Consider the following 52,896-nt stretch of genomic DNA (forward strand, 5'->3'; position numbering starts at 1 on the left):
AACACGCTAAAATAATGAAATAATCATATTTCAGCAAGGCTTTTCTCCAAAAGCGAGCTGAAATTATACAAGTGCTTTGCTTAAAGTTTGATTAAAATTAAAAAGTTTTTTTAAAAGTTTTTTTAAAAGTTTTTATGGAATTCTAAAATTGACTTAGGAATTATAGGTGGAATTCTAGAATTCCTAAGTAAAATTCTAGAATTGCTAAGTAAAATTCTAGAATTCCTAGAGTAAATTCTAGAAATACTAAGTAAAAATTCTAGAATTCCTAAATAAAAAATACCCCCTAACCCCTAAAAAACTCTAAAATTCTAGTATAATAACCCAAAATAAAAGGCTAAAAATGAAAGACTACATAAAAATCCTACAAGAAAACAACCTACTAAAAGTGATTGATACGCCCTGCTCTACTGAGCTTGAAATAGCGCATCTTAGCTATTTGGAGGTAAAAAAAACAGATTCAAAGGCTCTGCTTTTTACAAATCCTGTTGATAAAAATGGCAAAAAGTATGAAATGCCTGTGCTTACAAATCTTTTTGGTTCACAGCGTGCTTTGGAGCTGATAATGGGCGCAAAGCCAGATGAAATCGCTGCTCGCATAGAAAAGCTGCTAAAACCAAAAAAGCCTGAGAGTTTCAGCCAAAAACTAGAATTGCTTAGCGAGTTAATAAAGCTAAAATCTGTACTGCCAAAGCGACTAAAAAGCCGTGGCGAGTGCCAGCAGGTGGTAAAAAGTAAGATAAATCTCTACGAGCTGCCGATATTGCGCACTTGGGAGGGTGATGCAGCGCCCTTTATTACTATGGGGCAAGTATATACAAAAAGCCTAGATGGTAAGGCACACAATGTGGGCATGTACCGCTTGCAAGTTCACAGCCCTGATGAGCTTGGTATGCACTGGCAGATTCACAAAGACGGTGCGCATTTTTTTCACCAATACGCAAAGGCTGGCAAGCCGATGCCAGTTTCAGTAGCCATAGGCGGCGATCCATTATATATCTGGTGTGCTCAAGCGCCGCTTCCAAAAGATGTCTTTGAGCTGCTTTTATACGGCTTTATCCGTGAAAAAAATGCTAGACTTGTGAAGTCTATCACAAACGATATTTATATCCCAAATGACGCTGATGTCGTAATAGAGGGCTTTGTAGATACTACGCAAGCCCTTATTGAAGGGCCTTTTGGCGATCATACTGGCTTTTACACGCCTGCTGAGCCCTTTGCTGTGATGAAAGTAAGCAAAATCACGCAGAAGAAAAATCCTATTTTTTACGCCACAGTCGTGGGTAAGCCACCACTAGAAGATAAATACTTTGGTGGTGCTACTGAGCGAATTTTTTTGCCACTTTTAAAGACTAGTGTGCCAGATCTAATTGATTATAAAATGCCTGAAAATGGCGTGTTTCACAATCTAATCTTGGCAAAATTTGCCGCTGCTTACCCAGCACACGCCCAGCAAATCGCTCATGCTTTTTGGGGTGTCGGGCAAATGAGCTTTGTAAAGCACGCTATTTTTGTAGGTAGCGACGCACCTGCGCTTGATGATTATAGCGCATTTTGCGAGTATGTTCTCTCGCGCATTTCGCCTGCTTCACTACTAATAACTAGCGGTGTTTGCGACCAGCTAGACCACGCTAGTCCTAATGCCTGTTTTGGCGGTAAGCTTGGCGTGGATGCAAGCGTGGATACAAGCACGCCTGCGCCGACTTTGCTTAGCGATGATGAGCTTCTCATAAAATTCCAAAAAATCAGCTCAGAGATTTTGGCTTTGCGCCAGATTTTTACACACACAAAAAACCCTATAACTATGATAAAAACGCTAAAAACTGCGCCTTTAAAAGAGCTTTTTAAAAGGCTTTTGGCGTTTAAAGAGCATTTTAAAATTCTCATTTTTTTAGATAGCGATGCTAGACTAGAAAATCATTATATGAATGTTTGGCGTATAACAAATAATATTGACGCCCAGCGTGATATTTTTATAAACGGCGAGCAAATCGGCATTGATGCTACAGCTAAAAATGCCCTTGATGGTTATGAGAGGCAGTGGCCGCAAATGACTAATTGCACGCGCTCAGTCATTGATGAGCTTATTAAAAAAGGGCTTTTAGATAGCAATAGTGAGTTTTTTGAAAAATTTGAGATTTTTGGCTAGGGGATTTTTAATCTAGAATTCCTACTTATAGAATTCTTGCTTCTAGAATTCCTACTTAAAATTTGCTAGGAATTCTAGATGATATTTAGGGAATTCTAGAATAATTTAATAATAATTTTTACTAAAAACTTAAAAATTCTATTTATTTTTGCTAGAATTCAGCTTAAAAAAAACAAGGAATTTTATGAATTTTGCTTTTAATGATATTTTATTTGCCTTTTTGCTAGCGATTTTTGCAGGGGCTAGCACTTGCGCTGGGGCTGCGATTGCCTTTTTTAGCAAGCAAGATAGCACAAAAATGCTCTCAGCCGGACTTGGATTTTCGGCTGGTGTGATGGTATATCTTAGCTTTGTAGAGCTTTTGCCAGCATCTATAAAAGAGTTTAGCAAACTAAGCCAAAACGGCGAAATAATTGCGCTTTTTATCTTTTTTGCCTCAATGCTCGCCTGTATTTTTATAGATAAAGTCGTGCCTGATGATGTAAATCCGCACGAAATAGAAGCACCTGAGGCGTATTGCGAGCTTAGATTTTGCTATTTAAAGGATAGAGAACTTCACATCGCAAAGCAAAAAGCAGCTCTTGCCCAAAATAATGCGCCAGCTAGTAATAAAGCACTGCGCCGCACCGGCATTTTCACAGCTTTTGCGATTGCGCTGCACAATTTCCCTGAGGGCTTTGCGACCTTTGCTAGTGGCTTAGAGAGCATAAAGCTTGGTGTGGTCGTAGCCATAGCAGTGGCAATTCACAATATCCCTGAGGGCGTAGCTGTGAGCCTGCCGATTTACCACGCAACCGGACAAAAGCGCAAGGCTTTTATTTTCGCAGCTCTCTCAGGTCTTGCTGAGCCACTTGGCGCACTTGTAGGGGCGCTGCTGATTTTGCCGCTTTTTGGGGCGTCTGCTGTGGCGGTGAGCTTTGCTCTCGTGGCTGGGGTGATGATTTTTATTAGCTTTGATGAGCTTTTTCCAGTAGCAAAGGCTTATGCTAGCGGACATGAGTGCCTTTATGGACTTATTGCTGGTATGGCTGTGATGGCATTTAGCTTGAAGTTTTTATCGCTGATTTAGGTTTTTTGGGGGTTAGGGGGTATTTTTTTACTTAGGAATTCTAGAATTTTACTTGGAATTCTAGAATTCCCCACTATGTCATCCCCCAGCTTGACTGGGGGATCTCTAGGGAATTCTAAAATTCCGTCATTGCGAGCGAAGCGAAGCAATCTCTAGGAATTCTAAATTTATTCTTAGGAATTCCAGAATTCCCTACTATGTCATCCCCCAGTTTGACTGGGGGATCTCTATGGAATTCTAAATTTATTTGTGATGAGATCATCGGGTCAAGTCGGGGGATGACACACTAACACGCAAGGCAGGGGATGACGGAATTTTAGACGAAATTTTGAATGAGATTGCTTCGCTTCGCTCGCAATGACGGCGATTTAATGGGATTGCTCCCTCTACTTTGCTCTCTCGCAATGACGGAATTTTAGAATTCCCTAGAGATCACTCAGTCAAGCTGGGGAATGACACAAGACTTAGGAATTCAAGTTTAGGAAGTCTAGTTTGGGAAGTCTAGTTTGGGAATTCAAGTTTAGGAATTCTAGAATTCCTAAAATAAAAGACACCCCCTGACCCCCAGAAAAGCCAAGCGAACTTATTTAATAAGTTCATTATAGATCCTTTAATTTTTTTATCTCTTCTCTAAGAGCAATTGCCTTTTCAAACTCTAAGTTTTTTGCCGCCTCTAACATCTGCGCACGCAGTTCTTTTATGATTTTTGCTCGCTCGCTAGCTGGCATTTTTTCAAGTTTTTTAGCCTTATTATATAGTGGCTCGTTTGCCTCGTCGTGTAGGCTTTCTTCTATACTTCTAGCCACGCTTTTTGGGATGATTCCATGCGCTTTGTTATACTCATCTTGAATCTTGCGGCGGCGCAGAGTTACATCCATAGCTTCTTTCATGCTTTTTGTGATTTTATTGGCAAAAAGCAGCACCTTTCCATGCTCGTTTCTAGCAGCCCTGCCCATGGTTTGGATTAGCGAAGTAGTTGAGCGCAAAAAGCCCTCTTTATCAGCGTCCATGACAGCTACGAGTGCGACCTCTGGCAGATCAAGCCCTTCGCGCAAAAGATTTATTCCTATTAGTATATCATACTCGCCACGCCGCAGCCCTCTTATTAGCTCGTTTCTCTCAATTGCGTCAATGTCTGAGTGCATATACCGCACTTTAAGACCAAGCTCTAAATAATACTTGCTTAGCTCTTCTGCCATTTTTTTAGTTAGTGTGGTAATTAGCACGCGATTACCTGCTTCTATTACCTTTTTTGCTCTATCATATAGCACTTCAACTTGATTATCACTTGGTATTACTTCAATCTCTGGATCTAAAAGTCCAGTAGGACGCAAAATCTGCTCGTAGATGTGTGGGCTAGAAAGTTCTAGCTCATATTCATTTGGCGTAGCTGAGACAAAGAGAAAATGCGCCTTTTTGTTTATAAACTCATCAAACATCAAAGGGCGGTTATCCAAGGCACTTGGCAAGCGAAAGCCGTATTCAACCAGCACTTCTTTGCGGCTTCTATCGCCAGCAAACATACCCCTAAACTGCGGCAAGCTCACATGGCTTTCATCAACAATTACTAGATAAGGGCGGTCTTTTACTTCATAATAATCAAACATCGAATATGGCGTCTCTCCAGCCTTTTGCCCTGTTAAATAGCGTGCGTAGTTTTCGATTCCTTTTGTCATGCCAGTAGCTTTTAGCATTTCAAGATCAAACTCCACTCTTTGCTTTAAGCGTTGGTATTCTACTAAGCGATTTTCTTTTTGATAGAATTCCAAACGCTCATCAAGTTCTTTTTCTATCTCTTTTATAGCTGATTTTAGGCGATTTTCACCCACGATAAACTGGCTTGTAGCATATAGAGTAAATTTGCTCAAATCCCTAGTTTTTTTGCCAGTAATAGCATCTATGTGATACATACTCTCTATCTCATCGCCAAAAAACTCTAAGCGCAGCACTTCATCATTAAAATACGCTGGATAAATATCCACCACATCGCCATTTACCCTAAAATCTCCCCTATCAAAATACGCATCATTGCGCTTATAGCCCATATCTACTAGCTTTAAGAGTAGTTCTTTTTGGCAGTAGTGCTGCGAAAGCTCTAAAAATAGCACCATTCCTTGATACTCAGCTGGATTGCCTAGGCCGTAGTTTGCTGAGACTGAGGCGATTACTATCACATCATCAAAGCTAAGTAAATTTGCTGTGGCTGAGAGCCGCAGGCGTTCTAATTCGTCGTTTATTGCGCTGTCTTTTTCTATAAAAAGATCCTGCCTTGGGATATAAGCCTCTGGCTGATAATAGTCGTAGTAGCTGATGAAATACTCCACATGATTTTTGCTAAAAAAGCCCTTAAACTCGCTATATAATTGCGCTGCTAGGCTTTTGTTGTGCGTCATTATGAGTGTTGGCATGCCAAGCTCTTTTATCACATTTGCCATGGTAAAGGTCTTGCCAGAGCCAGTTACGCCTAAAAGCGTGGTGTATTTTGCCCCAGCTTTTATTGCGCTTACAATGCCTTTTATCGCAGCAGCTTGGTCGCCTGAGGGCTTAAATTTACTAGTTAATTCAAAAATACTTTCATTACTTTTTTTCACGGGAATTCTACTTTTTATGCTAAAATTTTAGATAATTTTAGCAAAATTTTCGTTTTTTTATGCTAGAATACGCCCTATTTTTTTAAAAAATCCACAAAAAGGCTACATAATGGAAGAAAAAGTGCTAAACACACTGACATCAAAAGTAACTGAACTAATGCAAAAATACCAAGAAATGTGCGATGCAAACGATGCTTTGCGCAACGAACTAGTAAGCGCAAAAGCCCAAAACGAGGCAAAAAGCAATCAAATCGCACGCCTAGAAGAAGAGCTTAACAAACATCATAACGAAAGCGACGACCTACTAAAACAAGTAGAAGCTGTCCTTGGTAAATAGGTAAAAAAATGAGAGAAATCACGCTAACTATCAGCAAAAAAGATTACACAGTCAGGCTTGATGATGACTTTGCAGAGGCTTTGGAGCGTGATATATCAAATCTTTTAGGTGGCAAGACTAACTTTGAGGTAAAAGACCTGCTTTTTGCCTTTATGAAAAAATGTCAAGACCAGTATGAAAACGATAAGCGTATGAATAACATGGTAAATCACCTAAGCAAGACATTAAATGTATAAAAAGGGGCTAAGATGAAAAAAGCATTTACAATGGTTGAGCTGATTTTTGTCATCGTTATACTAGGTATTCTCGCTATGGTGGCTCTACCACGCCTAGCAGGCAGTAAAAAAGATGCTGAAATAACAAGAGCAAAAGCCGAAATCGCTGCTATCAGATCTGCTATACAAACCTATCGTGGCGCAAATCTACTAGCTCAAAAGGGCAGCGGCTATCCTGAAAAACTAGATAAGAAAACAATAGAAGAGATCACAAACGGCACAAAACTAAGTGAGAAATATTGGAGTGTGAGCGAGGGCGGCAATGAACTTTATCTTACAATTGGTGAAACAATTACTTTTACTTACGATAAAACCAAAGGAAGCCTTACTTGCCAAGCCTCTGATACTTTGTGCGAAAAAATAGAGAAGTAAAGGAATTCTAGATTTTTACCGTACCTTGACTCTAAACTTTGCTAGGAATTCTAGAATTCCTAGCAAAAATCTCAAAAAAAATATGGAATTCTAGTTTGTTTTACTACGAAATCATCATAACCGCTCACGCCCTAGCCCCACTTACTTACAGCTGTAAGCGCGAGCTAGAGCCTTTTAGCGAAGTTCTAGTAGAGCTTGGCAATAAGCAAAAAAAAGGCTATGTTTATAAGCAAGTGGGTAAACCAAGCTTTAAATGCAAAGAAATACTAAGCCAAACTGACTTTTATCTCACAGCCATGCAAATACAGCTTTTAGAGTTTATTGCAAGTTATTATTCTAGCGAACTAGGCGTGGCAGCAGGGCTTTTTGAGCCTTTTTGTGAGAGCAAAAATATTTTAGATAGCGAGTTTGCTGGTGATTTTAGCGCTTTGCCAGAACTAAGCGAGCTACAAAACAAAGCCCTTGATTTTAGCCTAAAAAACGATGTTAGCCTTATTTTTGGCGATACTGGCAGCGGCAAAAGTGAAATCTACATAAGCGCAATAGCAAAAACCCTAAAAACAGGCAAGCAAGCCCTACTTCTCATGCCTGAAATCGCCCTAACCCCACAAATGCAAAAACGCCTAGAAAAATACTTTAGCCAAGGCGTGGGGCTGTGGCATAGCAAAATCGCAAAAGGCAAAAAAGAAAGGATTTTAAAGGATTTTATGAGCGGCAAAGTCCGCCTAATAGCAGGTGCTCGCTCGGCTCTTTTTTTGCCATTTACAAACCTTGGGCTAATAATAGTAGATGAAGAACACGACGAGAGCTACAAAAACGCTAGCAAGCCTTGCTATAACGCAAGAGATTTGGCAATCTGGCTGGCTAAAAATAGCAAAAAATCTAGAATTCCTAGCAAAAAAGAACTTAGCGCAGAAAATTCTAGAATTCCTAGTAGCTTAGATTATGATTTTGAAGGCATTCGCACTATTTTAGGTTCAGCTACGCCAAGTGTGGTAAGCTATCACAAAATTCCACATTTTCGCCTAAAAGGCACCTTTTTTACCTCAAGCAAAGAGTTTCTTTTTGACCACTCGCCGCTAGGGCTTTCGAATATGATTATTTCGCATTTAGCAGCTGTTTTGGAGGCAAAAAAACAAGCCGTGATTTTTTTGCCAACTCGTGGCAATTTTAAGGTGCTGCTTTGTAAGGACTGTGGCAAAAGCTTTAGCTGTCCCTTTTGCGCTGTAAACATGAGCCTACACAAAAATGCAAATGCTCTTAAATGCCACTATTGCGGCTTTAGCTCGCCTTTGCCTAGCTCATGCGAGCACTGCGGTGGCTCAGTGCTACAAAGCCAAAAAATCGGTACCAGCGAGCTAAAACTCATGCTAGAATCAGCTCTACCAAAGGCAAAAATAGCAAAGTTTGATAGAGATGAGATAACCACAGCAAAAAAGCTTGAAACTTTGCTAAAAGACTTTAACGATGGCAAAATCGATATCTTGGTTGGCACGCAAATGCTAAGTAAGGGGCATGATTATCACAATGTAGAACTTGCTGTTATTTTGGGGCTTGATGAGCATTTGGCGCATGCTGATTTTAGAGCTAGTGAAAAGACCTTAGCACTTGCTATGCAAATAGCAGGCAGAGCTGGCAGAGCAAGCCACGGCAAGGTCATCATCCAGACCGCCCAGCAAGAGTTTTTTAAGCCGTATTTAAGCGACTTTGAGCTTTTTATAAAAGATGAGTTAGAGCTTAGAGAGCCTTTATATCCGCCCTTTGCTAGGCTCTCTCGCATTCTCATCTCGCACGCAAACGAGCAAAAAGCAGCTAGGATTACAGAGCAGATTTTAGCCCAGCTAAAAAGCATAGAAAACCTTGAAATCATCGGTCACGGCAAGGCCTCTATAGCCTACATCGCTAGTAAGTTTCGCTACTATATTTTGCTGCGCGCTCACTCTCACAGCCCACTTTTAAAAGCTGGAAATATCGCCCTAGCCTATGGCGCTACTGCTGATATTGATCCATTTAATTTTAATTAAAAAGTAAGGAATTTTTTTGAATACCCAGGGAATTTTAGTTTTTATTCTAGAGAATTCTAGTTTAGGGAATTCTCTTTGGGAATTCTAAAATTCCTAGGCTTTTTGGGGGTTAGGGGGTATTTTTTATCTTAGGGAATTCTAAATTTAGCCTTGGGAATTTTAGAATTCCTAAACTTTTAAGTGAAAAAATATTTCTTGATTGCCGTTTTTGCCTTTAATAGCGCAGTTTTCTTGCGCTAGTATTTTAAAGCCAAAATCAGCACAAAGCCTGTTAAAATCAGCTAGTGCTTCATTTATGGCTTTTTGGTCGCAAACCACGCCTTTTTTATCCCTTTTTGCCTTTAAACCTACTTCAAACTGAGGCTTAAAAAGCACGATTATTTCATCATTTGCAAGGGTTTTGATACAAGGCAGAACCAAGCTAAGCGGTATAAAGCTAAGATCAGCTGTGATGAGAGCAAAGCTCCCAGCACAATAAGTGCTAGCAAAGTCTCTAATATCCGTACTCTCACGGCAAATAATGCGAGGATCAGCCCTTAAAGAGCTATCAAGCTGTCCCTCGCCCACATCCACACACACCACACTACTAGCACCACTCATAAGCAAAACCTGCGCAAAGCCACCAGTGCTTGAGCCTATATCAAGGGCGTTTTTGCCCTTTACGCTAATCTTTTGGCCCTCTAAAAAGCTCTTTAGCTTCAAAGCCCCACGACCTACGAAAATCTCGCCATCACAAGCAATTTCATTATCTAAGCTTAGATTTTGCGAGGGCTTTGAGATTAGCTCCCCGCCAGCAAAGATTTTTTGCGCTTTTATAAGCTCACTAGCTTTGTTTCTGCTGATATTTAAAACCTGTGCTACTCTTGCATCTGCTCTCATTTTTGTCTTTTTTTCACTGGTTTTTGGTAAAAAATTCTAGAATTCTCCAAGCCCTCTAGCCACTCTTCGGCTGCGTCCACGGTAGTGGCTGGTGAAATTTCGTACCGATTTTTCAAGGCAAAGCTGCAGAAAAACGGTGCGAAAGTTTCGCCAGAGCAGCTGGGCTGCGCAAGGCTTGCTGCACAAAAAGCATCCACGAACTGAGTCTATAAAAATCAAGAATTCTCCAAACTCTCTAGCCACTCTTCATTCACGATTTTTACACCTAGCTCATTAGCTTTTGCTAGCTTTGAGCCAGCTGCCTCTCCTGCTAGTAAAAAATCAGTCCTAGCAGAGACTGCGCTAGATACTTTTGCCCCAAGGGCTTCAAGTCTAGCTTTAATCGCCTCTCTTGGGCTTTTTAGCGTGCCAGTTATCACTACGCTTTTGCCATTTAACACAGCACCGCTAGTATCAAGCGCCTCAGGCAAAACTGGCTGTATAAAAGTAAGTAGCTCACGCACCTTACTCTCATTTACACGCACAAACTCCAAAAAGCTCTGCGCCATATTTTCCCCAAAGCCATCAAGGGCTATTAGCTCATCATAGCTAGCACTAAGCCACTCAGCCCCAAAGGCTCTAGCGATTTTTCTAGCTGCCACCTCGCCTATTAGCTCGCAGCCAAGCGAGGCTATAAAACGCTCCAAAGTAGGCGTTTTACTCTTTTGAATGCTTGATAAAATATTGTTTATTTTACGCTCTTTAAAGCCCTCTAACCCAGCAAAAGAGCTCTCATCTAGCCTATAAATATCAGCGATATGTCTTAGCCTGCCACTCTCATAAAGTAGAGTAATAATCGCAGCTCCAAGCCCATCAATATCCATGCATTTTTTGCTAGCAAAATATATTAACAAACCTAACTCACGCTCTTTACACTCTAGATTTTGGCATTTTAAAATCGCCCCATCGCTAAAAAGCTCTGATCCACAGCACGGACACACGCTAGGCGGAGTTATATCCTTGCTTATTTCCTTGTTTATTTCGCCCCTGCGCAAAGAACCGGTTATCTTTGGTATAACATCGCCTGAGCGGATTATGCTGATAACATCGCCTATTTTTAGTCCAAGTCTTTTTATCTCGCCAGCATTGTGTAAAGTAGCGTTTGATACCATCGCACCATCTATATTTACAGGCTCAAGCACGCCCACAGGCGTAATAGCCCCAGTCCTGCCTACCTGCCAGATCACATCTTTTAGCGTAGTAGCAAGCTCAAGTGGCGGGAATTTATAAGCTACCATAAAGCGAGGGAATTTAACTGTATAGCCCATATTTTGCGCCAAATTTAGCTTATTTACACGCACGACCATGCCATCCATTAGCATTTCTTTTTGCTCTCTTGCATTTAGAAGCTCTTTGTAGGCTTTTTGTATCTCATCAAAGCCCACGCAAAGCTTACAAAAATCATCTCTTAAAAAGCCAAGCGAGCGCACAAACTCCATAATCTGCCAGTGTGTAGTGTAATTAAACTCATTTTCTAGCGAGTTTTCACCCACGCCCCAAGGATAAAAGCGCAGTCTGCGAGAGCGAGCCACGCTGCTATCAAGCTGCCGAAGTGAGCCAGCGGCTGCGTTTCTAGGATTTGCTAGTGGTTTTAGCCCAGCGTCTAGCAAGCTTTTATTTACTTTTTCAAAATCAGCCTTTGTGATTACTACCTCGCCACGGATTTCTATGCGAGATTTATAGGCGATTTGCTGAGGGATAGAGGCTATGACTTTTGCGTTGTGAGTTACATTTTCGCCTATTTTACCATCGCCTCTGGTGGCAGCTTTGATTAGCTTGCCATCTTCGTAGAGTAGATTTAGGCTCGCACCATCAAACTTTGGTTCTACAAAAAGCTCTAAATCAGCCTTGCTCCCACGCTCTAGCCACTCTTTTAGCTCACTAGAATTAAAAATATCCTCCATTGACCACATAGGCGCAATATGAGCTGATTTCTCAAAGCTTTCTAGCACCTCGCCACCTACTTTTATGCTAGGGCTATCTGGGCTTATTAAAAGCGGATTTTGCTCTTCAAATTCTAGAATTCTGTGATATAGCTCGTCATACTCAGCGTCAGTTGCAAGCGGGGCATCATCTGTATAATACGCCTTTGCCCACTTTTTTAGCGTGCTAATAGCTTCTAAATAATCTTTTTCGCTCATCTCTTTTTCGCTCATCTTTGCCCCTTTTTAAAGTGCTTTGTAGGCACTATGCAGCGCTAAAAGCTGAGCATGTTCTAAGCTGTCATGAACTCTAATTATACTAGCTCCATTTTCTATGGCTTTTTGGTGTAAAAATAAAGTGCCAGCAAGGCGGTTTTCTACGCTGCTTGGATGGTAGGCGTTTATTATGCTTTTGCGGCTTGCCCCAACTAGCAGCTCACAGCCAAAGCGCAAAAAATGCTCTAAGTTTTTTATAAGCACCAGTCCTTGCTCATGACTTTTGCCAAAGCCTATACCGATATCTAAGATGATATTTTCTCGCTTTAAGCCTACATTTTCGCATTCTTTGATTTTTCTTTCAAAAAACTCATCAACAAGCTCTATTATATCGCCATTTACAGGCTCTGAGCTACCTTTTATGCCGCCATGCATAAGGCAGTATTTTGCGCCGTACTCGCTAGCAATTTTAGCAAGGGCAGGATTTGCGCTTATATCATTTAGCAAAGTTATGCCGTTTTCTAGTGCGTATTTAGCGCAGTTTTCATCAAAGGTGTCTATGCTAAGTTTTGCTTTTTTAGCAATATTTGAGCTTTTTAGTATATCAACTGCTGATTTTACACGCTCAAACTCAGCTCTAGCACCGATATACACGCTATCAGGGCGAGTGCTAGCAGCGCCTATATCAAGCCAAGAAGCACCACTTTCTATCATCTGGGAAGCCCTATTTGCTATGCTTTTTTCATCCACACGGCTTTTAGGATTAAAGCTATCATCTGTCATATTTAGCACACCCATTATTTCAGGGCTTGGAGAGATTTTTGTATTTGGGAATTCTAGTTTTAGATAGCGTGAGAGCTCTTTTAGCCCAAAGTCTTGTAAGGCTTCTTTTTTCTCTAAACTTTTTAGCTGTTTTTCATTTGCTATTAGCACCGCTTGGCTTAACTCTTTGCCACCAAGTATCGCGTTTTCTGGGCTTAGTACCTCAGCACCGCAGCTTAGAGCATCTTGTTTTAGGATATTTATAGCAGCTAAGCTTATTTCTTTTATAAGAAAAAAGTGTAGTTCTTTTTTCTCGCTCATTATTTTCTTGCCCATTTTATGGACTTTTAGCTTAGCGCAAAGTGCGTTAAAATCGCTTTTTGCTGAGATTTTTTGGATTTTCATTTTTTTACCTTATTTAGTTTTTTAGGCCTTAGGAATTCTAGAATTCCTAAATCTAGAATTCCTAAATCTAGAATTCCCTAAATCTAGAATTCCCAAATCTAGAATTCCTATGATAATCAGCGTTTGCTTTTTTTCATCAAAAGCAGCAGTAAGGGCGTAAGAACATACTCAGGCGAAGTATTTAAAGCACTGATATAACTAAGCTTTTTAAAATACTCTAGCTCATCCGCGCTAAAAACAAACCCACTATCAAGCGCATCGCAAATGATATCACCAACTAGCTTTGAGAGTTCTAGGGCACTTAGCTTGCCATTTTCTTTAAGCTCTTTTTGGGTTTTTACAAACTCACTCAGGCTTTTTAGATCAATGCGCCACAAATCAAGCCCATGCTCACACCTGCCTTTTGCCCTGCTTCGCACCTCTAGCATGAGCCTTGAGCGCACGGTAGGCAAAAGCGTATTTTTGCTAGGGACAATGAGAGTAAAAACTATATTTTTTGGCGGTTCTTCAAGTATTTTTAGCAAAGAGTTTTGAACCTCAGCACCTAGCTTTTTAGCCATGATTACTATGTTTTTTTGCTCATACTCGGCGATGTAGGCCTCGGCTATCACGTCCTTAGCATCATCAAGTAGCATATTCTCATACTCAAAAATACGCGCATTTTTACCATCAAACTCGTCTTTTATGCTCTCAAAATCACTTGAAATAATAATTTTATTTTGCATTTAAAGAGTGATTTTACCCAAAATTACTTCGCTTAAACTCATATCAAAAAGCCTAAAAAGCGCAAGTATTTTGATATCTAATAAAGGATCGTTTTTCTCTAGACAAAAGGCGTTTTGGGCTTGTTCGCCAAAAAGCCACATATAGCTATTTTGATGGCTTTTTGCAATAAGGCTTAGTTTTGAACTACCCTTGCCTATGTAGAAATACACAAAGTTATTGCCAAAGCTGATATTTAGCATATCATCTAGCAAAGCCATCTCACTCTCATCAAGCACGCTAGTATCAATGCGTGGATATAAAGAGCGCAGTGGCACTACTGGGATTAGCGGACGGGTTTTGCTAGGGGTGTTGATGTTTTTGATAAAATACTCTTCAAACCAGCTATACTCATCATCACAGACTAACACTATACTAGCACCATCTAAAAAATACCCAAGCTTGCTTGAAAGCAGACTAGCCCACGCCACGCGTTGTTCTTCAAGCCAGTTCATGATAATACCCTCAAACTCAGCACCCCTAATAGCACCAAGCGTCCAGCTAATAAGATCCATTTTTAAAGCTTTTAGGCGTCTAGTTTGTAGGCTTTGTGTAAGGCTCGCACTGCTAGCTCGCCGTATTTTGCAGCTACTATGATAGAGATTTTTATCTCGCTAGTTGAGATCATTTCTATATTTATGCCCTCAGCTGCTAGTGTGCTAAATGCCACGCTTGCTACGCCAGAGTGGCTTTTCATACCAACGCCAACTATGCTTACTTTTACCACATCGCTATCAAACTCCACGCTTGAAGCGTATTTTTCTACCACAGCCCTTGCGCTATCTACTTCGTTTTGCGGGACTGTAAAGCCTAGATTTGTAGTGCCGTCTTTTTGCCCTGCGTTTTGGATGATCATATCTACATTTATGTTTTTATCGGCTAGGGCTTTAAAGATTTCAGCTGAAGTGCCAGGCCTGTCTAAAACACTTCTCATAGTTACTCTTGCTTGATTTTTATCAAGCGCAATTCCGCTTATTACTACATCTTCCATATTTGTCATATTTTCTTCTCCTGTGATTAGTGTACCTTCATTGTGATTAAAGCTTGAGCGTGTTACTAGATTTACATTTAGCTTTTTAGCAAGCTCTACGCTACGATTTTGTAATACCTTTGCGCCCATGCTAGCAAGCTCTAGCATTTCATCGTAGCTAATTTTTTCTAGCTTTTTAGCATTTGGTTCTATGCGTGGATCAGTGGTGTAGACGCCATCTACATCAGTATATATCTCGCATAAATCAGCCTTTAAAGCCCCGGCAATTGCCACTGCACTTAGATCTGAGCCACCTCTGCCTAGCGTGGTTACTTGACCGTGTTCATTTACACCTTGAAAGCCAGCTATTACTACGATTTTGCCATCTTTTAGGGCTTCGTCAATGTTTTTTGTATCTATGCTTTTTATGCGTGCTTTTGTAGCACTAGTATCAGTGGTGATCCCTGCGCCTCTGCCGCTTAGGCTGATTGCTGGATAGCCCTTTGCGTTTAGTGCGATTGAGAGCAGAGCTGATGTTACGCGCTCACCAGAGCTTAAAAGCATATCCATATCTCTATCTTGTGGAGCGTTTTTAGCAAAGTACTCAGCGTATTCTATAAGCTGATTTGTAACCCCACTCATAGCTGAGACTACGACTACTAGGTCGTTGCCTGCCTTTTTATTTTCTATTACTCTTTTAGCAACTTCATCAATGCGCTCTAGCGTACCTACGCTTGTGCCACCGTATTTTTGAACTATTAGCATTATAGATATCCTTTCTCTTTAAAGTGTTTTATAACCTTGCTATAAACTTCTTTTTTAAAGTGCGTTACCACTCTCATTAGCTCATTTACATTTATAAATTTATAGTCATCAAACTCTGGTTTTTTGGTATTTATATCTATTTTGGCATCGCCTTTTAGTCTAGCTAGAAAATACTTTTGGCTCTGCCCCCAGTATGGTGCCATTTTTTTTCTAGCGTGTTCTGGAAAATCATAGCTTAGCCACTGGGGATACTCAGCTATGATTTCTACTTTGTTTGTGCCGATTTCTTCTTCAAGCTCACGAAATAGCGCATCTCGTGGCGTCTCGCCATCATCTATGCCACCTTGGGGAAACTGCCAAGCACCCTTTATATCGCTGCGTTGTGCTACTAGCACTTTACAATCAAAAGGATAAGTCGGCGCAAGCACGATAATAGCTACATTTGGACGATATTTCTTTTCTTGCATCTGCCTTGCCTGTGGATAAAAAATTTTGCGATTTTAGCCAAAAAGCCTTTAAATTTTTATAAATTTTGAGCTATAATTTTAGCATGAGAGTTTATATACATATACCATTTTGCGCCTCAAAGTGTCCTTATTGCGCTTTTGGCTCATTTACTGATTTTAGTCTTGTAAGGCAGTATTTTGATGCTTTAAATAAAGATTTAAAGCATCAGCTAAAAGAGTTTTTAAAAGCTAAAAAGCAGATAAAAAGCATATTTTTTGGTGGTGGCACGCCTAGCGTGGTGGGAGTAAAGTTTTATGAAAAAATCATGGATTTGCTGCTTAGCTATTGCGCTAAAAATGCTGAAATCACCTTTGAGGCAAATCCAAACTCAGCCAAGCTAGAGTGGCTAAAAAGCATAAAAAATCTAGGCGCAAACCGCATTAGCTTTGGGACGCAAAGCTTTGATGAGAAAAAACTAAAATTCCTAGGTCGCACTCACAGCAGCGCTGATACTTTTAAGGCTGCAAACAATGCGCTTAGAGCTGGCTTTGAGCGAATAAATGTAGATTTTATCTACGGCACAAAACTTGATAGTAAAAAGCTTTTAAGCTCTGAGCTAGAGGGCATAAAAAAGCTTAAAAATCTAGGCGTAAAGCACATTAGCGCCTACGCTTTGAGCTTAGAGCAAAACACGCCATTTTATGCTCACAAAAACTACGCAAAAGAAGCACCGATTTTGGCAAATTTTGTGATAAAAGGGCTAAAAAATTTAGGCTTTTTGCAGTATGAAATCAGCAATTTTTCGCAAATTGGCTATGAATGCGAGCATAATCTTGGCTACTGGATGGGCGATGAATACATTGGCGTAGGGGCTTTTAGCGTGGGTTGCGTGGGCAAAACTAGGCTTTATGCTCACAGCCTCATTGAAAACTACATAAATGAACCACTTTTTCGCAAAAGCGAGTATTTGAGTGATGATGAGTGGAGCGATGAGAGATTGCTTTTAGGGCTTCGCTCAAAGCTTGGAGTGGATGAGAAATACATAAAAAACAAAGCAATTCTAGAATTCCTAGAAAAAGATAAAAAAATCTTGCGAGAAAATGGGCGAGTTTTTAATAAAAACTTCTTGCTTGCTGATGAATTAGCTTGCGTGCTTTGCTAATTTAAGCAAAAAAGAAAGCAAAATGCGCTAAAATCACGGAATTTTTACGCAAAAAAGGGCGCAAATGTTTGGTATGAGTTTGCCAGAAATCATTGTTATTTTGGTTATTGCGGTGCTTGTTTTAGGGCCTGATAAATTGCCTGAGGCACTTGTGAAGTTTGCTAAGTTTTTTAAATACTTCAAAGCCCAAGTAAGCTCAGCAAAAAGCAACTTTGAACAAGAAGTGCGCATAGCTGAGCTTAAAGCTGATGCTGCTAAGCTAAAAAGCTCAGTTACTGATATAAGCTCAAATGTGCGAAAAAAACTTACTTTTGAAGAACTTGATGAGCTAAAAAAATCAGCTAGCGATTTTAGCACAGAGCTAAAAAGCAGCCTTGATTTTAGCCAGACAAATACAAGCAGCGAAGGTTCTAGCGAGAATTCTAGAATTCCTAGTGAGAATTCTCAAAACCAAGTTTTAGATAAACTAAATGTTTTAGATAAACTAAACTCTGATCCTTTAAATACTAAAATAGACGAGCAAAGAGAAGGCAAAAATGTTTGAAGATTTAAAACCGCATTTAATAGAACTTAGAAAGCGTCTTTTTATCAGTGTTTTAGCACTCATTGTTTGTGTGATTGGCTGTTTTGGCTTTTGGGAGTTTATTTTAGCCTTTATCTCAGCTCCCCTAAAAGGCGCATTGCCAGAGGGCAGCGATATTATTTTTAAAGAAGTAACCGAGCCCTTTTTTACTGCTATGAAAGTAGCCTTTATAGCTGGGCTTTTGGTCGCTTGTCCTGTGATGTTTTGGCAGTTTTGGCTCTTTGTAGCACCTGGGCTTTATGATAATGAGAAAAAATTTGTTATCCCTTTTGTATTTTGCGCTACTTTAATGTTTTTTTTAGGGGCTGCGTTTTGTTATTATTTCGTGCTTCCAACAGGACTTCATTTTCTTATAAACTTTGGTGGGCAGCTGTTTTTAGCCCTGCCTAGTATAGGTGAGTATGTGGGCTTTTTTACCAAGCTTGTTATTGCCTTTGGACTTAGTTTTGAACTACCTGTTATTAGCTTTTTTCTAGCAAAAATCGGTCTTATTACTGATGAGAGCTTAAAGGCGTATTTTCGCTATGCGGTGGTGGGGATTTTCATCTTTGCAGCTGTGATGACACCGCCTGATATTTTTAGCCAGATTATGCTAGCAGCACCGCTTATCGTGCTATATGCGCTTTCAATCTACATCGCAAAACTTGTAAATCCAGCTCAAAATGATGATGAAGATGATGAAGATGATGAGGGCACAGAGCTAGAAAAGAGCCAAAATGCGTGAGCTTAAGCTTAGCTCTTATGATTATTTCTTGCCTGAGGGGCTAATAGCTACTAAGCCAGTAGAGCCAAAAGGACAGGCAAAACTGCTAGTTTATGATAGAAAAAAAGATAGCATAGAGCATTTGCATTTTAGCGACCTTGCACAGATTTTGCCAGAGTGCGCTATTATCTTTAATGATACAAAGGTGATAAAAGCTCGCATTTATGGGCAAAAGGACAGCGGCGGCAAAATAGAAATGCTACTAAATCAGCCGCTTGGTGGCTCGAATTTTAGCTGTTTTATAAAAGGCTCTGTTAAGGCTGGGCAAAATCTAGAATTCCCTAGCAATTTAAAAGCGCAGGTTTTAGAGCTAAAAGATGATGGCTCGCGCGTAGTAAAAATCACGCAAAATGAGCGTGAGCTAGTAGCGCATGAGCTTTTTGCTATATTGGGTAGCATAGGTCATGTCCCCTTGCCACCCTATATAAAAAGAGCTGATAATAAAGACGATGAGAGCTGGTATCAAAGTATTTTTGCTAAAAATATGGGTGCAGTAGCAGCTCCAACTGCTAGCTTGCATTTTGATGAGAACATGCTTCAAGAGCTAAAGCAAAAGCACGAGCACGCCTTTATCACGCTGCATGTGGGGGCTGGGACTTTTAAAGGTGTGGAGAGCGAAAATATCTTAGAGCATAAAATGCATAGCGAGTACTATGAAATCTCTAAATCAGCCAAAGCCATCATAAATAGCACACAAAAACTGCTAGCTGTTGGCACTACTAGCACTCGCACGGTTGAGTATTTTGTGCGAAGTGGAGCTAGTAGTGGGGAGTGCGATCTTTTTTTGCATCCTTTAAATCCGCCAAAAAGAGTAGATTTTTTGCTAACAAACTTCCACTTGCCCAAAAGCACGCTAATTATGCTTGTAGCTAGCTTTTTAGGGCTTGAGAAAACATTAAAACTTTATAAAAAAGCTGTGGAGATGAAATATAGATTTTATAGCTACGGCGATGGCATGCTTATTATTTAAAAAGGATAAAATATGAATAAATTATTATTGCTTCTACCAAGTTTAGCTAGTGCTGATTTGATTCAAGATTCGTATAAAGAACAATTTTACCAACTATCTAAAGCAAATTTTGAGATAATAACTGCTTTTTTGGTCATTTTTATCATCGCCTCTTTGACTTATCTTTTTAGCCTAACAAAAACAAGCAAACACAAAACCATCATCCAAACAGGCGATATCATAAGTGCAGTCCATAGCAAAATCATCAAAAAAGATGTAGACTTGCTAAGAATACTAGATAGCTACCTAAACATCTTGCACCAAAAAGCCGCAAAAAGGGACAACAAAGTATATTTTAATTTTAGTCACTACTACCCAAGGTATGTAAAAGCAATACATGATAAGGTATGTATACTTTTTTATACCTTGAGTGAGTTTGTGATAGAACACACAGAAAACTCCCACATAATCATCGGTCTAAGAACAAAAAAATCTAGCAATGAAAAGAGTGTAAGATACGAGTTTTACATTAAAAGCGACTGCCCTATTCCGCAGCTAGAAAAAGGTGATATAAAAAATACTTTAGAAAAAAACAGCAAAACGATAGAAATAATACATAAAGGCAAAAAAGAGCTAAAAAACTGCGTGTTTTTTGAGTTTTACAAGCTAAAAACCGCAAAACTAGTAGCAGATATTTTAGGCACAAAAATAAACTTTTCTAGCTGGCAAAAGCACAATTTTCTTAGCTTTGAGTTAGAGTTTGAGCTTAGCAACAAACCCTACGAAGTAAAAAATAGATACTCGCATTTTTTTGGGCTAAATACTATTATCTTAGAAGATGATATTTGCGGCTTTTATCAAATAGCCTCAAAGCTAAAACAATTTAAGCTAAATATACAGCCAAAGATGGACTTAAAACTAGCAAAAGAGCATCTTTTTAACCCTATTTTCTCGCCAAAATTTATCTTTATAAACACTAGAGTTTTGCGCAATTTCACAGCCAAAGAAATAAATCAAATAAAACAAAAGCAAGCAAAATACGGCTTTTTGATTATTTTAATCAGCGATTCTGCGGCGTTTGATCACTATAACGGCTCTTTTGAACACTATGTGCTACTTAAACATCCAATAAATATAGACACTCTTTTAGCAGCTATGAATACTACCCCCCCCCCTCGACTTCTCAAATAAAGTGATTCAATAGCCTTTTAGCAGGTATTTCATCCTAGGAATTCTAGAATTCCTAAATCTAGAATTCTTGGGATAATTAACAATCTAGAATTCTAGAGTTTTGGGAATTCTAGAATTCTCTTTAAGGAATTCTCTTTAAGGAATTCTCTTTAAGGAATTCTAGAATTTTCGTCATTGCGAGCGAAGCGAAGCAATCTCTAGGAATTCTAAAATTTTACTCGCTTTTAGGCTAGATAAATCTAGATTTCCTAGAATAATCCAGAATTCCTAAGGCAAAAAGCACTAGGAATTCTAGATTTTGGGAATTTAGAATTCTAGAGTTTGGGAATTCTAGAATTCTAGATTTTATAATTTTGGCGCAACATTTGTCATAAACCAAAGCAAGCCAAACAGAGCTCCAGCTCCCTTTGGCTTACTCTCATCGTATAAAAACTCATAAATATCCTTGCGCGCTACAAAGACAAGTTCTATACACTCATCATCCACACCGCCACCTTGCCCTTTTTTCATACTCTCATCAATGATAGCATAAAACACACTTTGGCGATTTGCGCTAAATCCAAGCCCAGTAAAACTAGAAGTGATGTAATTTACGCTAGGCACAGCGTATCCTGTCTCTTCTAGCACTTCTTCTATTGCTACCTCTTCTGGCTCCAAGCCCTCTTTATCACACAGCCCAGCGCAAAACTCATAGCTAAAGCCTGTATTTTCATCTATTTTGCTAGTATCGCCGCCTGTTTCGTGATACCACAGACTTGGGCGAAACTGCTTAACAAACAAAAACGCATCCTTATCTTTATGATATAGCAAGATTGATACGCTATCATGAGCTTTTATACAATCCCATTTTCGCCTTATGCCATTTTGACTAAAAACAATGCTAAAAGGGCGAATATACTTACTCTCTCCAAGCTCAGTTATCTCAATATCTCTTATAGTAGTATCCATGTAGCAAGTCCTAAAAAGCTTAAAAAGCCCACTACATCAGTCATCGTAGTAAGCAGTACTGGGCTAGCCACAGCCGGATCTACACCAAAACGCTTTAAGCTCATAGGGATTATCGCCCCAAAAAAGCCAGCCCCAGCTAGATTTATAAGCATCGCAGCAGCTATTACAAAGCCAAGCCCTGCCATGCCAAACCACACATGCGCCACAAGCCCTACAAGCACCGCAAAAATCACTCCATTTACAAAGGCTATGGCAAACTCACGGCCGATTACACTCTTAGCATTTGAAAAAGTAATCTCACGAGTAGCAAGACGGCGCACGGTTACAGTTAGTGCTTGCGTGCCAGTATTTCCACCCATGCTAGCGACAATAGGCATTAAAATCGCCAAAGCTACGATTTTATTTATACTCTCATCAAAAAGGCTAATTACAACAGAGCTGATTATCGCAGTAATTAGATTTAGCACCAGCCACACAGCGCGCGCCCTGCCCGCTTTTACCACGCTTTCTTCTTCTTCTGCTTCGTCATTTACTCCAGCTAGGTTATAGATTTGCTCAGTAGCACTCTCTTCTAAAAAATCGTGTATATCATAGTTTGTGATGCGTCCTAGCAAGACGCCTGCTTTATCTACTACAGCTATAGAGCTTAGATCATAGTCTTTTACGATCTGCGCAACCTCTGTTATATCATCATCATCACGGGCAAAATGCGCCTCATACTCGCTACCATGCTCGCTCATAATCTTTGCTAAACTATCGCTTGGCTCAAATAAAATCATATCATCAATAGGCACCGCATAGCGCAAAACTCCAGCACTATCAGTGATAAATAGCGCAAATACGCTAACTAGCTCACCACTTTTTTTAAGCTGCCTAAAACGCTCAATAGCAGTTTGCAAGCTCTCGCTAAGCTCGGCTTTAAAAAGCTCAACTTGCATATAAGCGCCAGCTTCATTTTCTTTGTAGTCTATAAGGGCTGAGATTTCTTTTTTGCTCTCAACCTCTAAGCTATCAAAAAGCTCTTTTGCCTTGTCTTCATCGATATCTTCTATATTTTGGATTAGATCAGTTGCATCATCGCTTTCTAGCGTTTCAATAGCATCTACGATTTTTTCTTGTGGGATATGCATGATCACATCTTTTAGCATGTGATCTGGCATTTCTATGGCAACTTCTGCAAGATCTTCTTTATTTAGCTTAGGTAAAAGCTCGTTATAAGCACTTTTATCGCTTTTTTTAAGTTCTTTTAGCCCCTCGGCTACCTGGGCTGGACTTAGCTCCTTTTGGTTATTTATATGCGCTAAAAGCTGTTCTTTTAACTTTTGCAAGGTATCTTGGCTCACACTATATCCTTTTGATATTACCAAAGCTTAGTTCTTTAGCTGGATTTTGGTGTGAGCTAGCTAAGGCTGAGTTTAGCTTCTCATCATAGGCTCTTGCTACTTTTTTAAATAGTTCTTTATCTTTGATAGAACTAGCGCTTTTTACCACCTTTAGCACACGCAGGGCATCCACAGCTGTCTGCCCTCTATACATACCAAAGTGTAGGTGTGGACCTGTACTCATGCCAGTACTTCCTACAAAACCGATAAGCTCTCCTTGTTTTACACTTTGACCTACTTTTAGTCCTTTTGCATAGCCATCAAGGTGAGCATATAGCGTGCTATACTCGCTGCCTATGTGTCTTATAATCACAGTTTTTCCATAGCCACCTTTTGTGCCTACATGCACGACCTTACCATTGCCTGCTGCATGAACCCTAGTGCCCCTTGGTGCAGCATAATCCGTGCCAAGATGAGCTCTATAGCGGCGCAAAACTGGGTGAAAACGGCGTGGATTAAAATGAGAGCTAATGCGTGCGTTTTTAACCGGCGTTAGCAAAAAGTATTTTTCAAGCTCCATAGCATTTTCGTCATAATACGCATCTTTAAAGCGGTAAGCGTAGCGGAACTTACCATCTTTTGTCTCCATCATCGCTGCTTGGATTTCAACGCCCTCGTGGCGTCCCATACGCTTTTTTTGTTTATAGAAAATCACTAGGCGGTCGCCTTTTTTAGCGTTTTTAAAATTTATTGTGCCGCGAAAGGCTGCTACAAAAGCATTTGCCAAAGATGTAAGCCCGCTAGCGTTTGCTATATCAGCGTGCGGGGAGTTAGATAGCTCTAAGCTTAAAATCTTTTCTTCAACTTCATATTCTATAGGCAAAAAGTCCATTTTATAGCTTTTCTCAGTCTTGCTAATGTGGATTTGAAGCTCATCAGTTACTGGGATTAGGGCTTGTAAAAGCTTGTTATTTCTATCTTTTAGCACCCAGATATTTGAGCCTGCTTGTATCTCATCGGCTAGTTCTTTATCCCCATATTCTAGGTCATAATACACTTTTTGTGGCACACCATTTTGCTCAAAAAACTTTAGCAAAGTCATGCCATTTCCCCACTTCATTTCTTGTAAATTTGGGGCTTTGTTTAGTCCTGTAGCAGCCTGTGCCACGCTAAAAACAAAAAATAAAAATACCAAAATCCCACGCATGAAAACCCCCTAAAATTTAAAGAAATTTGCTCAAAACTCACGCATTTTAGCGCATTTTGGCAAACAACTAGCAACAAAATCTAAAAATACATATTTTCTTATGAAATTTTATGAATTTTTAATGTTTTGGCTGGAATTCTAGAATTCCTAGGAATTCTAGATTAACCTCGTCTCTAGGATTTTTAGATAAATTCTAGAATTCCCTAGAGGCTTTTTGCGTTTATAGACTAGGAATTCTAGAATTCCAAAAAAGACACCCCCTAACCCCCAGAAAATCTAAAATTCCTAGAATAAAATCTAGAATTCCTAAGCAAGAATTCTAGAATTCCTAAGTATTTTAAAGGCTTAAAAGCTCTTTGGCTAGTCTAATTGCGCCTTTGCCATCTACAAAAAAATGCGCCTTTTGCCCTAGAGTTTTTGCTAAATTTTCATCATTTAGCAAGCTTTTTAGCAGTTTTACAGACCTTACCACCACAGAGTGGGAATCAGCCTTAGCATCGCCTGCATAGAGCATCGCCCTAGCCTCAGCCCAGCTTTTTATATTATTTTGATTTGCCGCGATGCTAAAGCAAATCACAGCCTTAGCAAGGCTAGCTAGTTCGTATAGCGTGCTACCACCAGCACTAAGGACAAAATCAGCCCCTGCCATAATCTGCGCCATATTTTTAGGGCTTTTTAGCACCTTTATATTTTTATGCTTAGCACTAAGGGCTAAAAGCTGGTTTTCATGCTCATTAAAAGCCCCACTGATTGCTAGGAATTCTAGATTTTTTAGGCTCTCATCGCTCAAAAACGCCTCCAAAAGCCTTGGCATAATTCCAAGCAAATCAGTATTTCCAGTAGTTAGCAAAACCTGCTTTTTTTGCGTGTTTTTAGAGCTTTTTTGCGTGCTGCGAAACTCGGCTCTAAGTGGGGCAAACTCTGAGCCTAAAAAATATTTTTTTGCTAGATTTTGCCTAGCTTTATACTCATTTTTATCAAAAAAAGCACCATAATTTATAAGAGCCTCACACTCATAAGCAAAAGCGTCTAAATCATCTATATATGCTACTTTTGCTAGCTTTTTTAGCTCTTTAAAATATTTTGGGGTTACAAAGTAACTATCAAGCAAAATTAGCTTGATTTTTTGCTCTTTTACAACACTGCTAAGTGCGTCTATTTCATCATCTAAGCACTCATAATTGCTACTTAAAACCACGCTTTGAAACTCATTATTTATGAGCCTTTTGCCACGCTCATCAGCCAAGGCATAAAGCACCTTTGCGCCAAGCCCTTTAAGCTCATTGGCTATGCTTTTTGTGCGCATGATATGCCCTGAGCCGATTTTCTCGTTGCCATCAGCTCTTATTAGAACATTCATTTAAGACCTTGTATTTTAGCTCAGCCATGCGCCAGTCATCAATATTATCTATATCTTGGACTTCAATTTCACTTAAAATCATAGCTACCCTGCCCTCAGTTTTGTTAGCTAAAAAAACAGCTGTTTTGTAAAAATAAAACGCCCCAGCGTCATGGTAAAGTGGTTCTAAATCCTGAGAGCGTTTTGAAGCATTTAAAGGCTCTTTATAGCTTAAATATCCATCTTTTAGCACAAATGCCCTTTGTGGCGGAAAAGAGAATTTCACAACAGGCACTAGCGAGCTAGCATTTTTTTTGCAAAAAAGCTCATAAGCCTGCCTTAGACGCTCTGCACTTAGTAGCGCCGCGGTAGGATAAATACACGCAAAACTCTCAAACTCTCTGCCCTGCGCTTTATAAACGCCAAGCACCTCACGCAGCACATCACCTGTGGTAGCAAAATCATCGCTAGTTTTTGCAGAGCGCATAAAGGGCACTTTTGCGCCATATTTTTGCGAGACAGCTGCGATTTCATCATCATCTGTGGAGACCATAACTTCGCTAAAAAGCTTGCTTTCTAAGGCAGCATTTATCGCATAGGCGATAATGGGCTTGCCTAGAAAGTCTTTTATATTTTTGCGTGGGATGCGCTTTGAGCCGCCACGGGCGGTTATTATACACAGCATTTTTATCCTTTTTGTAGATGTAAGGCTCTTTCTTGTGAGTGCTTTTTAAAAATTTTTGCTTGGACAGCCTAGCACCTTACAAGCGAGCTTTTGCGAATTCTAGAATTAAGGAATTCTAGAATTCCCTACCAGTCGCGGTAGCAAAAACAAGGCTCCAAGATTTTTGAGCTATTTTTTTTCGCTCGCAGCGCGAACCATAACACTGGCGCAAAATCAAATTCCTAATCTAAAATTCCTTAAGGAATTCTAAATTTAGGGAATTTTAGATAAAAGATACCCCCTAACCCCCAGAAAATCTAGAATTCCTAAACTAAAGGCGATTCTAGTATCGTGCGTCTAGTGTGGCTAATCGCCTTGGCAGCGGCGCAGGGATAGAACAGATAGTTCATCTGGGGCCGCTGCTTAAAGGCGATTAGTTCGCAATAGATGTGCGAGACGAATCGCCACCAGCCGAATTTAAAAAACTACTCTACCAAATCCCACGACAACGGCGTCGCCGCCTCTATATCTCTCCTTGCTTTTTTCCCCAAAACATCAGGTAAAAAGCGTGGCATAAGCCCTAAATTCGGCCGCACAGAGCGAACATTTTTTTCGCTAAAAATCTCGCCTTTTTTTACATCAGCGCAGACATATAGCGAGCGAGCATTTTTTCTAGCATTTTTTTGCGCCTCGCTAAGCTCGTATTTATCGCTACCAAGGGCTTTTTCAAGGTTGCGAATCTGAGCGCACATAGAGGCAAACTCGCTAGCCTCCATAGAAAAAGCACTATCATGCCCACCATCACTGCGTTTTAAGGTTAGGTGCTTTTCAACTATTTTTGCCCCAAGTGCAACTGCGCCAAGTGCTACCTCACTGCCTAGCGTGTGATCGCTTAGCCCAACCACGCAGCCAAAGGTCTTGCGCAAGGTCTCTATCGCTTTTAAGTTCATATCCTCAAATGGCGCAGGATAGCTTGAGACGCATTTTAAAAGAGCGATTTGATCATTGCCTACTTTATGACAAGCCTCCAACGCTCTATCTATATCGCCAAGGTGCGCGCAGCCTGTGGAGATAATCATAGGCTTGCCGTACTGGGCGCATTTTGTGATTAGTGGGATGTCAGTTATCTCAAAACTAGCGATTTTAAAAGCAGGCATATCAAGGCTAGCCATTAACTCAGCAGCCGAGCTATCAAAAGGCGAGCTAAAGCAGTCTAGTCCGCACTCAAAGGCATATTGCATCAGCGGTTTGTGCCACTGCCATGGCGTCATCGCCTCTTTATATAGATCATAAAGTCTATATCCATCCCACAGCCCGCCTTTTATGTTAAACTCAGGTCTCTTGCTATTTAGTGTGATGGTCTCTGGCTTATAAGTTTGAAGCTTAATTGCATCTGCCCCAGCATCAGCAGCTGCTTTTATGATAGCTTTTGCCCGCTCAAAATCCCCATTGTGATTTGCTGAAAGTTCTGCGATAATGTAGCATTTATCTAAGCTTTTGCCGTTTATTTTCATTTTTTAGCCTTTAAATTTTTGGAATTATACCTTTATTTTAAGAGTTTTTAGATATACTTGCGAAATTTTTTACTAGGAATTTAAGATGAGAAAAGTATTTTTAACTATGATTTTAGCAGTTTTTAGCGCAGCTGCTAGTTTCTCTATGAGCGAGTATAGGACGCATTTAATGAGCGTGAATGACGGCATTGGCGTCATCGCTGATAGCCCAAGCATAGTTAGAGGCTCAAGCGGCGTTGTGCTGCGAACCTTTGGCAATGGCTTAAAAAGCATTATCGCAAGAGCTGTTGTTGATAGCAAGCACACAAGTACGGCAAATGTGCACTTTGAGGTCTACTCAGCACTAAAACAAAGCTCGCTGCCAGTGCCAAACTTCACTCCACAAGCTGGCGATGAAGTAGTGCTAAACTATCTTTATGACCGCTCGCTTATCATCGCTCCAAACGCAGAGGTGTATAATCAAGTAGTAGAAGCCTTCCCAAATATCACCTTCGTTCACCCTGATTTAGTTGGTGCTATGCTAAGCATGGATTATAAGCCAAATCCTAGCCAAGATGATTTTCGTAGAGCCTGCGCGCTAAATGCGGCTGGGCTTATATTTATAGCCTTAGAAGGGGAAAGTATGTTTGTAGATTGTGGCTCGTTTAGCATTTTAAAAAGCTTTAAAAGCGGACAAATCGCTCAGTATCACCTGCCATTTTATACTAGAGTGCGTGATATAAATACTGTATTTTGGAAGCTTGATAGCGAGCATATAAATAACTATGACAAATATTATAGATTTTTGTTAAACACAGATGAAAACACTGGTAAAATAGAAAGCGCAAAATAATGGATAAAAAACACGAAAAATTCTTTATCAAGCTACTTGGCGAGGATAACGCTTACTTTGATGAGGCGCATAAAATTGCTTATTGCTACGATGCCACCAGAAAACGCTATGCCCCAGATGGCGTGGTATTTCCAAGAGATGAGAGCGATGTAAGCGAAATTTTAAAGTATTGTAACGAGCATAAAATCACTATTATCCCAAGGGGAGCTGGTTCAGGCTTTACAGGTGGGGCATTAGCAAGTAGCGGCGGGATCATCATGGCGCTTGAAAAGCACATGAACAAAATCCTAGAAATAGACCTAGAAAACATGGTCGCTGTGGTGCAGCCTGGCGTCATTAACAAAGACCTTCAAAAAGCAGTAGAAAAGCTTGGGCTTTTTTACCCGCCAGATCCAGCTAGCGAGACTTACAGCACGCTTGGTGGCAATGTAAGCGAAAATAGCGGCGGCATGCGAGCAGCCAAATACGGCATCACAAAAGACTATGTAATGGCTCTAAGGGCTGTGCTACCAAATGGCGATGTGATCCGTGCTGGCAAACGCACGATAAAGGATGTGGCTGGCTTTAATATAGCTGGAATTCTAATAGCAAGTGAAGGTGCTTTGGCAGTGATAACTGAAATCACGCTAAAACTAATCTCTAAGCCAAAGTTTAGCAAAACAGCGATGGGCGTTTTTCCTAGCGTAGAATCTGCGATGAACGCTGTTTTTAAGACCATGGCAGCAGGTGTAACGCCAGTGGCAATGGAATTTTTGGATAATCTTAGCATAAAAGCTGTTGAAGAACGATTTCATCGTGGTTTACCGACATCTGCTGGGGCGATTTTGGTTAGTGAGATGGATGGCAATGATGAGAGCGTGATAAATGCTGATTTAGAGCGGCTAAAAGAGCATTTTATAGCAAATGGCGCAAGCGAGTTTAGAGTAGCAAAAGACGCGAGTGAGAGTAGCGACATTTGGTTTGCTAGGCGCAACTGCTCTCAGGCTATTAACTGCTATGGCTCGCTAAAAATAAACGAAGACATCACAGTCCCACGCTCTAAATTGCCAGCTCTACTAGAAAAAATCGCTGAAATCTCAGCAAAGTATAATGTAACCACGCCTTGCTTTGGGCACACAGGCGATGGCAATGTGCACACTAACGTAATGGTGGATAAAAATGACCCAGAAGCTGTAAAGCGTGGGCATGAGGCGATAACTGAGATTTTCAAAGCCACGGTTGAGCTTGGCGGCACACTTAGCGGCGAGCATGGTATAGGTATATCAAAAGCACCTTTTATGAGCCTAGCCTTTAGCGAGGCAGAGATGAATCTCTTTCGTGCTATCAAAAAAGCCTTTGATCCAAATAATATACTAAATCCAAATAAAATGGGGCTGTAAACTCATAGGAATTCTAGAATTTCTAAATCTAGAATTCCTAAGAATAAATTCACAAATCTAGAATTCCTAGAATAAAAACTCATAGGAATTCTAGAATTTCTAAATCTAGAATTCTTAATCTAAAATCCCTAAATCTAGAATTCTTAATCTAGAATTCCTAACTAAAATTTCTAAACTAGAATTCCTAGAATAAATTCTAAAATTTCCAAGCCTTGTGTCATCCCCGACTTGACCCGAGGATCTCATCACAAAGAATTCTAGAATTCCATATAGAGATCCCCCAAAGGGGCTGGGGGATGTAATATTATTTTAAATCATATATTTTTTTTTAAAAAATTATTAAATTACAAACTAGAATTTAGCTTAAAAAGTTAGAATACGGAGTTTGGTCTAGAAAATAATTAGAAAGTAAAAATAAATGAAAATAATCCTTGGCTTAATTATAGTTGGAATAATTTACTTTTTCGGTCTTCGTGGCGTGTTTATTTCTTTTGCTTTGTTATTTGTGTTTTTGCTTTATGGAGGGGTTTGGGGTATTTTGTATGTGCTTTTTGTGTGGTGGCTATATACAAAGCTAAAAACAAGAAAAAGGCAAATTGCTCTTTTGGCTACTGCTTTGGTATTACCTTTTGGCGATAGAATTTTGACAAATATAGAAGGATATTATTATATCTACAATACACCAAAGCCAAATGATGATATAGAGGTATCTTATCCTATTAGCCTATATAATAAAGCAGATGAGCTAAAAGATATTGATGATTTTATTGGGGTGAAGTCTTTTAGCGAATCACCATATGTTTATTTTGATTTTTTGCTAAATGGTATAACTATAAACAAACTAGCATTTACCAAAAATAATCAAATTTATTCTTTTGCTTGCGATGCGGATGAAAATATTACAAAAAATATACAAAAATGTAACACAGAAAAAGAAAAAATCGTTGATAAAATAAAATATCAAGTAAAAAGATATGAAGAAATAAAAAGACTAAAATCGTGTAATTTGGTAGAGGATTTTAGAAATATTTGTAAAAAATATGAGATTACAAAAAATGCTGATGATTTTGAATATATTCTTGAAAAAGAAATCAATGAGGGGCTTTTTGTAAGAATAATTGATCTAAAAATGATAAAACAAAATACAAAGGAGCTAATTTATATAAAAAGAGAAGTAAGGGGTAAAAATGGCTATGTTTTTCCTGTGCCAGGCGAATATATAAGGGCGCTAGAATGGGGCAAAGAGGTTGTATTTGATGAGAGTCAAATATATAATGAAAAATTACAGACAATTTTTGAAAATATTAAAGATATAAGGAGAACGAGCAGTTAAAAACTAGAATTCCTAAGACTAAAAATACCCTAAATTTTAGCGGGGTTTTAGGACCCCAAGGGTTTAGGGCGTAGCCCTTATAAAATTTGTAGGGCTGGCTTTCCACACTAAAGCAAGTAAAATTTAGAATTCCCTAGAATAAATTCTAAAATTCCTGCGCAAAATTCCCTAGGAATTCTAAAATTCCTAAGGCTGTGTCATCCCGACCTGCCTTGTGTCATCCCTCGACTTGACCCATAGGGTCTCATCACAAAAAATTCTAGAATTCCTTAAACTAGAATTCCCAAGATAAAAAATACTCCCTAACCCCCAACCAGCGGATGCGAAGCAAAAAATCTAGAATTCCTAGAACAAATCTAGAATTCCTAGTTTAAAAGCATATTAAAAAACTCATTTGCGATTAAAGCTGAGAGAGAAACGCTTTCATTAAAGATTATATCGTTGTTTTGGCTCTTAAAGCTAAGAGTAAAGCCTTTTTCATTTTGGCGCAAAATTTTATCCTCATAAGGCGCAATAATCTCGCCAAGCGAACCTAAAATCTGCGATGGTTTAGCCGTAGCATTTAGCTCACCACTTAGCTCATACTCCGCCCACTCGTTTTTTTGCGCCTTTGCGCTTAGACTTAGACTCTCTGCCTTGGCTGATTTTAGACTAAAATTATCAAGGCTAAGGCTTTCTCCCTCAAAATCGCTAGAATGCCCCAAAAAGCTAATATCGCTAAAACTAGTATCAAAGATATCAAGCCCAGCGATATCTCCGCTAGTCAAAAAAGGCTGCTTGCTAAAATCAGTATTTATCCTAGCATTTTTTGCCCCAAAAGAGAGCGCAAAAGAGCTAAACGACAGCTCATCAAAGCTAAGTTCTGCTTTTTGTTCATTTTCTTTAAAACTAGCTTTAAGCCCCTTAAAATCAGCACTATAAGCATAGTCCTTTATGCTAGCTGCGCTGATATCTGCGCTGATTTTGTTGCCAGCTAGAAAACTAACAAAAACTTTTGAGTCCCTTATAGTATACTTGCTACCCTCATCATCTAGCTCAAAATGCGGCAAATCAAAGCTTAGCTCATCGCCTTTGACTTTAAAATCAATCTTTTCTCTGCCAGCTAAAAAAATCTGCGCTAGTGTCTTAGCAGGCGCATTTGCCGCACTTATGCTCCCACTTCCTCGCACAAAGCCAAAAAAATGTGAAATATTGCTAGTAACATTTAGTTCTGCGCCATGAACGCTAGCTATAAGTTCGCTGCTAGTATTAAAAAGCCCTTCTTTTTTGCTAAAAGATAAAACCTCTATATTTTCGTTTTTGTCCAGATTAGCTACGCTTTTTTCAATGCCAGCACGAATCAGCCCAAGGCTGTAAAAATGAGCCACGCAAACAGCTAAGATAAGAAAAATTCCAAAAAATATTGCTTTCTTCATGCTTTTATACCTTTTTTGCTTTTATACTTTTTTTGCTAGCTTTTGAAAAATACAGCCAAATTAGCCCCAAAATCGCAAGCAAAGCAAGCAAAAATAAAGAGTTGTTTGCGCCGATTTTTTCTGAGATTAGATTTACCAAATCCCCTGCAAAAAAGCCTATAAGCCCAAGGCTAAGTGCCCAAATAATAGCACAAATCGCATTTATCACGCAAAATTTTATATCATTAAATTTGCTAAATCCTATTGCAATAGGTACTAGGGTTTTTAGCCCATAAATATATTTTTTAAAAAGAATTATCCAAGCACCATAACGGCGAAATAAAATCTGTGCTAAAGCTAGTTTTCTGCGGTGCTTAGCAAAATACGGCAAAGCCTGCTTGCGGTTAAACTTCGCAAAATAATAAAGCCCCTCATCGCCTAAAAAGTTTGCCACGCTAGCAATAATCACGCATAAATAAATATCCAAAGCCCCACTAGCACACAGCAGAGCTGCTGCTAAAATCGCCACCATGCCTCCTCCAAGGCTGTAAACAAAAAGCAAAGCATAAGCCCAAGTAGAGTTATTTGCCAAAGTATCTAAAATTTCTTGCATCTACTCTCCAATTGCCCTTACAAGCTCGCCAAAGCCATAGCTACTAGTACTTAGCACCTCATCTCTTGCGCCGATTATCGCTCCGCCAAGGCTGCCTCCTGCAAAAATTCCCATATTGCTTGAATACGCATAAATTGAGCGAGTAAAGCTTAGTTCGTTTGTGAAATTCGTGCTAGCACTAAAATCGCCTAGGCTAGCTGCTAGCTCGCTTGAGATTGTGAATTTTCCTCTTTTTATCTCCTGAGCTATTTCTTCTTTTAGGATAAAAAGCACGATAGAGTTGTTTTCAAAGCCTGCTTGAAGCCCTATATTTGCGCCACCGATGCCAACAGCACTTATGTTCTCCCACATGCCATTTGGGCTTTTTTCTATCATCACGCCTTTACCGCCGCCTCCACCAAGTATAAAGCCACCTCTATAAAAACTAGGCACAATCACAATCGCAGCGCTAGTTTGAACAAGCGCAGCAGCTGGAGCGTTGCTTCTAGTAATGACGCTTTTATAAGCATTTGCACTCTCCAAAATTATCTCATCGCCGCCAAAAACAGCCCCAAAAAGTAAACAAAGTAGTAAAAATATTTTTTTCATCTTGCACCTTTAGAATTCTAGAATTCCTAGTAAATCTAGAATTCCTAGCGATTTACACAATCTAGAATTCCTAGGAATTCTAGAATTCCCTATCGATTTATACAATCTAGAATTCCCTAGCTATTTTGCTATTTGAACCGCCCTGCTCTCACGGATTACATTTACTTTTATCTCGCCCGGGAACTGGACTTTATCTTGGATTTCCTCAGCTATTTCTTTTGCTAGTAGCACCGCCTCATCGTCATTTACTAGCTTAGCATTTGCTATTACTCTTATTTCACGGCCTGCATTTATTGCGTAGGCTGCTTTTATGCCCTCTTTGCTTGTAGCGATTTCTTCTAGCTGGCGCACACGCTTTAAGAAGGCTTCTAGCACCTCTCTTCTTGCTCCAGGTCTGGCTGCTGAGAGAGCATCAGCTGCGCACACAGCAGCACTTTCTACACAGTCAGCTTCTACATGTCCGTGGTGAGCGTAGATTGCGTTTATTACAGCTGGATGCTCTTTGTAGCGTTTACACAGCTCACCACCAAGGTCTACATGAGAGCCCTCTACTTCGTGTGTTAAGGCCTTGCCGATATCATGCAAAATTCCAGCTCGTCTTGCTAGACGCACATCGCCGCCAGTCTCAGCTGCTATGATACCTGCTAGGTGAGCAACTTCAAGGCTATGAGCTAGAGCGTTTTGACCATAGCTTGCACGAAAGCGTAGTTTGCCTATTAGCTTTACTAGCTCTGGGTGCATATTTGAGATGCCTAGATCCATTAGTATATTTTCACCTTCTTCAAGTATGCTAGACTCAAACTCCTCGCTTACTTTTTTGTGAAGTTCTTCTATACGTGCTGGCTGAATTCTACCATCTTCTATAAGAAGCTCCACCACGCGCGTAGCAATCGCCCTGCGATAAAGATTATGCGAGCTTAAAATTATGGTATTTGGCGTCTCATCTATGATAAACTCCACGCCCAAAACCATCTCAAGCGTTTTTATATTTCTGCCTTCTTTGCCGATTATACGACCTTTTAGCTCGTCATTTTTGATATTTACGACATTTATTAGTCTCTCAGCTGCAAACTCCCCAGCAAAGCGAGAAGTAGCCTGAGCTAGGATATAATTAACTCTGCGCTTGATATCTTTTTTTGCTTCTTCTTCTGCTTTTCGCACCATGTGAGCGATATCAGCACGGCTTTTTTCCTCTACTTTTGCTAGCACGATAGCCTTGGCTTCATCTTCTGTTAGTCCAGCACTGCGCTCTAAAGTAGCCAAAGCCTCAGCCATTTTTTCTTGATATTTAGCTTTTAAGTTTTTACCCTCATCATAAAGCGACTGCGCCTCACTTCTTGCTTTTGCTACTTCTTCTTCGCTAGCCCTTGCGTTTTGCAAGGCCTCTTTTGCGTTATTTTCTATTTCTTTAGCATTTGCTAGTTTTTGCTCATATTCTCTTGCTAAACGAGAGCCTTTTTCTTCGTATTTTTTACGAGCCTCCATTTCAGCTTGGCTTACTTTTAGATTTGCATCTTTTAGCACGCCTTGTGCTTCAAACTCTATTGCCTTAGCCTTGGCCTTTGCTTGTTCTATAAAAATGCTATAGTTTGCATCATTTATCTTTTTAGCTACTCCAAAGCCTACCCCTGCGCCGATGACACCGGTTGCCACCGCTGCGATGATTTCTATCATAGTTTGTCCTTATATTTTTAGGGCTTATATAAAAATCGCCCCTTATATCGTGTGGATCGCAAACTTTGGCATTTACAAACAAATCTTGCGAACTTATAAAGATGATTGTTTTTAAGCGCTTAAAGCCGGCAAAAAATCTATCGTAAAAGCCAAATCCGTGCCCTATTCGCCCCATGTTTACATCCACTCCGATAACTGGTATTAAAGCTAGGTCTAAGTGCGGTATATACGCATTTGAGTCCATAGCTTGCCTTACATTGAACCTATCCTTTTTTAAAGGTAGCCGCAATTTTACTATTTTTAAGCTTTTATCTAGCATAAATGGCAAAAAAAGCTGGGCTTTAGTGCTTAAAGTCCTGCGCAACTTCAAAATATCAGGTTCATACGCAAGTGGGGCAAAAAGCAGCACTTTTGGGGCTTTTTTGCCTTTAATTAGCGAAAAAATCAGCTTTTTTGCTTTTAGAACTGCTCTTGTGCCTGCTAGATTTGTTTGCCTTTTTAATCTAGCTTTATGAGCTATTCTAAGTGAGTTTTTATCAAACATTTATCTACTTTTGTGTAAAATTGCGTTTTTATTTCAAGGAAATTCATGAAAAAACTTTGTATTATAGCATTTATTGCGCTGTTTTTTGGATGTAGTAGCGAAAAAAGCGAACAAAACAGCCAAGAAATTAACGACCAAAATCAAAGCGCAGTCATCACAAAACAAAACTTTACTTTAACCATAAGCAATACTGAAAAAATAGAACTAGAAAAAACAGATAGCGAGCTAAAAATCATAAACTCAAACTCGCCAGTCCTACTAAACTTCGTAACTAGCGAGTGTTTGCCTTGCGTAGCGCAAAACTCAAATTTAGCCAAAATCGCTAAAAAATACCAAAATCTACAAATAGTAGAAATCGCCACAGGCATAGAAAACGAACACCAAGCTATAGCTTTAAGAGACCAAAATGAACTGCTTTTTGAAGTGGCTTTTGGCAAAGATGCGCTAGAGCTCATAGATAGTATGAAAGTGGCCGGCTATCCATATAGCGTGCTTTTTGACAGCCGTGGCAAAGTAGTTCAAAGCTACGATGGCTTAGTGCCACCTGAAATGCTAGAATACGACATACAAAGGGCAAAATAATGCTAAGATTTTTAAGCAAAACACTAAAAGCTATCCGTGGAAGCAAAACCCACAAACCAGTAGATAAAAACAGCATAGAAACAGCCTTGCTTGAAGCTGATGTGCCTTATGAGATAATTGAAGAGATAATTTATTATCTACCACCTTCGCCTTTGGTAAACAAAAGCGACTTAGAAAGGGTCATGGGAACTTATTTTCTCTATCCCCACGAGATAGAAAATGCCCCAAAACCGCTTGTAACTCTGCTAGTAGGCGTAAATGGCGTAGGCAAAACCACCACTACTGCTAAGCTTGCTCGCTTAGCGCAAAAAAGTGGCAAAAAGGTGCTTTTAGGAGCTGCGGATACTTTTAGAGCGGGTGCGATTGAACAGCTAAAAATGTGGGGCCAGAGACTAGGAATTCAAGTTGTAGCAGGGAATTCTGGCGGTGATCCGGCCTCAGTTGCCTTTGATACCATTAGTTCAGCTGTGGCAAAGGGCTGTGATGAGGCAATAATAGACACCGCAGGCAGGTTGCAAAATCACAAAAACCTCTCAGCGGAACTAGAAAAAATCGCTAGAATCAGCAACAAAGCCATGCAAGGCGCCCCACATCGCAAGCTACTAATCCTTGATGGCACGCAAGGACAAAACGCTATAAATCAAGCAAAAATTTTTAACGAGCTAATAAAAATTGATGGAATTATCATTACAAAGCTTGATGGCACGGCTAGGGGTGGCTTTCTTTTTGGTATCGCGCGTGAGCTAGAACTGCCGATTTGCTATGTAGGAACTGGCGAGAGCATGGAAGATCTCATGGTTTTTGAGCCAAAAGAGTATGTACAAAGCATCATAAACGCACTTTATGAAGAGTAAAAATGGCAAAGACAAAGGCTGTTTTTGAGTGTGAATCTTGTGGCTATCAGTGTGGCAAGTGGCTTGGTAAATGCCCAAATTGTGGGGCTTTTGAGAGCATTGTAGAACTCTCAGCTGCTCAAATAAAAAGCCTTGAAGAAATAGCAAAATTTAGTAAATCAGTAAGCCCTAGCGCAAAAGCCACGCCTATTACCGAAGTAGAAATAACAGAGCTTGCTCGCACTAGCACAGGTGATAGTGAGCTTGATCTAGTCCTTGGTGGTGGGCTAGTAGAAGGCTCACTGGTGCTAATAGGCGGCAGCCCAGGAATTGGCAAAAGCACCTTGCTTTTAAAAGTAGCTAGCAACCTAGCCAAAAACGCCCCGACCCTATATGTAAGTGGCGAAGAAAGCGCAAGCCAGATCAAACTAAGAGCTGATAGACTTGGCGCAAATGAGCGTGAGCTTTTTCTATTAACTGAGATAAATCTTGGCTCGATTTTAGCAAGCCTTGCTGAGCGTGAGTATAAATTTCTAGTAATTGATAGCATACAAACACTATATAGCGATAAAATCACCGCAGCCCCAGGCTCTATCTCGCAAGTAAGAGAAATAACCTTTGAGCTAATGCGCCTAGCAAAAGAGAAAAATATCAGCATTTTTATAATCGGTCATATCACAAAAGAAGGCTCAATTGCAGGACCTAGAATTCTAGAGCATATGGTGGATGTAGTGCTATACTTTGAGGGTGATTCTAGCAAGCAGCTACGCATTTTAAGAGGCTTTAAAAACCGCTTTGGCAACACCAGCGAAGTAGGCATATTTGAGATGAGCGAACAGGGCTTAAAAAGCGCAAAAGACGCTAGTAGCAAGTTTTTCACCCGTGGTGCTGCAGTAGCAGGCTCAGCCATAACCGCTACCATGCAAGGCAGTCGTGCGCTAATAGTAGAAATCCAAGCCCTAGTGTGTGAAAGTGCGTATCCAAAGCGCAGCACAACTGGCTTTGATAAAAGCCGCCTTGATATGATTTTAGCGCTTTTGGAGCGAAAATTAGAGCTGCCTTTGGGACACTACGATGTATTTATAAATGTAACTGGTGGGGTAAAAATCACTGAGAGTGCTTGCGATTTGGCTGTCGTAGCGGCGATAATTTCATCATTTCGCAACCGCCCGCTTAGCCGTGAGAGCATATTTATAGGCGAGCTTAGCTTAAATGGCGAAATTAGAGATATATTTAATCTTGATGAGAGGCTAAAAGAAGCAGCCACGCAAAACTTCAAAAACGCAATCTGCCCTAAAAAGCCAAGCACAAAGCCAGCTTTAAAGGTCTTTGAGGCTGGGCAAATAAGCCAAGTTTTGGAGTGGATGTGAAATTCCAAAAAAGGATAAAAAATGATATTTTGTGAGTGCGAGTTTGATCCGCTTTTAGAGCAGATTGCAGATTTTTTGGGTGCTGGGGATGTGGAGCTAGTCTTTGTAAATGATGATGAAATGCGCAAAATAAACCACGAGCAGCGCGGCATAGACAAGGCTACTGATGTGCTAAGCTTTCCTTATGAGCAAGTAGCTGGCGGGCTAATGGGCTCAGTTGTGATCAGCACCGATACTGCTAGCAGGGTGGCTGGTGAGCTAGGACACAGCATAGAGTGCGAGATTGCCTTGCTTTTTTTACACGGAGTTTTACATATTTTAGGCTACGACCACGAGATTGATGACGGACAAATGCGAGGGAAAGAAAAAGAAGTCATAGAGCATTTTAACCTGCCAGATAGCCTGATAATACGAAATAGCTAGTTTTTGCTCGCTTTTACTTTTTTGCTTATTTATGATTTATCTTTTATAGTAAGATTATAAATCTAGAATTCTTAAACTAGAATTCCCCTAAAAAATCTAAGGATTCTAGAATTCCCAATCTAGAATTCCTATTTTTGCTTCGCATCCGCTGGTTGCTTAGTTTTTTTTGCTGCGCAATCCGCTGGTTGGGGGTTAGGGGGTATTTTACCTAGGAATTCTAGAATTCCCTAAACTAAAATTCCTTAATCTAGAATTCCTAAACTAGAATTCCTAGAGATTGCTTCGGTCGCTTTGCTCCCTCGCAATGACGCAGAGAATTCTAAAATTCACTAATCTAGAATTCCCTAAGCCTTGTGTCATCCCCCGATATGACCCGTGGATCTCATCACAAATAAATCTAGAATTCCTTATAGAGATCCTCGGGTCAAGCCCGAGGATGACAAGAAATTTAGAATTCCTAGCTTCGGTCGCTTTGCTCCATCGCAATGACGCAGAGAATTCTAGAATTCCCAAACTAGAATTCCCTAAGCCTTGTGTCATCCCCCGACTTGATCGGGGGATGACATCACAAAGAATTTAGAATTTCCTATAGAGATTCTCGGGTCAAGCCCGAGGATGACAAGGAATTTAGAATTGCTAGAGATTGTTTCGGTCGCTTTACTCCCTCGCAATGACGCAGATAATTCTAGAATTCCCAAACTAGAATTCCTAATTTAGAATTCCTAATTTAGAATTCCTAGCTTCGGTCGCTTTGCTCCCTCGCAATGACGCAGGTAATTCTAGAATTCCCCAAAGAGAATTCCCTAAACTAGAACTGCTTAATATAGAATTGCTTAATATAGAATTCCCTATAGAGATCCCCCAGTCAAGCTGGGGGATGACAGAGAATTCTAGAATTCCCTAGCCCAAAAACACATGCTCGCTCTCAACTGGCACAAGACCATTTAAGCGCAGCATCGCTCGCATCTGCTCCCCATCACGGCTATCACTTATCTCAAACTGCCCATCACCCTGCCCTGCTTTATCATCTCCGTGTTCGCCTATGCCTACCTTTACCCCAGCACTTACCTTGCTAACGCCAAACTTCACAGCATTATCGCGAAACTTCACGCTCTCTCTAGTGCTAAGCGTAATGTTCGCAAAAGGCAAAAATAGCCTATACGCACAAATTATCTGCGCTAATTCTCGCTCACGCACATCTTTTGGGGTGATTTTGCTATTATTTATAATAGGGCGAAGGCGAGGCACTGAGATTGATATTTCAGCATCTTGGTAGCGTTTTTGAAGCAGACTTGCGTGAAGCCCCACGCTTAGAGCATCTTGCCTCCACATATCAAGCCCAAAAAGTGCACCAAAAGCCACGCCTCTCATACCAGCTTTTAGCGCTCTTTCTTGAGCCTCAAAGCGATATCCAAAGGCTGTTTTATCGCCCTCTAAGTGAAGTTGCGCATACCTGCGTGGATTATAAGTTTCTTGAAAAACAGTTACATAATCGCTGCCGTTTTCGTGCATTTTAGCGTAGTTTTCCACGCTTAGTGGATAAACCTCTATGCCAAGCGTGGCAAAACGCTCACTAGCAAGCCTGCACGCATTTGCTATATAGTCCACGCTGCTAAAAGCTGGAGCCTCGCCTGTTAGCATAAGAAGCTCTTCAAAGCCAGCAGAGGCAATGCTTTCAAGCTCTTTTATAATGCCATCATCATCTAGCTGGGCACGGCGGATATTATTTCGGCTATTAAATCCGCAATAAACGCAGAGATTTTCGCAGTGATTTGAGATATAAAGCGGGGTAAAAAGATAGATATTTTTACCAAAATACCGCTCTTTTGCCGCCTTTGCCGCCCACATCATATCCTCTAGCAAAGGCGCAGCCGCTGGGCTTAAAAGCGCTTTAAAATCCTCTAAATCCAAAAAGCTTTTTTTAAGCGCAATTTTTACATCATTTGCGCTGTAATGCTCAAAATCAGCACTCTCTCGCTCAGCTAAAACAGCGTTTAAAATCTCATTATCAAGGCGCTCTTGATGTGGCAGATACATTAGCATTTTTATTCCAAAAACCCACTAAGCGGAGAACTAGCCTCACCGCTATTCTCAAGCACACGCCCAAAACGAGCTAGGTAAGCCTCTCGCCCTGCTTTTATAGCCTTACCAAAAGCCCCAGCCATAAGCGCAACATCGCCAGATGTAGCAATAGCAGTATTTAGCATCACAGCCGCACAGCCCATTTCCATAGCAGCGCAAGCCTCGCTAGGTCTGCCGATACCAGCATCGACGATTATAGGCAGATTTATTTCACGAATTAAGATTTCTATAAGATTTTTGTTTGCTAGGCCTAGATTTGAGCCAATAGGTGCAGCTAGGGGCATGATAGCAGCTGCGCCAGCATCTACCATAGCACGAGCCGCTACTAGATCAGGCAGCATATAAACAAGTGGCGCAAAGCCGTTTTTGGCTAGTAGCTCGCAGGCTTTTATGCTCTCATGGTTATCGGGCAAAAGATATTTGCTCTCGCCAATTAGCTCTACTTTTATCATCTCACCGCAGCCTAGCTCACGGGCTAGAAGTGCGATTTGTAGGGCTTGTTCGGCTGTTTTTGCCCCACTAGTATTTGCTAGTAAGGCTACATCTTTTGGGATATATTTTAAAAACTCTCCACCCTTACTATTTGCCCTGCGCAGCGCTAGAGTGATGATCTGCGCACCACCAGCTTCTACGCAAGCTTTGATAAGCTCTGGATCAAACTTGCCAGATCCCATGATAAAACGAGAGCTAAAACTACGCCCTGCTATGATTAAATCGTCTTTCATTTCTAGCCTTTGCTTTTAGAATTTATTTTCTCTAAAAAGGTAGCGCAAAAAGATAAATAATTTTTGTAAAAAGCAAAAGTTTTAAGAGAGATTTACTCTTTTACAGCTCTTTTAGTTCTTTGCTTTCTCTAATCATCACAAAAATAAAGCTAACAAAGGCGCAAACTGCGTATATAAAATAAGCAGAACCTGCGCCTTTCTTTGGCTTAGCACTGAAAATGACTAGCTAAGAGCGAAGTTTGCTAGCCACTGCCACAAATATCATAAGAACTTTGCTTTCTTGCTATCCTCTAAGCAGTAATTTGCTTGATTTTATCTATAATTTGTGTGATAATCCACTCAGGCGTGCTAGCCCCAGCTGTAATGCCACAAAGCTCTTTATCCTTAAACCACGCAGGCTCTAGCTCATCAGCATTTTCTATATGATGAGCATCGCAAAGCTCACTTGCTATGTAAAAAAGCTGCTTTGTGTTTGAGCTAGTTTTTCCACCAATTACTATCATAATATCAGCTCTTTTTGCTAGTTCTTGGCAGGCTTCTTGGTTTTTAAATGTTGCATCACAGATTGTGTTAAACACTCTTACTTCTTTACATTTTGAGATAAGAGCAGCGGCAATTTTATTGAAATTTTCAAGTTTTTTTGTAGTTTGTGAGATAAGAGCTACTTTGTTTCTTAGTTTTAGCTTTTCTAGCTCATCAGCGTTTGAGACGATGTAGACTTTGTTTGCGTAGCTTGTTACACTTTTGCTCTCAGGATGTTCTCTATCGCCAAAAAAGATGATTTCATAGCCCTCAGCACTCATTTTCTCTACTATTTGCTGCGGCTTTGTAACAAAAGGGCAAGTTGCATCTATTACCTTTGTGCCACGCTCTTTTAGAGTAGCTAGATCACTTTTTGTGATACCGTGCGTGCGGATGATGGCGGTTTCACCACTTAGTTCGTTTATGTTTTTTAGCGTTTTTACGCCACATTCATCTTTTAGACGTGCGATTTCTTGGCTATTGTGGATTAGCTCGCCTATGGTGCTAGCTCCTCTGTGCTTACTGGCAATTTGCACCGCACGCTTTACCCCAAAACAAAATCCACAGCTTTTTGCGATTTCTATTTTCATTTTATAATCTCAATGTAATACTTTTTCAAAATTCAAATTTAAGCTCTTGCTACCTTACTCATTAACCACTGTGCCAAGGCTTTCAAGGCATTTTGTAAAGTTTGGAAATGAAGTAGCGATAAACTCACTTTTGCTAATCTCCATACCACAAAGCAAGCCCAAAACAGCAAAACTCATGGCAATTCGGTGGTCTCCGTGGCTATCTATACTAGCACTTTTAGCTACTCCGCCTGTGATTTTAAATCCATCTTCAAGCTCGCTAGCTTCTATACCACAAGCCCTTAGCGCAGATACTGTTACTGCGATACGGTCGCATTCTTTTACTCTTAGCTCTTTTGCGTTTTTTAGCGTGCTAGTGCCATCAGCACAGGCAAAGGCAATAGCAAGTGCAGGCGCCTCATCAATCAGCCATGCGATATTTTCGCTTACATCCACAGCTTTTAGCCTGCCATTATAGCTTATTTTCACATCGCCCGTGTCATCATAGCCACCGCTTTTTGGTTTATATTCTATCTTAGCTCCCATGCAGCCTAGCACCTTAAAGGCTTCAATGCGAGTTTTATTTAGTAGCATATTTTTTATCTCTACACTGGAATTCGGGATTATCGCCGCTGCTAGGGCATAAAAAAAGCACGAGCTTGGATCATTTGGCACTGCCATATTTATAGGCTTTAGAGGTGATTTTAGCGGGCTTACTTCTATTTTTATTTTTCCATCTTTGCTCTCATCTACACTAAGGCTAGCCCCCATCGCACTTAGCATTTTTTCGCTATGATCACGGCTTAGGCTTGGTTCGCTAATTTTACAGCCTTTGCCATTAAGTCCTGCTAGTATCATAGCTGTCTTTACCTGCGCTGAGGCAATAGGACTATCATAGCTAAAAAATTCAAGTTTTTTGCCCTTTACCTTAATAGGCGCAAAGTTTGCTTTATCTTTGCCCTCAAATACTGCGCCGATTTTTTCTAGCGGCTCAGTTACGCGGCGCATAGGACGCTTGCGCAAATACTCATCGCCATCTAGGATAAACTCGCCTTGCTTGCTAGCTAAAAAGCCCATAAGTAGTCTAATAGCCGTGCCTGAATTCCCACAATCTAGCACTTTTTCATTTGTGCTTTTTATCTCTTTTGGTGGTGTGATAGTGATTTTGTTTTTATCCCACCTTACATTTGCGCCTAGAGCTTGTATGATTTTTAGCGTATTTAGCGTATCTTCTGCTTCTAGGTAGTTTTTTATCACGCTAGGCTCAGAGCTAAGAAGTGAGAAAATAGCGCAACGATGACTTATGCTCTTATCGCTTGCTAAGTGCTCAAAACTAGCATTAAAGGGCTTTTTTAGTGCTTCTACTCTCATCTTAGCTCCACGCCTAAGCTCTCTTTTAGCACATCTAGAATTCTTTGCATTAAAGCATTTATTTCATCATCAGTTAGCGTTTTTTCATTTGATTGAAAACTAAATGAGATTGTAAGGCTCTTTTTATCGCCCAAGCTTTTATCACTATAAAGATCAGTTGGATAAAAGCTTTGTAGATTTTCTACTTTTAGTGTCTCTATACACTCTTTGATCTGCTCGTATTTTAGCTCGCTGCTAACTAGCACGCTAAGGTCACGACTAGTAGCAGGGAAGCTAGAGTAAGGCTCTGCTAAAATATGCTCACATTTAAGAGCGTCAAAATCAATTTGAGCTGCGTAGCATCTTGGTAAGTCTTTTTTAAGGCTAGGTTTAACTCGCCCCAAAAAGCCGATAACTTTGCCATTTTGGATAATCTTTGCTTGCTCATAAGGGCTAAGGAATTCTAGATTTTCACTAGCTTTTAGGCTGATTTTGCCTAGAATTTTTTGTATATCGTTTGCTAGCTCAAATAGACTTAGCTCAGCACCTTTTGCGCCATTTTTAAGGCTTGGCAAGCTAGAAAGACCACAAGAGACAAAGCCTAGCTTAGAGCTTTGCTTGCCGCTAATATCAAAGACCTCTCCATACTCAAAAAGCTTGATTTGCTTTGCGCCACGCTTAGCGTTGTTTAGAGCTGAGTTAAGTAGGGAATTCAGCAGTGTTGGACGAAGTTCTTTTAGCTCATTTGTGATAGGATTTAGCATTTGGGCTTGGCAGGGCTTAAAGCCCATAGCTTCAAGCTCGCTAGGATCATCAAAAATATAATGCACACACTCAAAATACCCAGCATCCACAGCTCTTTGGCGCAGATTTCTTGCTAGGGCGTGTTTTAGGCTAGCCTGGCTATTGCGGTTTGCCTCACTAAAGTTTAGTGGCTTGGCTGGGATATTATCAATTCCATAAATACGCACTATTTCTTCACAAACATCTGCTATATTTTGGATATCGTGGCGATATGCTGGGGCTTTAGCGTAGAATTGCTCGTCATTTGTCCCACTTGCGATTTCAAAGTTTAGACGAGAGAGAATTTTATGAATTTCTTTTTTTTCTATATCCATGCCTATCATTTTAGAAATAGCTGAGCAATTTACTAGGATATTTGCTCTCTCCACGCTCATAGAGATTTGCTGTGAGCCACCATACCACTCACAATTCTCAAAACAAGAACCAAAAAGCAAGTTCATAGAAGAACTAATAGCTGGTTCTGACCCACGAGATGAGCGGTATACCATTTCATCTTTTGGCATATTTTTATCTTCGCCAGTTGCGTTTGCGATGATTTCAGGGGCTGTGTAGCTAGCCTCTATGATAGCGATTTTTGTGTTTTCATCGGCTAAAAACTCTTTATTTGCGCATATTCCAGCCACGCCCAAAAGTTTATCTTCAGCATAAATTTGGCTTTGTTTATGCTCGCCATTTTTGATTTTTAAAGATATTTTTTCATTTTCATTAGGATTTATCTTTCTAGCATCATAGGCTCTAAAAAGTGCTCCTGTGCTGTGAGTAGAATACTCTAAAGCCCCCTCAATAGCTGATTTGTGCTTGCTTTCAATTAGTGCTAGGCGCAATCTTTTTTTAAGATTTAAGCTAAAATTCTCGCCAAGATTTACAACCTTATAGTATAAGGCGCAGTTTTTTTCTTCTTCGCTGTGAAGGCTAATTAGCCTGCCTATACCAAGAAGCTCATCTTCGCTTTTTTTAAGCGGGCTTATGTCTTTTATAGGCAGATCAAACTTTGCGCTTAGATCCCTTGCTACGCCACGCACGCTAAGGCAATCGCCTCTATTTGGCGTAAGTTCTATTTCAATTAAATAGTCATCAAAGGCAGGATATGAGCTAAGTTCTTTGCCGATTTCTAGCTCGCCTATGCTCTCATCAAGTATCATTATGCCGTTATTTAGCTCGCCAAGCCCAAGTTCTTTAGCAGAACAGAGCATTCCGCAGCTCTCCACGCCACGAAGTTTGGCTTTTTTTATGCTTAATTCGCCTATTTTAGCACCTTCTAGCGCGCAAGCTACCATCTGTCCTTCTGCTACATTTGGCGCACCACAGACGATTTGCAAAATCTCTCCAGCATCTACTTTACATACATGTAAATGGTCGCTATTTTCATGCTCCCTGCACTCAAGCACCTTTGCTACTACTACTTTGCTAGGCACTCTTATGCGCTCACAGCTGTCTACTTCAAGGCCGATTTCATTTAGTGCTGCGCAGATATCCTCAGCTGATTTTGCGCTTAAATCTATCCACTCATTTAACCAGTTTTTGCTCAGTCTCATCTAAATTGCTCCAAAAGTCGTAAATCGCCCTCAAATAGGCTTCTTAAATCAGGAATTCTATGAAGTAGCATAGCAAGACGCTCTACTCCAAGCCCAAAAGCATAGCCGCTAACGCCGCTATATCCAACTGCTTTAAATACATTTTCATCCACAATGCCAGAGCCTAGTACCTCTAGCCAGCCAGTTTGCTTACAGACCCTACATCCACAGCCTTTACAAAAAATACAGCTGATATCAACCTCGGTGCTTGGTTCTGTAAAAGGAAAAAAGCTTGGGCGAAAGCGCACTTTTACATCGCCAAACATATAAACTAAGAAGTTTTGTAAAATATCTTTTAGGTTTGCAAAGCTGATTTTATCGCCTTCTTCAACCACTAGACCTTCTATTTGATGAAACATCGGCGTATGCGTAAGGTCTAAATCTCGCCTAAAAACAGCCCCAGGGGCAATCATACGAATAGGCGGTTTTTTTGCTTGCATGGTGCGGATTTGAACAGGACTTGTGTGTGTGCGAAGCAAGCGAAAATCACGCAGATAAAAAGTATCTTGCATATCGCGCGCTGGGTGGTATTTTGGCAGGTTTAGTGCTTCAAAGTTGTGAAAATCATCTTCTATAAGAGGTCCAGTTTCCACGCTGAAGTTTTGCGCTACGAAATAATCAATTATCTTATCCATCGTAGCCATCACTGGATGCATAGCACCACGCAAACTAGGCTCGTTAAACAAACTAACATCCACGCCATCTTTTATTAAGGCTTCGTTTGCTTCTTTTTCTTCAAGCTCGGCTTTTTTGCTAGCAATAAGCTCGTTTGCCTCGTCTCTTGCTTTATTTAAGCTCTCAGCCAAAGCCTTTTTCTCATCACCACTTAGCTCTTTTAGCTTAGAAAAGCCCTCTGTGATAACGCCCTTTTTGCCAAGCAGTGCAAGCCTTGCGCTCTCAAGCTCAGCTAAGCTTTTTGCTTGCGAAATTTCATCTATAAATTTTTGCAATTGTTGCGCTTCCAATTTTTGACCTTTTAAAAATTTTGAGCGCAATTTTAGCCAAAAAACTTAAAAATTCAAATAAAATTTGGCTATAATTGCCGCGAAATTTCTAAAAGGATGAAAAATGGATTGTGTTTTTTGTAAAATCACTGCTGGGCAAATTCCTAGCAATAAAGTGCTAGAAAATGATGAATTTCTAGCCTTTCACGATATAGCACCAAAAGCCCCTGTGCATGTGCTAATCATACCAAAAAAGCATATTGAAAACTTCAACGCTCTTGATAGTGCTACAGCTAGTGGCATAGTAAAGTTTGCCCAAGAAGTAGCCGTAGCAACTGGCGTTGAAAAAGCTGGGTATCGCCTTATTACAAACTGCGGTGAAAATGGTGGGCAAGAGGTGCCGCATTTGCATTTTCACTTGCTAGGTGGCAAACGCCTGCTGTGGCTAAGTGAAAACAGCGCAGCAGACCCAAAAAAATCATTTTAATCTAAAATTCTAGAATTCTTGGGAATTCTAGAATTCTAGTTAGGAATTCTAGTTTAGGAATTCTAGAATTCCTGGGAATTCTAGAATTCGCTACTATGTCATCCTCGGTCTTGACCCGAGGATCTCTATACGGAATTTTAGTTTAGGGAATTCTAGATTAGGGAATTCTCTTTAGGGAATTTTAGAATTTATCTTAGGAATTCAAGTTTAGGGAATTCTAGAATTCCTGGCGAATTCTAGAATTCGCGGTAGCGGCGGTAAAAACTAGGCTCCAAGGTCGTGAGGTGATTTTTTGAAATTTTGGCGCAGGACTAGCCGTGGGGCGCCGTAGCGGTAGCGTTCAAGCGAGTTTTGCGCCGATTTTTCAAGCAAGCCGCTAACGAGTAAAAAGCGGCTTGCGCAGAAAAACGGTGTAAAAGCTCGCTTGTAAGGTGCTGGGCTGTCCAAGTCAAAATTTCAAAAAAGAACCCACGAACTGAGCCAGCCGATAAAAAACTAAGCTAGAATTTTTAGGAATTCTAGATTAGGAATTCTAGAATTCCTAAAAATTTTATATAGAAGGTTTATTATGCTAAATACTTGTCTATTTCCAGCAGCAGGCTATGGCACTCGTTTTTTGCCTGCTACAAAGTCTTTGCCAAAAGAAATGCTGCCGATTTTAACAAAACCACTCATCCACTACGGCGTAGATGAAGCCCTAGAGGCTGGCATGCGAAATATGGCGTTTGTTACAGGTCGTGGAAAGCGCGCTTTAGAGGACTACTTTGACATCAGCTACGAGCTAGAACACCAAATAGCAGGCAGCAAAAAAGAGTATTTGCTAACTGAGATTAGAGAGCTTATGAGTGCGTGCAGCTTTAGTTTTACTCGCCAAAATGAGATGAAGGGTCTTGGGCATGCGATTTATAGTGGCAAAAATCTAGTAGGTGATGAGGCCTTTGGCGTGATACTAGCTGATGATTTGTGTATAAACGAAGACGGGGCTGGCGTAATGAGCCAAATGAGCGCAATATACGAAAAATACCGCTGCAGCGTGGTAGCTGTCATGGAGGTAAATGATGAGAGCATCCAAAACTACGGTGTAGTAGCTGGCAAGGGCATCGATGGCGATCTAGTGATGATTAGCGATATGATAGAAAAGCCAGAGCCTGCCAAGGCTCCTACAAATCTAGCAATAATTGGCCGCTATATACTAACGCCTGATATCTTTGAGGTGCTTAGCACCACAGCACCAGGCAAAAACGGCGAAATACAAATCACAGACGCCTTGCTAAAACAAGCGCAAAACGGTATGGTTTTGGCATATAAATTCAAAGGCAAACGCTTTGATTGTGGCTCGGTGGCTGGCTTTGTAGAGGCTACAAACTATTTTTATAATTTAGAGAAAAAATGCTAGAAAATACACTGCACTTTGAGATAGCAAAGAGTGAGCAAATCAGCGCATACGCAAGACGCATGAGCGATGAGCTAGGGGATATTGGATATTATGGTCTGCCTGATATTGGCAAGCATGAGAGCTTAGAGCGTATAAAAAATAAGTATAAAACTAAGCAAAATGTCGTGCTAATCGGCGTTGGCGGATCTAGCCTTGGCGCAAAGGCGATATCTAGTATGCTAGGACTTGAAATAATTTTCATTGATAATCTTGATGAGAGCGTGATAAAAGGGGCTTTGGCTAAAATCAGCCTAGAAAACAGCGTTTTTATAATTTCAAGCAAATCAGGCACTACAATTGAGACTATTAGCATTTATAAGGTGCTTTTAGCGCACTTTAAGCCAAAAGATTTTAGCTCTTTTATTTTTATCACAGATGAGGGCTCGCCGCTTGAGAATTACGCAAAAAGCGTAGGTGGCGAGCTATTTTTTATCCCAAAAAATGTAGGCGGCAGATTTAGTGTGCTAAGTAACTGTGGGCTTGTGCCACTTGCTTTGGCTGGGGCTGATATAAAGGCGATTTTAGAAGGCGCAAAGGCTATGAAAGAGCGATTTTTAGGGCAAAATGACCCACTAATCCTACAAAAAGCCCATCACTACGCCACACATCCAAATGCTAAAATAAATGTGCTTTTTAGCTACGATAGCCGCTTAAAAGCCTTTAATGAGTGGTATATTCAGCTTTGGGCTGAGAGCCTTGGCAAAAGGCGTGGGTATAAGCGCATGGGACTTACGCCTGTGGGGCTTGTAGGCTCAGCTGATCAGCACTCGTTTTTACAGCTTATAATGGATGGGCCAAAAGATAAGAGCGTAACCTTTCTAAAAGTTGCTGCAAAAAATGAAATAACCGTGCCTGATATAAAACTAGAATTCCTAAATAGTTGCGATTTTGCAAATAATCTTAGCGTTTCATTTATCCAAAACTCGCAAAGCACAGCCACACTCCAAGCCCTAAAAAGCGAAAATATCAGCGTGGATGAGATTACACTTAGCAGGCTTGATGAGTGGCACGCAGGTGCGCTTATTTACTACTACGAGCTTTTAACCTCAGCTTGTGGTGTGATGCTTGGGGTCAATACCTACGACCAGCCAGGCGTAGAACTTGGCAAAATGCTACTTAAAAAAATGCTAAGCACTAAATAAGCTGCCATTCTTATAGTAAGTTTTTCAAAACTTTTCTATAAGAAAAAATTACGCCTAAGAAAAAATCACGCCTCATAGCCTTCCATTTTAAGAAATTCTCTTAAATATTTAAATGCAAAAGGATATACGCTTATAGCATTTAGGCGAACTAAACCTACTGCTAACAAGGCAAGGGTTTCACCCAGCATATCGTTTGTTGTTTTAACCGGCTCTATTCGCTTTATGTTTGGCGACTTTTCTATTTTATAGCCATTGATTTGCCCTACATTTCCAAGTCCTATGCCTACACAGTATTCGTAATTATCACCATTTTGCCAGTAATGAACACCCAAAAGCCCACCAAAAAGCTCTTTATTTTCATCGCTATTTTCTTTACTTTGAAAAATAGCTTTTTTACCACCACTATTTTTGATAATTAAATTATTTAATCTAGTTTTTCTTATACCATTTATGCCACATTCTTTTAAAATTTTGTTGTATTTTTCGAATTCATAAGGTCTATTTTTTTCAAAATAAGGGCTTAGATCAACATCTACGCTTGCTTTAATGAGCTCTTCTCCCATCAAAGGTCTGCCAGATCTCATAGCTTTTTTAAAAAACTCATTTATATCATTTGGCAAAATCATGATTTTTGTATCGCTAATAAAAGAGCCACTTTTGCTATCGCTACATATCATTTTATCGCCAAAATTTCTAGTAAATAATGGATTGAATAAATTATTTTCTTCAATCGCAAAATCAAATTCCCCACAATGCTCATTTTACTAGCAAATTGTAAAATTTTCTAAAAGCTTTAAAGATTTATTAAAATAACTATTTAGTTCATTTTGATTAGCGCTCAGGGCTTTTTCATTTTTAATTTGGCGAAAAGTAAAGCTTAGATATTTTTTAAGCTCATTTTGTTAAGATAAAAAATAATTTAGCCCCCCAATGACTGCGAGGACTAAATTCTAGAATTTAAAAAAGTCATAAAAAGCTGATAGAGAAGACTTTTAAATAAAAGGGAGAAAATTGTGATATTTTTGCTTTTATCGCCGTTTTTTATTTTGATTTTTGTTGTTTTATTGCCTGCTGTGTGGTCTTTGGCGATTTATGGAGCTTTGAGGCTAAGGGGCTGCGAGGCTTTTGGTTTGCTTATCGCTGTTGTGGTGGGGGCTAGCGCGTTTTATGCTGATGGCGACTTCATTCCTGAAATAATTTATGCTTTTTATTTGGGAGGTTTTATTATAGGTACTCCTATTTATTTGCTTATTTTTCGCTCACGGCTAAGATATATTAACGAAACTAAGGCTAAAAAGCTTTTAATTTTTGGCTCTATTGCTACGCTTTTTATCATTTGGGAAATGGAGGTGCCACAACAGGTAATTTTTAATAACCTTACAAAGCATAGCACTGCTAGATATATGTATGATATAGAAATTGTAGATGATAATTATACTTTGCCTGTTGATTATAAAAGATTTAGCGTAGGTTACGCAGAGCCATATAATGATTGCGTAGATTATTTTTATAAATGTCCTTTGTTGCCTATGCCACATCAATTTAAGCACTATGTGGATGAAAACAGAAATGGAAAAGAAGTTATGATAGCAAAGTTATATGGTCCTTATTATGGAAAAACTTTTTTAATGATGTATCTTGAAAATTTAGTAGTAGAAAGATCTAATGATAGAAGTAAATATGTAGATCGCAAAGATATTTACAAGCAACTTGAAAATCTAAAATTTAAACAACAAAAAGGAGAAAACAATGAAAACAAATAACTTTTACAACAATGGCTCATTTAACGATAAGGCTAGGAGGGGTATCAAAGATGGCTACATCATGCTTTATTACTAAGATACAAAAGCCCTCGTTCTGGTGTAATTTTTATTTGATACTTACTAATTTTTTAAATTTTATAATTATACGAAATTTAATAAAGGAATTCTAGAATTCTTTAGCTTAAATCTAGAATTCCTAAATCTAGAATTCCTTTTTGGCAAATTTTATTGACATTATATACAAAGATAAATTATACTTATACAAAACGATTTTTGGCGTGTTTTCGCCGTTTTTTGTAAATAAAAAA

The 52,896-nt window shown here is 39.9% G+C and carries 50 protein-coding genes; 22 read left to right on the plus strand and 28 right to left on the minus strand.

Annotated features, from left to right (window positions below; translation table 11 throughout):
• The first annotated feature begins 343 nt into the window (after positions 1-343).
• Together PTQ34_RS08210 and zupT are read left to right on the plus strand one after the other, a co-directional pair.
• Positions 344-2,149, plus strand: coding sequence for a menaquinone biosynthesis decarboxylase (locus PTQ34_RS08210; RefSeq protein ID WP_273933087.1), 1,806 nt, complete (start codon positions 344-346; stop codon positions 2,147-2,149).
• 184 nt (positions 2,150-2,333) lie between these two features.
• Positions 2,334-3,218, plus strand: a complete 885-nt coding sequence (zupT, locus tag PTQ34_RS08215; protein WP_273933088.1) for a zinc transporter ZupT — start codon at positions 2,334-2,336, stop codon at positions 3,216-3,218.
• A gap of 599 nt (positions 3,219-3,817) precedes the next feature.
• Here zupT and uvrB read toward each other — a convergent pair.
• Entirely contained in the window at positions 3,818-5,788 is a 1,971-nt protein-coding gene (gene uvrB / locus PTQ34_RS08220) for an excinuclease ABC subunit UvrB (protein WP_273933144.1), read from the minus strand.
• A 127-nt stretch (positions 5,789-5,915) separates the two neighbouring features.
• Between uvrB and PTQ34_RS08225 the strand changes: the two genes are divergently transcribed.
• The 4 genes from PTQ34_RS08225 (at position 5,916) to priA (ending at position 8,817) form a co-directional block, all read left to right on the plus strand.
• The gene (locus PTQ34_RS08225) at positions 5,916-6,146 is read left to right on the plus strand and encodes a hypothetical protein (protein WP_273930697.1); all 231 of its coding nucleotides are present in this window, start codon (positions 5,916-5,918) and stop codon (positions 6,144-6,146) included.
• An 8-nt stretch (positions 6,147-6,154) separates the two neighbouring features.
• Positions 6,155-6,382, plus strand: coding sequence for a hypothetical protein (locus PTQ34_RS08230; protein ID WP_273930575.1), 228 nt, complete (start codon positions 6,155-6,157; stop codon positions 6,380-6,382).
• Positions 6,383-6,394: 12 nt separating this feature from the next.
• Positions 6,395-6,793: a type II secretion system protein gene (locus tag PTQ34_RS08235; RefSeq protein ID WP_273933089.1), complete on the plus strand. Its 399-nt coding sequence runs from the start codon at positions 6,395-6,397 to the stop codon at positions 6,791-6,793.
• Between the two features lie 80 nt (positions 6,794-6,873).
• Positions 6,874-8,817 (plus strand): replication restart helicase PriA, encoded by a 1,944-nt coding sequence (priA, locus tag PTQ34_RS08240; RefSeq protein ID WP_449727699.1) that lies wholly within the window; start codon positions 6,874-6,876, stop codon positions 8,815-8,817.
• Between the two features lie 168 nt (positions 8,818-8,985).
• Here priA and tlyA read toward each other — a convergent pair whose 3' ends face one another.
• The 8 genes from tlyA to PTQ34_RS08280 all read right to left on the minus strand — a co-directional run bounded on the left by tlyA (position 8,986) and on the right by PTQ34_RS08280 (position 16,004).
• Positions 8,986-9,696 (minus strand): 23S rRNA (cytidine-2'-O)-methyltransferase TlyA, encoded by a 711-nt coding sequence (gene tlyA / locus PTQ34_RS08245; protein WP_273933091.1) that lies wholly within the window; start codon positions 9,694-9,696, stop codon positions 8,986-8,988.
• A gap of 36 nt (positions 9,697-9,732) precedes the next feature.
• Positions 9,733-9,915 carry a hypothetical protein gene (locus PTQ34_RS08250; RefSeq protein ID WP_273933092.1) on the minus strand — a complete coding sequence of 61 codons (183 nt, stop codon included), beginning with the start codon at positions 9,913-9,915 and terminating at the stop codon, positions 9,733-9,735.
• A complete protein-coding gene (gene ligA / locus PTQ34_RS08255) occupies positions 9,912-11,876 on the minus strand; it encodes an NAD-dependent DNA ligase LigA (protein ID WP_273933145.1) in 1,965 nt (654 codons plus the stop codon). Before ligA ends, PTQ34_RS08250 begins: the two co-directional genes overlap by 4 nt.
• A gap of 27 nt (positions 11,877-11,903) precedes the next feature.
• Complete coding sequence (gene folP, locus PTQ34_RS08260; RefSeq protein ID WP_273933093.1) at positions 11,904-13,040, minus strand: dihydropteroate synthase; 1,137 nt, start codon at positions 13,038-13,040, stop codon at positions 11,904-11,906.
• 116 nt (positions 13,041-13,156) lie between these two features.
• The gene (locus PTQ34_RS08265) at positions 13,157-13,765 is read right to left on the minus strand and encodes a DNA polymerase III subunit delta' (protein ID WP_273933094.1); all 609 of its coding nucleotides are present in this window, start codon (positions 13,763-13,765) and stop codon (positions 13,157-13,159) included.
• Positions 13,766-14,317, minus strand: coding sequence for a HobA family DNA replication regulator (locus PTQ34_RS08270; RefSeq protein ID WP_273930582.1), 552 nt, complete (start codon positions 14,315-14,317; stop codon positions 13,766-13,768).
• Between the two features lie 11 nt (positions 14,318-14,328).
• Positions 14,329-15,537, minus strand: coding sequence for an aspartate kinase (locus PTQ34_RS08275; protein WP_273930583.1), 1,209 nt, complete (start codon positions 15,535-15,537; stop codon positions 14,329-14,331).
• Entirely contained in the window at positions 15,537-16,004 is a 468-nt protein-coding gene (locus PTQ34_RS08280; RefSeq protein ID WP_273933095.1) for an RNA pyrophosphohydrolase, read from the minus strand. The genes PTQ34_RS08275 and PTQ34_RS08280 overlap by 1 nt, the downstream gene beginning before the upstream one ends.
• 83 nt (positions 16,005-16,087) lie before the next feature.
• Here PTQ34_RS08280 and hemW point away from each other — a divergent pair, with 83 nt between their 5' ends.
• The 5 genes from hemW to PTQ34_RS08305 all read left to right on the plus strand — a co-directional run bounded on the left by hemW (position 16,088) and on the right by PTQ34_RS08305 (position 20,632).
• Entirely contained in the window at positions 16,088-17,146 is a 1,059-nt protein-coding gene (gene hemW / locus PTQ34_RS08285; RefSeq protein WP_273933096.1) for a radical SAM family heme chaperone HemW, read from the plus strand.
• Positions 17,147-17,210: 64 nt separating this feature from the next.
• Complete coding sequence (locus PTQ34_RS08825; RefSeq protein WP_318532621.1) at positions 17,211-17,690, plus strand: Sec-independent protein translocase subunit TatA/TatB; 480 nt, start codon at positions 17,211-17,213, stop codon at positions 17,688-17,690.
• Entirely contained in the window at positions 17,683-18,453 is a 771-nt protein-coding gene (gene tatC, locus PTQ34_RS08295) for a twin-arginine translocase subunit TatC (protein WP_273933097.1), read from the plus strand. Before PTQ34_RS08825 ends, tatC begins: the two co-directional genes overlap by 8 nt.
• Positions 18,446-19,462 (plus strand): tRNA preQ1(34) S-adenosylmethionine ribosyltransferase-isomerase QueA, encoded by a 1,017-nt coding sequence (gene queA / locus PTQ34_RS08300; RefSeq protein WP_273933098.1) that lies wholly within the window; start codon positions 18,446-18,448, stop codon positions 19,460-19,462. Before tatC ends, queA begins: the two co-directional genes overlap by 8 nt.
• A 12-nt stretch (positions 19,463-19,474) precedes the next feature.
• The gene (locus tag PTQ34_RS08305) at positions 19,475-20,632 is read left to right on the plus strand and encodes a hypothetical protein (protein WP_273933099.1); all 1,158 of its coding nucleotides are present in this window, start codon (positions 19,475-19,477) and stop codon (positions 20,630-20,632) included.
• 345 nt (positions 20,633-20,977) lie between these two features.
• On the opposite strand, the gene PTQ34_RS08310 is transcribed toward PTQ34_RS08305, so the two are convergent.
• The 6 genes from PTQ34_RS08310 to pseI all read right to left on the minus strand — a co-directional run bounded on the left by PTQ34_RS08310 (position 20,978) and on the right by pseI (position 27,626).
• Complete coding sequence (locus PTQ34_RS08310; protein WP_273933102.1) at positions 20,978-21,580, minus strand: NUDIX domain-containing protein; 603 nt, start codon at positions 21,578-21,580, stop codon at positions 20,978-20,980.
• Complete coding sequence (mgtE, locus tag PTQ34_RS08315; RefSeq protein WP_273933103.1) at positions 21,565-22,947, minus strand: magnesium transporter; 1,383 nt, start codon at positions 22,945-22,947, stop codon at positions 21,565-21,567. The genes PTQ34_RS08310 and mgtE overlap by 16 nt, the downstream gene beginning before the upstream one ends.
• Positions 22,925-24,109 carry a peptidoglycan DD-metalloendopeptidase family protein gene (locus tag PTQ34_RS08320; RefSeq protein ID WP_273933105.1) on the minus strand — a complete coding sequence of 395 codons (1,185 nt, stop codon included), beginning with the start codon at positions 24,107-24,109 and terminating at the stop codon, positions 22,925-22,927. The genes mgtE and PTQ34_RS08320 overlap by 23 nt, the downstream gene beginning before the upstream one ends.
• 337 nt (positions 24,110-24,446) lie before the next feature.
• Positions 24,447-25,469 carry a UDP-2,4-diacetamido-2,4,6-trideoxy-beta-L-altropyranose hydrolase gene (pseG, locus tag PTQ34_RS08325; protein ID WP_273933107.1) on the minus strand — a complete coding sequence of 341 codons (1,023 nt, stop codon included), beginning with the start codon at positions 25,467-25,469 and terminating at the stop codon, positions 24,447-24,449.
• Complete coding sequence (gene pseF / locus PTQ34_RS08330) at positions 25,447-26,133, minus strand: pseudaminic acid cytidylyltransferase (protein ID WP_273933109.1); 687 nt, start codon at positions 26,131-26,133, stop codon at positions 25,447-25,449. Before pseF ends, pseG begins: the two co-directional genes overlap by 23 nt.
• A gap of 464 nt (positions 26,134-26,597) precedes the next feature.
• The gene (pseI, locus tag PTQ34_RS08335; protein ID WP_273933111.1) at positions 26,598-27,626 is read right to left on the minus strand and encodes a pseudaminic acid synthase; all 1,029 of its coding nucleotides are present in this window, start codon (positions 27,624-27,626) and stop codon (positions 26,598-26,600) included.
• Between the two features lie 85 nt (positions 27,627-27,711).
• On the opposite strand from pseI, the gene PTQ34_RS08340 reads away from it, so the two are divergent.
• The 3 genes from PTQ34_RS08340 to PTQ34_RS08350 all read left to right on the plus strand — a co-directional run bounded on the left by PTQ34_RS08340 (position 27,712) and on the right by PTQ34_RS08350 (position 31,170).
• Positions 27,712-28,458, plus strand: coding sequence for a plasminogen-binding N-terminal domain-containing protein (locus PTQ34_RS08340; protein WP_273933112.1), 747 nt, complete (start codon positions 27,712-27,714; stop codon positions 28,456-28,458).
• Positions 28,458-29,837 (plus strand): glycolate oxidase subunit GlcD, encoded by a 1,380-nt coding sequence (glcD, locus tag PTQ34_RS08345; RefSeq protein WP_273933113.1) that lies wholly within the window; start codon positions 28,458-28,460, stop codon positions 29,835-29,837. The genes PTQ34_RS08340 and glcD overlap by 1 nt, the downstream gene beginning before the upstream one ends.
• 418 nt (positions 29,838-30,255) lie before the next feature.
• Positions 30,256-31,170, plus strand: coding sequence for a hypothetical protein (locus PTQ34_RS08350; protein ID WP_273933115.1), 915 nt, complete (start codon positions 30,256-30,258; stop codon positions 31,168-31,170).
• Positions 31,171-31,535: 365 nt separating this feature from the next.
• Here PTQ34_RS08350 and PTQ34_RS08355 read toward each other — a convergent pair whose 3' ends face one another.
• The 5 genes from PTQ34_RS08355 to PTQ34_RS08375 all read right to left on the minus strand — a co-directional run bounded on the left by PTQ34_RS08355 (position 31,536) and on the right by PTQ34_RS08375 (position 35,983).
• Entirely contained in the window at positions 31,536-32,585 is a 1,050-nt protein-coding gene (locus PTQ34_RS08355) for a hypothetical protein (RefSeq protein WP_273933118.1), read from the minus strand.
• A gap of 4 nt (positions 32,586-32,589) precedes the next feature.
• Complete coding sequence (locus tag PTQ34_RS08360; protein ID WP_273933120.1) at positions 32,590-33,177, minus strand: DedA family protein; 588 nt, start codon at positions 33,175-33,177, stop codon at positions 32,590-32,592.
• Complete coding sequence (locus PTQ34_RS08365; protein ID WP_273933121.1) at positions 33,178-33,765, minus strand: lipid-binding SYLF domain-containing protein; 588 nt, start codon at positions 33,763-33,765, stop codon at positions 33,178-33,180.
• Positions 33,766-33,885: 120 nt separating this feature from the next.
• Positions 33,886-35,439: a ribonuclease Y gene (gene rny, locus PTQ34_RS08370; RefSeq protein ID WP_273933122.1), complete on the minus strand. Its 1,554-nt coding sequence runs from the start codon at positions 35,437-35,439 to the stop codon at positions 33,886-33,888.
• Positions 35,372-35,983 (minus strand): 5-formyltetrahydrofolate cyclo-ligase, encoded by a 612-nt coding sequence (locus tag PTQ34_RS08375; protein ID WP_273933124.1) that lies wholly within the window; start codon positions 35,981-35,983, stop codon positions 35,372-35,374. The genes rny and PTQ34_RS08375 overlap by 68 nt, the downstream gene beginning before the upstream one ends.
• Before the next feature lie 45 nt (positions 35,984-36,028).
• On the opposite strand from PTQ34_RS08375, the gene PTQ34_RS08380 reads away from it, so the two are divergent.
• The 4 genes from PTQ34_RS08380 to ybeY are packed head-to-tail and all read left to right on the plus strand — an operon-like array spanning position 36,029 to position 39,191.
• Positions 36,029-36,565 (plus strand): TlpA family protein disulfide reductase, encoded by a 537-nt coding sequence (locus PTQ34_RS08380; RefSeq protein ID WP_273933126.1) that lies wholly within the window; start codon positions 36,029-36,031, stop codon positions 36,563-36,565.
• A complete protein-coding gene (gene ftsY / locus PTQ34_RS08385; RefSeq protein ID WP_273933127.1) occupies positions 36,565-37,419 on the plus strand; it encodes a signal recognition particle-docking protein FtsY in 855 nt (284 codons plus the stop codon). Before PTQ34_RS08380 ends, ftsY begins: the two co-directional genes overlap by 1 nt.
• Before the next feature lie 2 nt (positions 37,420-37,421).
• The gene (gene radA, locus PTQ34_RS08390; RefSeq protein WP_273933128.1) at positions 37,422-38,768 is read left to right on the plus strand and encodes a DNA repair protein RadA; all 1,347 of its coding nucleotides are present in this window, start codon (positions 37,422-37,424) and stop codon (positions 38,766-38,768) included.
• Between the two features lie 21 nt (positions 38,769-38,789).
• Positions 38,790-39,191 (plus strand): rRNA maturation RNase YbeY, encoded by a 402-nt coding sequence (gene ybeY, locus PTQ34_RS08395; RefSeq protein ID WP_273933129.1) that lies wholly within the window; start codon positions 38,790-38,792, stop codon positions 39,189-39,191.
• Positions 39,192-40,091: 900 nt separating this feature from the next.
• Here ybeY and thiH read toward each other — a convergent pair.
• From thiH to pheS, 6 genes are all read right to left on the minus strand, one after another.
• Complete coding sequence (gene thiH / locus PTQ34_RS08400) at positions 40,092-41,234, minus strand: 2-iminoacetate synthase ThiH (protein ID WP_273933131.1); 1,143 nt, start codon at positions 41,232-41,234, stop codon at positions 40,092-40,094.
• A gap of 2 nt (positions 41,235-41,236) precedes the next feature.
• A complete protein-coding gene (locus tag PTQ34_RS08405; protein ID WP_273933132.1) occupies positions 41,237-41,998 on the minus strand; it encodes a thiazole synthase in 762 nt (253 codons plus the stop codon).
• A 290-nt stretch (positions 41,999-42,288) separates the two neighbouring features.
• A complete protein-coding gene (locus tag PTQ34_RS08410; RefSeq protein ID WP_273930610.1) occupies positions 42,289-43,110 on the minus strand; it encodes a 4-hydroxy-3-methylbut-2-enyl diphosphate reductase in 822 nt (273 codons plus the stop codon).
• A gap of 54 nt (positions 43,111-43,164) precedes the next feature.
• On the minus strand, positions 43,165-44,460 hold the full coding sequence (aroA, locus tag PTQ34_RS08415; RefSeq protein WP_273933134.1) for a 3-phosphoshikimate 1-carboxyvinyltransferase: 1,296 nt from the start codon (positions 44,458-44,460) through the stop codon (positions 43,165-43,167).
• A complete protein-coding gene (pheT, locus tag PTQ34_RS08420) occupies positions 44,457-46,778 on the minus strand; it encodes a phenylalanine--tRNA ligase subunit beta (RefSeq protein ID WP_273933135.1) in 2,322 nt (773 codons plus the stop codon). Before pheT ends, aroA begins: the two co-directional genes overlap by 4 nt.
• On the minus strand, positions 46,775-47,767 hold the full coding sequence (gene pheS, locus PTQ34_RS08425) for a phenylalanine--tRNA ligase subunit alpha (RefSeq protein ID WP_273930613.1): 993 nt from the start codon (positions 47,765-47,767) through the stop codon (positions 46,775-46,777). Before pheS ends, pheT begins: the two co-directional genes overlap by 4 nt.
• 118 nt (positions 47,768-47,885) lie before the next feature.
• On the opposite strand from pheS, the gene PTQ34_RS08430 reads away from it, so the two are divergent.
• Positions 47,886-48,248 (plus strand): histidine triad nucleotide-binding protein, encoded by a 363-nt coding sequence (locus PTQ34_RS08430; protein WP_273933136.1) that lies wholly within the window; start codon positions 47,886-47,888, stop codon positions 48,246-48,248.
• A gap of 264 nt (positions 48,249-48,512) precedes the next feature.
• Here PTQ34_RS08430 and PTQ34_RS08435 read toward each other — a convergent pair whose 3' ends face one another.
• Entirely contained in the window at positions 48,513-48,695 is a 183-nt protein-coding gene (locus tag PTQ34_RS08435; protein ID WP_273933138.1) for a hypothetical protein, read from the minus strand.
• Positions 48,696-48,816: 121 nt separating this feature from the next.
• Between PTQ34_RS08435 and galU the strand changes: the two genes are divergently transcribed.
• Positions 48,817-49,644 (plus strand): UTP--glucose-1-phosphate uridylyltransferase GalU, encoded by an 828-nt coding sequence (galU, locus tag PTQ34_RS08440; protein ID WP_273933139.1) that lies wholly within the window; start codon positions 48,817-48,819, stop codon positions 49,642-49,644.
• Complete coding sequence (locus PTQ34_RS08445) at positions 49,638-50,825, plus strand: glucose-6-phosphate isomerase (RefSeq protein ID WP_273933140.1); 1,188 nt, start codon at positions 49,638-49,640, stop codon at positions 50,823-50,825. Before galU ends, PTQ34_RS08445 begins: the two co-directional genes overlap by 7 nt.
• A 65-nt stretch (positions 50,826-50,890) precedes the next feature.
• Here the strand turns inward: PTQ34_RS08445 and PTQ34_RS08450 are convergent, their stop codons facing one another.
• Positions 50,891-51,502: a hypothetical protein gene (locus tag PTQ34_RS08450; RefSeq protein WP_273933141.1), complete on the minus strand. Its 612-nt coding sequence runs from the start codon at positions 51,500-51,502 to the stop codon at positions 50,891-50,893.
• Positions 51,503-51,838: 336 nt separating this feature from the next.
• Here PTQ34_RS08450 and PTQ34_RS08455 point away from each other — a divergent pair, with 336 nt between their 5' ends.
• On the plus strand, positions 51,839-52,588 hold the full coding sequence (locus tag PTQ34_RS08455; protein ID WP_273933143.1) for a hypothetical protein: 750 nt from the start codon (positions 51,839-51,841) through the stop codon (positions 52,586-52,588).
• Positions 52,589-52,896 lie beyond the last annotated feature (308 nt).

It is taken from the genome of Campylobacter magnus (assembly GCF_028649595.1).
GTDB classification, from domain to species: Bacteria; Campylobacterota; Campylobacteria; order Campylobacterales; family Campylobacteraceae; genus Campylobacter; species Campylobacter magnus.

Excerpts from the sequence above, each read along its gene's own strand:
- pseI (WP_273933111.1), bottom strand. The coding sequence starts at position 27,626 with ATGAAAATAAACGGCAAAAGCTTAGATAAATGCTACATTATCGCAGAA.
- ligA (WP_273933145.1), bottom strand. The coding sequence starts at position 11,876 with ATGAGCGAAAAAGATTATTTAGAAGCTATTAGCACGCTAAAAAAGTGG.
- PTQ34_RS08280 (WP_273933095.1), bottom strand. The coding sequence starts at position 16,004 with ATGCAAGAAAAGAAATATCGTCCAAATGTAGCTATTATCGTGCTTGCG.
- folP (WP_273933093.1), bottom strand. The coding sequence starts at position 13,040 with ATGAAAATCCAAAAAATCTCAGCAAAAAGCGATTTTAACGCACTTTGC.
- pseF (WP_273933109.1), bottom strand. The coding sequence starts at position 26,133 with ATGCTGTGTATAATAACCGCCCGTGGCGGCTCAAAGCGCATCCCACGC.
- PTQ34_RS08320 (WP_273933105.1), bottom strand. The coding sequence starts at position 24,109 with ATGCGTGGGATTTTGGTATTTTTATTTTTTGTTTTTAGCGTGGCACAG.
- tlyA (WP_273933091.1), bottom strand. The coding sequence starts at position 9,696 with ATGAGAGCAGATGCAAGAGTAGCACAGGTTTTAAATATCAGCAGAAAC.
- tatC (WP_273933097.1), top strand. The coding sequence starts at position 17,683 with ATGTTTGAAGATTTAAAACCGCATTTAATAGAACTTAGAAAGCGTCTT.
- PTQ34_RS08235 (WP_273933089.1), top strand. The coding sequence starts at position 6,395 with ATGAAAAAAGCATTTACAATGGTTGAGCTGATTTTTGTCATCGTTATA.
- glcD (WP_273933113.1), top strand. The coding sequence starts at position 28,458 with ATGGATAAAAAACACGAAAAATTCTTTATCAAGCTACTTGGCGAGGAT.
- galU (WP_273933139.1), top strand. The coding sequence starts at position 48,817 with ATGCTAAATACTTGTCTATTTCCAGCAGCAGGCTATGGCACTCGTTTT.
- PTQ34_RS08270 (WP_273930582.1), bottom strand. The coding sequence starts at position 14,317 with ATGGATCTTATTAGCTGGACGCTTGGTGCTATTAGGGGTGCTGAGTTT.
- PTQ34_RS08450 (WP_273933141.1), bottom strand. The coding sequence starts at position 51,502 with ATGATATGTAGCGATAGCAAAAGTGGCTCTTTTATTAGCGATACAAAA.
- PTQ34_RS08380 (WP_273933126.1), top strand. The coding sequence starts at position 36,029 with ATGAAAAAACTTTGTATTATAGCATTTATTGCGCTGTTTTTTGGATGT.
- pheT (WP_273933135.1), bottom strand. The coding sequence starts at position 46,778 with ATGAGACTGAGCAAAAACTGGTTAAATGAGTGGATAGATTTAAGCGCA.
- PTQ34_RS08365 (WP_273933121.1), bottom strand. The coding sequence starts at position 33,765 with ATGAAAAAAATATTTTTACTACTTTGTTTACTTTTTGGGGCTGTTTTT.
- queA (WP_273933098.1), top strand. The coding sequence starts at position 18,446 with ATGCGTGAGCTTAAGCTTAGCTCTTATGATTATTTCTTGCCTGAGGGG.
- hemW (WP_273933096.1), top strand. The coding sequence starts at position 16,088 with ATGAGAGTTTATATACATATACCATTTTGCGCCTCAAAGTGTCCTTAT.
- PTQ34_RS08265 (WP_273933094.1), bottom strand. The coding sequence starts at position 13,765 with ATGCAAAATAAAATTATTATTTCAAGTGATTTTGAGAGCATAAAAGAC.
- pseG (WP_273933107.1), bottom strand. The coding sequence starts at position 25,469 with ATGAATGTTCTAATAAGAGCTGATGGCAACGAGAAAATCGGCTCAGGG.
- PTQ34_RS08360 (WP_273933120.1), bottom strand. The coding sequence starts at position 33,177 with ATGCAAGAAATTTTAGATACTTTGGCAAATAACTCTACTTGGGCTTAT.
- ybeY (WP_273933129.1), top strand. The coding sequence starts at position 38,790 with ATGATATTTTGTGAGTGCGAGTTTGATCCGCTTTTAGAGCAGATTGCA.
- PTQ34_RS08825 (WP_318532621.1), top strand. The coding sequence starts at position 17,211 with ATGTTTGGTATGAGTTTGCCAGAAATCATTGTTATTTTGGTTATTGCG.
- PTQ34_RS08310 (WP_273933102.1), bottom strand. The coding sequence starts at position 21,580 with ATGGATACTACTATAAGAGATATTGAGATAACTGAGCTTGGAGAGAGT.
- PTQ34_RS08350 (WP_273933115.1), top strand. The coding sequence starts at position 30,256 with ATGAAAATAATCCTTGGCTTAATTATAGTTGGAATAATTTACTTTTTC.
- PTQ34_RS08405 (WP_273933132.1), bottom strand. The coding sequence starts at position 41,998 with ATGAAAGACGATTTAATCATAGCAGGGCGTAGTTTTAGCTCTCGTTTT.
- PTQ34_RS08340 (WP_273933112.1), top strand. The coding sequence starts at position 27,712 with ATGAGAAAAGTATTTTTAACTATGATTTTAGCAGTTTTTAGCGCAGCT.
- PTQ34_RS08445 (WP_273933140.1), top strand. The coding sequence starts at position 49,638 with ATGCTAGAAAATACACTGCACTTTGAGATAGCAAAGAGTGAGCAAATC.
- radA (WP_273933128.1), top strand. The coding sequence starts at position 37,422 with ATGGCAAAGACAAAGGCTGTTTTTGAGTGTGAATCTTGTGGCTATCAG.
- PTQ34_RS08355 (WP_273933118.1), bottom strand. The coding sequence starts at position 32,585 with ATGAAGAAAGCAATATTTTTTGGAATTTTTCTTATCTTAGCTGTTTGC.
- thiH (WP_273933131.1), bottom strand. The coding sequence starts at position 41,234 with ATGCTAATGTATCTGCCACATCAAGAGCGCCTTGATAATGAGATTTTA.
- PTQ34_RS08230 (WP_273930575.1), top strand. The coding sequence starts at position 6,155 with ATGAGAGAAATCACGCTAACTATCAGCAAAAAAGATTACACAGTCAGG.
- PTQ34_RS08305 (WP_273933099.1), top strand. The coding sequence starts at position 19,475 with ATGAATAAATTATTATTGCTTCTACCAAGTTTAGCTAGTGCTGATTTG.
- PTQ34_RS08410 (WP_273930610.1), bottom strand. The coding sequence starts at position 43,110 with ATGAAAATAGAAATCGCAAAAAGCTGTGGATTTTGTTTTGGGGTAAAG.
- ftsY (WP_273933127.1), top strand. The coding sequence starts at position 36,565 with ATGCTAAGATTTTTAAGCAAAACACTAAAAGCTATCCGTGGAAGCAAA.
- zupT (WP_273933088.1), top strand. The coding sequence starts at position 2,334 with ATGAATTTTGCTTTTAATGATATTTTATTTGCCTTTTTGCTAGCGATT.
- PTQ34_RS08375 (WP_273933124.1), bottom strand. The coding sequence starts at position 35,983 with ATGTTTGATAAAAACTCACTTAGAATAGCTCATAAAGCTAGATTAAAA.
- PTQ34_RS08275 (WP_273930583.1), bottom strand. The coding sequence starts at position 15,537 with ATGCTAATAGTTCAAAAATACGGTGGCACAAGCGTAGGTACGCTAGAG.
- aroA (WP_273933134.1), bottom strand. The coding sequence starts at position 44,460 with ATGAGAGTAGAAGCACTAAAAAAGCCCTTTAATGCTAGTTTTGAGCAC.
- PTQ34_RS08210 (WP_273933087.1), top strand. The coding sequence starts at position 344 with ATGAAAGACTACATAAAAATCCTACAAGAAAACAACCTACTAAAAGTG.
- PTQ34_RS08430 (WP_273933136.1), top strand. The coding sequence starts at position 47,886 with ATGGATTGTGTTTTTTGTAAAATCACTGCTGGGCAAATTCCTAGCAAT.
- rny (WP_273933122.1), bottom strand. The coding sequence starts at position 35,439 with ATGATAGAAATCATCGCAGCGGTGGCAACCGGTGTCATCGGCGCAGGG.